The organism is Collinsella sp. SGI.184, assembly GCF_050313415.1.
Taxonomy (GTDB): domain Bacteria; phylum Actinomycetota; class Coriobacteriia; order Coriobacteriales; family Coriobacteriaceae; genus Collinsella.
This window is the reverse complement of record NZ_JBNPLJ010000021.1, coordinates 1-40,848: the sequence shown is the minus strand read 5'-3', so window position 1 is coordinate 40,848 and position 40,848 is coordinate 1. Positions and strand designations below refer to the sequence as shown.

Genomic DNA, 40,848 nt, shown 5'->3' with positions numbered 1-40,848 from the left:
CCGACCTCATTACGACACCTATATCTACCTGCGAAAATGTTGCAATTTGTTGTCCGCTGTTTCGAACTGGGGTGCGCCTTCTAATTAGCTCTCAGCTAATGAATTCAAGTTTAATCCTTCCTACGATGTGCTGTGTACCGGCGCGGTAGCCGGATCGTAGGAAGGATGCATAATGAAAAAGCTCGAAAACGAAGTGCTGCTGAGCCGTCGCGCTGCACTTGGCGCATTCGCCACCGTCGCCTTGGGGACTGCCGGTCTTCTTGCCGGTTGTGGTAGCGATAAGGCGACCGTCACCGAGGACGCTGGCGATGGCGACAAGAAGGAAGAGGCGAAGAAGGAAGAGCAGCCTACGACTGACCTGGCGGTTGGCACGACGGTGACCACAGCTGCCGGTCTTTCCGTCGTTGTCGATTCCGTCCAGCCCGGCCTTACAAATTATGACGGTTCGACCATGACGGGCATTCACGTCACGTACGTCAACAATGGCGATGAGGGCGCAGATTACAATATCTACGACTGGAAGGGCGAGGACGCCAACGGCGCCCAACAGAATCAGGGTTACTACAGCGAGGGCTCCGATGAGCTGCAGTCTGGTACCCTTTCCGCCGGTGGCTCCGTGGCGGGCAATATCTACTTTGATGGCGATATCAAGAAGGCACTGTATTTTGCCAACATGTTTGATAAGTCTGCCACTGCAAGCTGGGTGCTGGCCTAGCATGTCGCTACCGTTGCGCCGGATGGGAGGTGAAGTCGTATGCCCGATAAAAAGCTGACCGAGGAGCTGCTCAATGAGCTTCTCGATGCGCCGAACATCGATGGCTATATCAGGGAGCACGACTTTGCCGCCCCGTCGCTTTCGGATTACCTGAAGCAGCTACTGCAGGAAAAGGGCTTGGAGCGCTCGCGCGTGGTTCGTATGGCCGATCTCAATGAGACCTTTGGCTATCAGATCTTTACCGGTGCGCGTCATCCGAGTCGCAATAAGGTGCTGCAGATTGCCTTTGCGATGGCGCTGACGCTCAAAGAGACCAACCGTGCGCTGACGGCTGCCGGGGTAAGCGTCCTTAACTGCAAGGACCGCCGCGATGCGATTATCATCTTTTGCATCGATCGCGGGTGCAGCCTCCAAAAGGTCAACGAGGAGCTGTATCGCTTTGGCGAGGAGACGGTGAATTAGCCGCTGATATCTGAGCCGGCGGAGCTGTCGAACAACGATGCAAACGAACGGGGCGCGGATGCCATGGGGTGTCTGCGCCCTGCGCTATGATGGAGGCTATGGATACTCAGACCCCAACATATTCCAATGACGAGCTGACTGCAGCGCTTGCCGAGCACCTGGCGTCGCTCGATCGCGACGACAGCTATCGCGTGGAGCGTGTACTTAAGCGCTCGTCCGTTGAAACAACCGAGCTCGTGTACTTTGAAGGAACCGGCGGTGGTTCGCTCGGTCCCTTTGTCCGTAAACGTATCGATGCTTCGGCTCAAATCGGCGGGGCATACGAGCGTCTGTTTGCCGCTCAGCGGGCAGGCAGGCGTTTTGAGCACCTGCCCAGAATCGTCGATTGTCGTCGTGCGGGCGACGAGCTCAACGTGGTTATGGAATACATCGAAGGGGAGACACTCGGGGCACTGGTGGACCGTCTGGGATCCGCTCCCGATTATGCGCGTGAATTGTATCCTGTCCTTTGCGACGCCGTTGGCGAGCTCCATGCCGGTTTTGCAATGGCGGGAGAGGCTTCGGCGCCGGTGATCCATCGCGACCTCAAGCCGTCGAATATCATCGTGACAGGTGCCAACTATACGCCTGATGACGGCCTGACGTTTTCATCGCTGGTGATTATCGACTTGGGGATCGCGCGCGTGTGGCGCGATGGCGCCGATGCCGATACTGTCAAGTTTGGGACACGGCCCTATGCGCCTCCCGAGCAGTATGGGTTTGGGCAGACGAGCGTGCGAAGCGACGTCTACGCGCTCGGTGCCCTGCTGTTCTTCTGCTTGACGGGAGTCGACCCTAAACCAGGGCTCGACATGCGCGAGCAATGCGAGGTGCGCGGCATTCCCACTCCACTTGCCGATGTCGTTTGCATGGCGATGGCGCTCGACCCGGCCAAGCGTTTTGCGAGTGCGGAAGCGTTGGGACGGGCGACGCGCGCGGCATACGATCTGAGTCGCCCCGTGCGGCCTCCTGCGCCTGCGCCTGTCCGTACTCCGGCCTCGGAGACGTTGTTGACGCCCCAAGGGCTCCAGAACCCCGCAAGGCTTCCTAGGCCTGCCACCTCCGCTGCATGCGGTCTGCTCTCTCGCGTTCCGGAGTCCCTGGGGCGCATTTGGAATACGCTCGTCTGCTTCTCGCTGCTTGTGTTCTTTGCCGGAAGTCACTTTGCCGTCTTTCAACCCACGGGAGCAAACCAAAGCTACCCGACGTGGCTTCTCATAATCGAGTATTTTTTCTTTGTCGATGGCCTTATGGCGCTTATGCATTTTGCGGTGCTCGATAAGCGCCGTCTACGTCGGCGATTCGCACTGCTCGACAGCTATCGCGGCAAGAAACTCGCGAAACTCTGGCTCAAGGCATTGGGTGTGCTGCTCCTATGCATGATCGTCATAGTCGCGGTTGCCAATGCGACCGGCGTCGTCGATACCTCCGCTACCTAATAGAAAAGGGCCCCATTGGGGCCCTTTGCAGTTGCACTTAGATGCGGTTCATCTGAGCGGCGACTTTGTTGTACCAGTCCTGCCACGTGGGTGGGCAGTACTTTTTGGCCGCAGCCGGGGTAAGGGTGGAGCCGTAGTTGGCGCCCAGATAGGCAACGTGAGCGAAGATGCCCTCGCTCCAGCTGCCAAAGCTGCGCCAACCGCCGCCACGTGCACTCCAGCCCCAGGCGTTGTAAGAATTGGCGCAATAAGCACCCTTGGTGCTCTCGATGCAGGCGATGGCGGGGGACCAACGGGGGTCGACACCGGTATTCCAAGCGGCGACGGCAAAGTTATAGCCCTGGCCTGCCATAGGGGAGCCGGCGAGGTAATTGTCGATGCGGCTCGTCCACTCATTAATGAACGAATCGTAATCGGAACTACCGGTGTTGGCGTTGTTCACCGTGGTGTCGATGGTGGTGTTGGCGTTGGTGGCCTGGCTGCTGGAATTGCTGCCGCTCACGCCCTCGCCCGAGAGCTTCTCGGCGGCAGCGGCCTTATCGGCCTCAAGCTTGGCAAGCTCGGCGGCATTTTCCTGCTCGGCTTTTGCCTGTGCCTCGCTGCGGAGCTGCTGGGCCTGCGCCAGCGCATCCTCGGCGTTTTTCTGCTCTGCCTCAAGCTGAGACTTGGCCTGCTGGAGCTCGGCCTTGTTCTGCTCGAGTTCGGTTTGCATGTTATTGAGCTCTTCGATCTCGTCGACGCTCGAGCTTGTGATCTGGTTGGTGTATTTGCAGGTCGTGATGAACTCACCCAGGCTCTGTGCGTTGACCAGGAAGCTCACGATGGGGTTGGTGCCCTTCTGGTACTTGTACAGATCGCGCATGGCGGCGCATGCCTTTTCCTGCTGATCAGGAAGCTTCGCCTCGATCTTTTCGATACTTGCCTCGTTGGCGTCAATCTGCTTCTGCAGATCGCCGAGCTTGGTACGGGCATCGTTGTAGGCGCTCGTGGCGGCTTCGATCTTCTGCTGGGCGGCGGCAAGCTGATCCTGCGTTGCCTGCGAGGCGGCATACGCCGCGACGGGGGAGAGCATCGGCGTGGCCGTCAACGCAACGGCGAGCGCGGCGCTCGTGATGATACGAGCCGGCTTCGACGCGATGAGCGCTGCGGTGCGATGATTCGAATGCTGCATCCAGTCCCTCTGCAATCAATCGTAGGTTATTGTTCCTCAGGTATTCTACTACTGCTTTCGACCTCAACTTGAACCTTAAAGGTTTTAAAGGGTCAAGTTGAACTTGAGACTTTGGCTTTGACCTGCAGTTATATCGAATTGTTGAGAAACCATAGAGTTCAACTTTAACGTTACGGGGGCCTGTTTGGGACGGGCTTTGGACTGTGAAAGCTATCTCAACGTTGGGGTTTGTGGCTATAAGGCCCCATTGCGGCGAGCTTGCCCTACTTCGTTGAGCGCCTGGGCGGGGGTGAACGAACAGGTGCCGTCGCCGAGTTTGATTGCCCTGATGTTGTCACCGGCGTGGGCATCGGAGACGAGGCCAAACTGCTCGATGGCGGTATCGTGTCCGCCGGCGACGGGTGTCTTGCGCGTGCCTTTGTGCGCCGATGTATCGATGGAGGCGATGTAGGCGGCACCGTCGTAAGCATCGTTTGCGGTGCGCAGAGGAGCAGTCGCTTGCGCGCGCGGCGCCAACTCGCGTTTTGCGGCATCGAGGATGGGGTTATCGGTTGGAAGGTCCTGGAGCACGCGTGCGCCTTTCACTCGGGGGTATCAATATGCTGAACCCTACAACAACGGTGGGTTCATTGCCGTTTGCCATACGGCGGTGAGCGCGGCCTTCATGCTGGATAATTGCGTTGATTGTCATAGATACAGTGGAGCTTTAGGAGGAAACGGTCCGGCACGCTAAAATAAACGGGTTGCATAAAGACCGCCCGTCGTGGGCAGTTCTAGATAGGAAGTTTCCATGGCATTGCAGTTTACAGAGCGCGAGTTTATCCCCGTGCTGCTCGGCGGCGACATCAACGCCTATTCGGTGGCGCGCGCCTTTTACGAGGAGTATCAGGTCAAGAGCCTGGTCTTTGGCAAGTACCAGACCGGTCCTGCGTACCGCAGCCAGATTATCGACTACACGCCCAATGTTGATATCGACACCATGCCGGTCATGATCGAGACCATTAACGGTGTCGCGCAGGCCAATCCCGATAAGAAGATTATTCTCATGGGCTGCGGCGACAACTATGTCGCGCTTGCCGCACAGGCTCAGGATGCCGGCGAGCTTGCCTCAAACGTCATCGCGCCCTATGCGCCCTACAGCATGCTCGAACAGTGCCAGAAGAAGGAGATCTTCTACGAGCTGTGCGAGAAGCACGGTGTTCCCTATCCGCATACGTTTACCTTTACCATGGCCATGCTCAACGCCCAGGGCGAGGCTCCTGCCGAGGTGCTCGACCAGATCGATTTTCCCTTCCCGATGATCCTGAAGCCTTCGGACGGCATCATGTGGTGGGAGCACGAGTTCGAGGGCCAGAAGAAGGCCTACGAGATCGCCGATCGCGCCGAGCTGGAGCAGGTCATTCGCGATGTATACGCGAGTGGCTACACCGATGATCTGATCCTGCAGGATCGCGTGCCCGGCAACGACGAGTACATGCGCGTGCTTACCAGCTATTCCGACCGCAACGGCAAGGTGCGCATGATGTGCCTGGGCCACGTGCTGCTCGAGGAGCACCAGCCTCACGGCGTTGGCAACCACGCCTGCATCATCACCGAGCCCAATGACGAGCTCATGGGCGGCGTGCGCAAGTTGCTCGAGGACCTCAAGTTTACGGGCTTCTCCAACTTTGACGTCAAATACGACGAGCGCGACGGTTCGTTTAAGTTCTTCGACTTCAACACTCGCCAGGGCCGCAGTAACTACTACGTCACCAACAGTGGCTTTAACGTTGCCAAGTACGTAGTGGACGAGTATGTGTACAACCGCCCGTTTGAGCCCGAGTTTGTGACGGCGCAGAACGAGGCGCTGTGGATGGTTGTCCCCATGGGCGTGGTCGATAAATACGTCAAGGATCCCGAGCTGCGCGCTAAGGCGCATCGCCTGGTCAAGGAGGGTAAGGCCGCCGACCCCTCGTTTATGAAGGGCGACTTTGTCTTTAACCGCTGGCTGCGCATGTGGCACACCAAGCTGCGTCACTTTAAGCTGTTTAAGACGTATTACAAATAGGATGAACGTCGCGCCCGCCCGGTTTGTATCGGACGGGCGCGGGTATGATACGCGCAATGGTGCGAGCGTCACCAAGGAGGCGGCGATGGAAAAGCTGGGGGTTATCGGCGGTATGGGCGCCGAGGCCACGTCGTATTACTACGACCAGGTGGTGCGTCACACGGCTGCTACCTGTGATCAGGAACATATCGACATGGTGGTACTTTCCAAGTCGACCATGCCCGACCGCACGCTGGCCATCAAGACCGGCGAGCATGCCGAGCTGCTGGCGACCATGAAGGAATGTGCGCAGGCGCTCCAGACGCTGGGCTGCGCGCACATTGCCATTCCCTGCAACACGTCGCACTACTTCTACGATCAGATTCAGTCGTTTACCTCGGTCCCCATCATCCATATGCCGCGCGAGTCGGTGCGCTATGCGCTTGCCGGCGTGGTGATGGGGGAGTGTGAATTCGACCCCAACTTGAGCATGCCGGCCGAGCCGGTGCGCAAGATCGGCATCATGGGTACCGATGGCACCGTGGGTGCCGGCGTCTACGGTCGCGAGTGCGAGGCGGCGGGCGTCGAAGTTGTCTATCCCAGCGAGAAGCGCCAGGCCGATGTGATGTCGCTTATTTACGACGACGTGAAGGCAGGACGCGAGCCCGATATGGATAAGTTTGACCGAGTGATGTGGGAGTTTGCCCGCAGCGGCTGCGACCGCGTCATTCTGGCCTGCACGGAGCTTTCGGTGCTGCAAAAGTATCGCGAGATGCCCGAGATCACCCTCGACGCCATGGACGTTTTGGTGCGCGAGTCCATCATCCGCAGCGGTGCCCCCTACCGCCTGTAGCCCTCGACCTGCCAAAAAGGGACAGGTTTATTTTGGTAGGTTTTATCTGGGAAAACAGTAAAGGCCTCGGCTCGTTTGTGCGAGCCGAGGCCTTTTGCATTTTGCGGTTGCTGCCAGCGATTGCTAGAACAGGAAGCCGATGGCGATAAGGGCGATGCTGACGATAAGTACGGCAATGTCCAAGCCTTTGATGGGGTAGCGCTTGTACGAGCTCGCACGCGTGCGCAGGTAGAAGCCGCGCTGCTCGGCGGCAAGCGCGGAGGCATCGGTCTTGCCCACGCTCGAGATCAATAGCGGCACGCACAACGGCAGCATGAGCTTGAGTTTCTTGACGGGATTCTTGGTGTCGTACTCGACGCCGCGTGCGGTCTGTGCCTCCATGATGGCGTTCATCTCTTGGCCAAACACCGGCACAAAGCGCAGTGCCGTGGTAAAGGTAAAGGCGTAGCGATACGGCACGTGCAGCACCTCCACGCAGGCATTGGCAAGGTCGTTGAGCTTGGTCACCATGAGCATCAGGATGAGTGGCAGCGCTACGCCCAACAGGCGCAGACAGGCCTTCGAGCCGGTGATGAGGCCTTCGTCGGTGACGAAGCCCCACACCACGTTGCCATCGCGCATAAAGGCCAGCTGCAGCGCTAACATGATAAGTGCGAGCGGAATCAGCAGCTTGAGCAGCGAGAACAGGCGGTCGACGACGCCGGCGTAGGCTCCCAGCGCGAGCGTGAGCGCCAGAAACCCCAACAGCGCCACGTAGGTGTCGGACAAAAAGATGCCGATGATGATGGCAGCGGCGAGGCCCAGTTTGATGACGGGATTCAGACGATGCAGCAGCGTGTCGCCCGGCATATAGTCGATGACATTAACCACGGCGGACCATCTCCTCGGTAATGCGAACGATATCGGTGACCTCGCTCACCTGTGCAAAGGCGGGCGAGACGGAGGATGCCAGACGGCGTGAGAGTTCAATAACCTGGGGCGGTTCAACATAGGCACGCTGCATGAGCTCGATGTTCGAGAACAGCTCGTGCGTGCGGCCGCGATCGAGGATGCGACCGTCGGCCATTACTACGATGCGCTCGGCAAAGTCGGAGACGACTTCCATGTCGTGGCAGACCATGATAACGGCGCAGCCGCGCTCGGCCATGGTGCGCACCGTTTCCATCACGGTCATGCACTCGCGGTAGTCCAGGCCACTCGTGGGCTCGTCGAGCACCACGATTTTGGGCTCGACCACCACGACGGAGGCGAGCGCCACCATTTGGCGTTGGCCGCGCGAAAGGGAGAAGGGCGCCTCGTCGGCCGGCAGACCAAAGCGGTCGATGACGAGCTGGGCGCGACGCAGCGCCTCGGCGCGGTCGATGCCGGCAAGCTCCAGGCCAAAGGCGACCTCGTCGAGCACGGTGTCCTTGCAAATCTGGCGGTCGGGGTTTTGGAAGAGGGTTGCGACTTTGCGGGCGATGCGGCTCGTGGGAACCGATGCCGTGTCCAAGCCCGTAACGCGCACGCTGCCCGATGCAGGCTTGAGCAGACCCGTGAGCAGCTTGGTGAGCGTGGTCTTGCCGGCTCCGTTTTGGCCGACAATGCCCACGAGCTCGCCGGGATAGAGCGTCAGGTTGAGGTCGTGGACGGCGGCGCCACCATGGGGGTAGGAAAACTCAACGTGGTCAAACGTGAGCACCGGCTCGGCGTCTTTCGCATGCGGGCGCAGCGACGGTGCGTGCGGGGAGCCTGTGGGCGCCTGGGCGTCGCTTGTCGCGCGGTCGGGGTCGACGATGCCCGCGATCAGGCGTTCGGCCTCGTCGACATCCAGGCAGGGGATGCCGCTTGCCAAGCCATCGGCCTCGAGGCTGTTGAAGATGCGTGTGACGCGCGGGCAATCGACACCGATGGCGCGGAGCTTGTCGGTGTGCGCAAAGACCTCATGTGGCTCGCCTTGCAGCGCGATCTGGCCGTGATCGAGCACGAGCACGCGGTTGCAGTACTCCGAAAGCAGGGCGACCTTTTGCTCAACGACGACGATGGTGATGCCGAGGTTACGGTTTGCCTCGCGCAGCGTTTCGAAAACCAGCGTGGAGCTGGCGGGATCGAGCGCCGCGGTTGGCTCATCGAGCACGAGGACGCGCGGGCGCATGGCGAGGATGGCAGCGATGGCCACCTTTTGCTTTTGGCCGCCCGAGAGGGTGGCTATCTCGCGGTCGCGCAGGTCGCTAATGCCGACGGCCTTAAGCGTCTCGCTCACGCGCTGCTCGATCCGGTCGTGCGGAACGCCAAAGTTCTCGAGGCCAAAGAGCATTTCGTCCTCAACGACCGAGGCGACCATCTGCGTGTCGATGTCTTGCAGCACGCTGCCGACGATCTGCGATATGTCGGTGAGCGAGACCTCGCAGGTGTCGTGCCCGTCAACGAACACGGAGCCAAAGAAGGTTCCGCTGTAGTGGTGGGGCACGGCGCCCGACAGGCAGGCGGTAAGTGTTGATTTGCCGGCACCCGAAGGCCCGATGATGCCGATGAAATCATCCTTGTTCACGCTGAGCGAAACGTGGCTAAGCGCCTGCTCGGTCTGCGTGCCATAGGAGAACGAGACATCGTCGACGTTGATGATCGTTTCCATGGATACCTTTCATAGTCATTGGGGACGTTCTTACATGACTAGTCGTTTAAGAACGTCCCCAAAAGCTCGTTGTTTGGGACAGTCTTTACTGGTGAAGCACGGAGACGGCTTTACGAGGTGCCCCAGGTTGGCGCGAAAGAGGAGCGAAGCGTACTTGGGTACGCGAGCCACGAATGAACACCAAGATGGGGTGGCTCGTAAAGCCGAGCGGGTTAGTTAAGCCTAAGGGCCTTCTGGATGGGCAGATAGAGCGCGCCGACCAGAATGGCGTTGAACACAGCGGTCATGGCGACGACGGGCAGCATGGCTGCGGCGAGTTCGCCCACTACGCCGAGCATGGCCATCTTGATGACCATGAAGATGACGCCCGAGACAAAGGTGGTCACGAACGTAGCGACGATGGCGACGGCAGGCTTAACTTGGCCATCCTTGGCGGCAGTGTTGACAATGACGGCCATAAGCATGGCGGCGATGCCCTCGGCGACAAAATCGACAAAAGGCGAGGTAGTGGTGATCTGGATTACGGCCGCCGAGATGAGACCGATGACGAGTGCCTGACCAATGTTGGGACGAACGACCAAGATGGTGAGGCAGAAGGCCGAGATGATGAACTCGGGGCTAATCATGCCGCCCGAGATACCCGAGATTGCCTTGCCGACGGTAAAGTTGAGGATGAAGCCGGCGGCAAGCAGGATGGCGAGCAGGACAAGGGCGCGGATATCGAGTTTGCCGCGCTCGGCGGTCTGGACGGTGCGGGGCTGGGCGGTGGCGGTGGTGTTCTGAGACATGGTGAAGGTCCTTTCAGAAAGGGGAGTGTAAGAGAAAAGCGGAGGCGCGTGATGCGAATGCGATCGGGCTCGAGATAGAAAAAGGCCCCCGGTCGAAACCGGAGGCCTTCCAATCACCTAGAGCGCAAAAACAGGCGTGAGGGACTCACTGTCGACCGATCGTATTCGCATCACGCCACCACCAGTTGTTGAGAGACGTCATCGTGTTCTTCATGTTGGTGGCTCCTTTCGTGATGCCATGGCGCGGTCGCACCCAGTTGCTGTTGCGCTGCACTATAGCACAGCGAAGTGTTTGCGGGGAATCTTTTTTGAAAGATTTCAGCGACGTTTCCCGCCGGTCGAAGGGGCGGGCTGAGCGGGGGGCGACCTTGGCCATCCCGCCCGCGCCTTAAGGTGTGGGGTTCTTAGGCCTTCTTGCGACGATAGATCACGAAGCCACAGACACCGATGATGATGGCGCCAACACCCATGGCGGCCATGTTGTTGCCCTTGGACTTCTCCTCGGTGATTGGATGAATATCATACCAATGTGGATTTACTTCTTTCGGCGGTGAATCAGGTTGATGGCGTAGCCCACGAGCAGGGCCAGAACGATGACGATAAAGCCAAGGATAGGGTTGTCGTTCACGGGGCTCTCCTATTTTCCAAGTGGTGAGAATTCGTCGACGATGAGGTCGAGGCATTGCGGAAGCGCGCGGGCGCCAAAGACACCGGAGTTGCTGGAGATGATCTCGCCATCGAACTGCATACCCAGCGACGGCGTGCAGGTAATCTTGGCTTCCTTGGTCTGGATAATCTTAAACTGCGGGCGGCCGAGCACCTTGCCGGCGGGGTCGAGCGCGGCGGTGATCACCGTGGGGAGCAGCTGCACCGTGCGCACGGGTTCAATAACGACGATGTCGACCATGCCGTCGTTCATGCGGCAGTTGGGGAACAGGTTGATGTCGTTTTGGATGACTGAGGTATTGCCCGCCATGCAGCAGATGCCGTCGAGCTCCTCGACCATGCCGTCGTGTTCAATGGTAAAGTGCGCCACCGTGGGGTTGGGCGTGGCGAGCGCGGAGAGGAAGTAGGCGATCTCGCCAATGTCGTTTTTGGTGGGGGCGGCCTTCATCATGATCTCGGCGTCGAAGCCCGAGCCGGCGATGATGATAAAGCCGTGGCGCTTCTCGTTACCGTTCTCGTCGATCCAAAAGAGCTCACCCATGTCCACCTTGACCGTGCGGCCGGCGCGGCAAGCCTTGGCAAGCGCCGCCGCCTCGGGGGCATTACCGATGTTGTTAAAGAACAGGCAGGCCGTGCCGGAGGGGAAGATGAGCGTAGGGACACCGCACCCGCGCATCTGGTCGAGCACGTTGGAGACGGTGCCGTCGCCGCCCGAAACGACTACGCGGTCGAACTCACGAACGTCCGCTACCGCGTCCTCGGGCTCCATGCCATCGCCGATAAAGCGCATTACGACCTCGTCGCCGCCCTGTGCAAGAGCGTGCGTGAATGCGTAGATTTCATCGGAGCTGGGACCCGATGCCGGGTTGTGGATGATAAGGCAGCGCATACTTACGTTCCCGTTCTGTGACTAACCGAGTATAGTTGTAGGGCAATGCCGATATCCTACCCGTGTTTTTCGGGCCTAACCTTATTCGATGGGTTGATATGTACATTTCCACACATCAGGCTCTACTCGACTTTTGTCAGCGCGCTCGTGAGTTCGATGCGATTGCCGTCGATACCGAGTTTTTGCGCGAGCGCACGTTTCATCCGCGCCTGTGCCTGGTTCAGATTGCCACCCCTGCCGAGAGCGTCGCGGTCGATCCTTTGGTGATCGACGACTTATCGCCGCTGGCCGAGCTTATGGCCGACGAGAGCGTGGTCAAGGTCTTCCACGCCTGCTCGCAGGATATGGAGGTCATGCTCCACACCGTGGGTGCGCTGCCGCGTCCGATTTTTGACACGCAGGTCGCCGCCGCCTTTTTGGGTGAGCGCCAGCAGATTTCCTACGGCGCGCTCGTTCAGACGTTCTGCGGCGTATCGCTGCCCAAGACCGAGTCGCTGACCGATTGGTCGCGCCGCCCGCTGAGCGATAAGCAGATTGAGTACGCGATCGATGACGTCAAGTATCTGATCGTCGCCTATACCGAGATGATGAGCCGCCTGCGTGAGCTGGGCCGTGTGGATTGGGTGCTCGACGAGTTGCGCCCGCTGGCAGACGAGTCGCACTACCGCGCCGACCGCCATGAGGCATTCCGCAAGGTCAAGCGCATCAACTCGTGTAGCCGCCATCAGCTGGGCATTGCGCGCGAGCTTGCCGCCTGGCGCGAGGACCGCGCCGAGCGCCGCAACATCCCGCGCAAGTGGGTCATGTCCGACGATACGCTGCTGGCGCTCGTCAAGCGCAATCCCGTGCGCGTTGAGGAGTTTCGCAGCATCCGCGGCACCGATCAACTGGGGGAGCGCGATGTGGACGGCGCGCTCATGGCCATCAAGCGCGGCGCGAGCTGCCCGCACGATCGCCTGCCGCTCATGGTGCGCGGACATCGCCAGATCTCTCCGGAGCTGGAGAGCGTAACGGATCTCATGTACGCGCTCATTCGCCTGGTTGCCGAGCGTTCGGGCGTGGCGACCTCGGTCATTGCCTCGCGCGATGACCTGGCCGACTATATTGAGCATCCCGAGCAGAGCCCTTTGCGCGAAGGTTGGCGCTTTGAGCTTGTGGGCTCGCGTCTGGACGATCTGCTCTCGGGCAACATGGGGTTGACGGTGAAGGACGGCAAAATCGAGCTCCTGTAGGTATATGGTTACGCGGTTTTACCAAACCGCGTAACAGCTCGACGCTGCAAACGGCCGAGAGCGGCAATCTGACGTTCAATCGTCGCTCGCGTACCAAAGTACGCGTCGCTTCTCTTTCACGTCACCTTGCTCGCTCTCGGCCGTTTTCGCTGACATTGTCAAAACATCGATGCTGTCTCGTTGGCTGGGCGAGTGGGTAGAATGCCTCCAACGTGTAACTCGATTCGGAGGAATTCGCATGCCCTATTACTATGGTTATGGCTTTGGCATCGACCCGCTGTACCTGCTGGTCGTCCTTGTTTGTACGGTGCTCGGTCTTGCCGCGCAGAGCTATATCAACTCGACGTATAAAACCTGGTCCAAGGTTCGCTCGGACGGCGACACGGGCGCTGCGGTCGCGCGCCGCATGCTCGACGCCAGCGGTTGCAATGCCGTGGGTATCAAAGGCGTCGCCGGTGAGCTCACCGACCATTACAACCCGCAGGATAACAACCTGTATCTCTCGGATGCCAACCGTTCGGGCGGATCGGTCGCAAGCGTTGCCGTCGCCTGCCACGAGGCGGGCCACGCCGCCCAGCGCCAAAGCGGCTATGCCATGATGAAGGTGCGCACTGCCCTGGTCCCGGTCGTCAACTTTACCCAGAACACCTGGACCATCGTGCTACTCATGGGCCTGTTTATGAACATCGCGGGACTCACGACCCTCGCGCTGATCTTCTTCTCGTTTAGTGTGTTGTTCCAGCTGGTTACGCTGCCGGTCGAGATCGATGCCAGCCGCCGCGCCGTGGCGTACATCGAGCAGTCGGGGATGAGCTCCAAGCAGGTCAACGGTGCCAAGAAGGTCCTGACGGCAGCCGCGCTTACCTATGTTGCCGCAGCGCTCACCTCGATCATTCAGCTGCTCTACCTGATGGCTCGCTACAACAGAAACTCCAACCGATAACAAATTGGCTTGACAGGCGCCGCGGGGATTTGTGTCCCCGCGGCGCTGTACTATGTGTTGGACTTGAATTTGCGCAGGGCTGGAGCCTTTGTGCACGATAACGAAAGGAGGCTGCGTGGCAGGCTGGAATCTAACCGGCAATGCTGTTTCCGCCGAGTTTGACGGCTCGGACGATCGGGAGCGCAAGGAACTCAGCGTGAGCCAGGCGGTGGAGATCGCCGCCGGTGCACTCGATGCTATTCCGCAGCTGAGTGTCTTGGGCGAGGTCACGGGCTTCCGTGGCCCCAATGCCCGAAGCGGCCACTGCTACTTCCAGATTAAGGACGATTCGGCCGCCGTTGACTGCATCATTTGGAAGGGCGCCTATCTCAAGCGCACGTTCGATCTGCGCGACGGCATGCAGGTGAGCTTTAAGGGTAGCTTCAATCTCTATAAGCCCACGGGCCGCATGAGTTTTGTCGCCCGCTCGTTTTCGCTGGCGGGGGAGGGTCTGCTGCGTCAACAAGTGGCGCAACTGGCCGAAAAGCTGAGCCGCGAGGGCCTGATGGACGAAGCGCGCAAGCGCCGCATCCCGGTGTTCTGCTCGCGTGTGGCGGTCGTCACCTCGCTTTCGGGTGCCGTAATCGATGACGTCAAGCGCACATTGCGTCGTCGCAACCCACTCGTCGAGCTCGTTTGCGTGGGTGCCAAGGTTCAAGGCGAGGGTGCGCCGGCAGAGCTTATTGAAGGCTTGCGTCGCGCCGCTTCCATTACGCCGGCGCCCGATTGCATATTGCTCGTGCGTGGCGGCGGTTCCTTCGAGGACCTCATGACCTTTAACGACGAGGAGCTTGCCCGCGCGGTGGCGGCTTGTCCTGTGCCCGTGGTGACCGGCATTGGCCATGAGCCCGATACCTCGATTTGCGACATGGTGAGCGATCGCCGCGCCTCCACGCCCACGGCGGCGGCAGAATCGGTGGCGCCGGCTATGACGGAGTTGGCCGACGTGCTCGAGACGCGCCATCAGCGTCTGGGCGCCGCGATGGCTTCGATGATCGGGTCGGATCAGGTCGATCTGGAAATGCTCGATCAGCGTGGTCGCCGCGCTTGGGACACCTATACGGCCCGTCTGGGCGATGCGCTCGATGCCGCCGCACGCCGTCCGTGCCTCAACGATCCAACGTTTATGGTCGAGCGTCGCGAGTCCGAGCTTGCCCTGACGGCCGATCGCCTGTCCGGCGCCATAACGCGTTCGGTTGGGGCCTTCCGCTCCGACTTTGAGCGCCTGCCCGAGCGCTTGATCGCAAGCACCTCGGGGCTCGATGGCAAACGCCATGCGCTCACGCTTGCGAGCTCCCGTCTGGAGCATCAGGGGCGCACGATGCTCAGCAAGCCCGCGTCCGACCTGGGCCGAGCTGCTGCGTCGCTCGATGCCTTGTCGCCGCTCAAGGTGCTTGCCCGCGGTTACTCCATCGCGTACAGCGAGGACGGTGTGGCTTCGAGCGCCAAGACCTTTAAGCCGGGCGACGCCATCCGCGTGCGCATGGCGGACGGCAACGTGGCAGCAACCGTCAACGCGGTCGAGTAGGCCGCCTTTCATAGCGATAAACCTTTAGGAAAGGAAACAGATATGGCAGAGAAGACCCCGGTCGAGCAGCTTACGTACAAGCAGGCCTCGCAGGAGCTGGAACTCATCATCCGCAGCCTGGAGTCGGGCGATATGGAGCTCGAGGAGTCGCTCGAGAGCTATACCCGCGGCGTCGAGCTCCTCAAGAGCCTACGCACCCGCCTGTCCGATGCCGAGCAGAAGGTCTCGGTGCTCCTTAAGGACGTCGACGGCAACGACGTGCTCGCCGACGGCGAAGCCGCCAACACCGACGACAACCTCTCGTTCTAACCACCTCGCAGCCTACTTTGGGGTAGTCTTTTTGGGACGGGGCTTTTTTGACTACCCTTGCGCGACGGCTCGCCAGGTGCCTGCGCTTGCGAAAAAGTAGTCAAAAAAGCCCCGTCCCAAAAAGACTACCTTGGTCTGTGAGAAAGGAACCAACCATGTGTGATTGCATCTTCTGCAAAATTGCCAACCACGAGATCCCCTCAACCGTTGTCTATGAGGACGATCAGGTCATCGCCTTCGACGACCTCAACCCCCAGGCGCCGGTCCACACGCTCGTAATCCCCAAGAAGCACTACAGCGACATCGCCGACAACGTACCTGCCGAGACCATGGGCGCCATGGCCCACGCCATCCAGGAGGTCGCTAAGGCCAAGGGCCTGGAGGACGGCTTCCGCGTCATCTCCAACAAGGGCGTCAATGCCGGCCAGACCGTCATGCACTTCCACATGCACGTCCTCGGCGGCAAGAACCTGGGCGAGAACCTCATCTGAGGGCGCTTCTTCCGTGGGATGAGGCGAAAGCTTAGGCACCGATAACTTATATATCAACGCAATAAACCCGAGCGCGAGGGCGTTTGGGTTTATTATTGAAGCGTATGTAACCTGGCGGCGCCACACCGCCTGTTAGTAGGGAGACACATGAACGTTCTGGTCGTCAACGCAGGATCTTCGACCCTTAAGTATCAGGTCATCGATACCAAGTCCCACAAGGTGTCCGCAAAGGGCTCCTGCGAGCGCGTCTGCTTTACCGGCGGTACCTTCACCCACGCTGCCAACGGTTCCAAGAAGGTGACCGAGAACATCGAGTTCCCCGACCACAAGGTCGCCATCGAGGTCGTCCTGAAGGACCTCGAGGCCAACGGCGTCAAGATCGAGGGCATCGGCCATCGCATCGTTCAGGGCGGTTGGTACTTCGGCGATTCCTCCCTCGTCGACGAGGACGTCCTCGCCAAGATCCGCGAGGTCGCTCCGCTCGCCCCGCTGCACAACAATCCCGAGGCCAACGTTATCGAGTACTGCCTCGAGCAGTATCCCGACCTGCCCAACGTCACGGTCTACGACACTGCTTTCCACTTCAATATGCCCGAGGTCGCCAAGACCTACGCCCTGCCCAAGGACGTCTGCGACAAGCTGCACATCCGTAAGTACGGCGCCCACGGCACCAGCTACCGCTACATCTCCAAGAAGGTTGCCGAGATGACCAACGGCGAGGCTCGCAAGGTCGTCGTGTGCCACATCGGTTCCGGCGCTTCCCTGTGCGCCATCGAGGACGGTAAGTGCATGGACACCACCATGGGCTTGACGCCGCTCGACGGTGTCATGATGGGCACCCGCTGCGGCTCCATCGACCCGGCTACCGTGTGCTACCTGCAGCGCGAGGGTGGCTACACCTTCGACGAGGTCGACGAGATGATGAACAAGAAGTCCGGCCTTATGGCTGTGACCGGCGGCAAGACCAACGACTGCCGCAACGTTGAGGAGCTCGCCGCTGCCGGCGACCCCGAGGCCCAGCTCGCCTTTGATATGTTCGTCTACAAGATTGCCGCCAAGGCCGCCGAGATGGCCACTTCTATGTGCGGCATGGACACCCTGGTCTTTACCGCCGGCATCGGCGAGCACGCTCCGGCTGTCCGCGCCGGCGTGGCCGATCGTCTGGCCTTTATGGGCGTCAAGATGGATCACGCTCGCAACGCCCTGCGTGGCGATGGCGCTTGGTGCCTGTCCGCTAAGGATTCCAAGGTCAAGATCTTCGTCATCCCCACGGACGAGGAATTCATGATCGCTTCCGACGTCGAGCGCATCGTCAACGACAAGTAATTGCAAGAGGGGAGGGGCTGGACGACCGAGCGCCGTTCGGCCCCTCTTTTGTGCTCGTTGGGCGATATGCTTGATAGCTATTTATCAAGTTGTGATAACTTCTTATTAAAATGCGGCCGCCTTAAGGGGTCTGCGTCGACCGTATTGCACTGCAAAGGAGTCTCATGAACGTACTTGTTGTCAACGCCGGCAGCTCAAGCCTTAAATATCAGCTTTTGGATACCGATACCCGAGAGGTTTTCGCCAAGGGCAACTGCGAACGTATCGGTTCGGACATGGGCATCTTTGGCCACTCCGAGAACGGTGGCGCCAAGCAGACCGAGGAGGTCCCTTTCCCCGATCATCGCTCTGCTATCGCTCGTGTGCTCGAGGAGCTCGAGAAGACCGACTTTACGATTGATGGCATTGGGCATCGTATCGTTCAGGGCGGCTGGCACTTCGATGATTCCGCAGTCGTTGACGACGAGGTTATGGCCAAGATCCTTGAGGTGGCCCCGCTCGCCCCGCTGCACAATTACGGCGAGGCCGCGGCAATCGAATATTGCCGCGAGAAGTATCCGGAGCTGCCCAACGTGGCCGTCTTCGATACCTCGTTCCACATGACCATGCCCGAGGTTGCCTACACCTACGCGCTGCCCAAGGACGTGTGCGACAAGTACCACGTGCGCAAGTACGGCGCGCACGGTACGAGCCACCGCTACGAGTGGATGATGGCCAAGGAGATCCTGGGCTCGCGCTGCCACCGTCTGCTTTCGTGCCATCTGGGCAACGGTGCTTCGCTCGCCGCCATCGAGGACGGCGTGTGCCGCGACACCACGATGGGCCTCACGCCGCTCGATGGCCTGATGATGGGCACCCGTTGTGGTTCCATCGACCCTGCTACCGTGTGCTACCTTCAGCGTGAGGGCGGCTACAGCTATCAGGAAGTCGATGACATGATGAACAAGCAGTCTGGTCTGCTTGCCATCTCGGGTATCTCCAACGACGCCCGCGACATCCGCACGCGCGCCTCCGAGGGCGATGAGCGCTGCCTGCTCGCCTTCGACATGTTCGCCTACAAGGCCATGCAGCAGGCCGGTTCCATGATCGCATCCATGGCGGGCGTGGACACCATCACCTTTACCGCCGGCATCGGCGAGAACGACTGGTCGATCCGCAAGGCCTTCTGCGACTGCTTTGAGTGGCTGGGCGTGCGCATCGACAACAACAAGAACCGCGAGGCCGTGGGCAACGGCCCGCAGGTCATCAGCTCCGCCGGTTCCGCCGTCACCGTCATGGTCATCCCCACCGACGAGGAATACATGATCGCCCACGACGTCGAGCGTCTGACCAAGAACAACTAACGCGCTCGTTTGCATGTAAACGAAAGGCCTCCTGAGCAACAGCTCGGGAGGCTTTTTTCTGGAGGGCGGACGGCGGAAACCCCATCCCATTTTGAACGCGGATTTTGGGACACACTTTCCGTTTGGGGCAGGTTGCGGAAAATGCGACCCACAACAAAGCATAATTCCGTCCCACAGTTTCCCAAACAGCCCCCAAGTGGAAGCTACATCCCGCAATCCGCCTTCAAACCGGGACACGCTTTCCGGCAGAATGGCCGCCGAGGCCCTATAAGCCTTTCAAATCCAAAGTGACCATATCCGCATCGTTTGCCCCCCAGCAACGGCATCCAATCATTCAGATCTTCAGCCCCAGCTCGTAGCCAAGCCGCCGTCCACTCCAGATGCCCTGATTGCTGCGTTGCGGTAGAAGGCCGTACGGGCTAACCCCTGAAAACATTCCGCAGACCAGAAACGCCCCCGTTCGTAGCTCCGAAGGAGCAGAACGGGGGCGTTTCATTGGTCGAGGACGTTTTCAGGGGTTAGCCCGTACGGCCTTCGGGCGAGTGCGTCCGCTACTCAGCCATCTGAGCCTGGACGGCGGTGATGGCCACGACACCCACGATGTCGTCGGCAGAGCAGCCGCGCGAAAGGTCGTTAACCGGCTTGGCGATGCCCTGCAGGATGGGGCCGTAGGCGTCGGCGCCGGCGAAGCGCTGGACCAGCTTGTAGCCGATGTTGCCGGCCTCGAGGTCGGGAAACACGAGCACGTTGGCCTTGCCGGCAACGGAGGAGCCGGGAGCCTTGAGCTGGGCGACGTTGGGGACGATGGCGGCGTCGAGCTGCAGGTCGCCATCGATGGCGAGCTCGGGGGCCTTCTCCTTGCAGAACTTCACGGCCTCCTGGACCTTCTTGGCGACTTCGCCGCCGGCGGAACCCATGGTGGAGTAGGAGAGCATAGCCACGTGCGGCTCAACGTTGCCCATGAAGGTGGACCAAGAGTGAGCGGAGGCGATGGCGATCTCGGAGAGCTCATCGGAGGACGGGTTGATGTTGAGGCCGCAGTCGGCGAAGATCAGCGTGCCGTCGGTGCCGAACTGCGGGGTGTCGGTGCACATCACAAAGAAGGCCGAAACCAGCTTGGTGCCCGGGGCGGTCTTGAGGATCTGCAGCGCGGGGCGTAGGGTGTCGGCGGTGGAGTGGCAGGCGCCGGAGACCAGACCATCGGCATCGCCCATCTTGACCATCATGGTGCCAAAGTAGGTGGCGTCCATCACCTGGGCGCGAGCCTGCTCGATGGTGACGCCCTTCTTGGCGCGGAGCTCGGCAAACTTCTGCGCGTACTTCTCGTGCTTCTCGGCATTGCGCGGGTCGATGACGGTAGCGCCGGGAACGTTGATCTCGTCGGGGTTGCCCAAGATGACGATCTTTGCCAAGCCCTCCTCGATGATCTTGGTAGCTGCGATGATGGTGCGCGGATCTTCGCCCTCGGGCAGGACGATCGTCTTAAGGTCGGCCTTGGCGGCAGACTTCATACGGTTTAGGAAATCGCTCATGTTACTCCTTACAAGCGTTTCGCTAAGCTCCAGGCACCCGGCTGTCCACGAATAAACCCGCTGCTAGCGGGTTTACCTTTTAAATATGTACGCCGGGGTGCTTGAGCTTTCCTTGTGTGGCAAGCTCATTATAGGACGCATTAGCGCTATAATCGCTCTGATAAATATGTCTCGAAGAATGTTCGAGAAAAGCCCAGCTAACGAGCCCGTGGCTTTTGACAAGGAGTATCGATGCAGATTACCTCAGGCCTGCCTGAAGGCTTTAACGCCGGCGCATACGACATGATTGTCGTCGGTGCCGGGTATGCCGGTGCCGTTTGTGCCCGCCGTCTTGCCGAGACCATCGGCTATCGCGTTGCCGTTTTGGAGCGCCGTGGCCACATTGCGGGCAATGCTTACGACTGCTTTGATGAGGCCGGGATCCTGGTCCACGAGTATGGTCCGCACATTTACCATACCTTTAACGAGCGCGTCCACAATTTTCTGTCGCGCTTTACCAAGTGGACCGACTACCAGCACAAGGTGCTCGCCAACATCAACGGCACCCTTATGCCCGTGCCCTTTAACCACGCGAGCCTCAAGCTCGCCTTTGGCGATGAGCGCGGCGAGGAGCTGTATCAGAAGCTCGTGGAGACCTTTGGCAAGGACGTCAAGGTGCCCATCATGGAGCTGCGCAAGAAGAACGACCCGGATCTTGCCGAGGTCGCCGATTACGTCTACGAGAACGTCTTTTTGCATTACACCATGAAGCAGTGGGGCCAGACGCCCGACCAGATCGATCCCTCGATCACCGGCCGCGTTCCCGTCTTTGTGGGCGACGATGACCGCTATTTCCCGCAGGCCCCCTTCCAGGGCATGCCGCAGGACGGCTATACCGCGTTGTTCGAGCATATGCTCGACCACGATCTGATTGATGTGTTCTGCGACGTGGACGCCCGCGACCTCTTTGAGATTGACGAGACCACCGTCAAGATCGACGGCAAGGTCTATGGCGGCGAGATCGTCTACACCGGTCCGCTCGACGAGCTGTTCAACCTCGACTTGGGCGCTCTGCCGTACCGTACGCTCGACATGAAGTTCGAGACGCTCGATATGGACCAGTTCCAGCCCGTGGGCACCGTCAACTACACCACGAGCGAGGATTACACGCGCATCACCGAGTTCAAGAACATGACTGGTCAGGTCCTGCCCGGCAAGACCACCATCATGAAGGAGTATTCCAAGGCCTATACGCCCGGCTCGGGCGAGACGCCCTATTACGCCATTCTGGAGCCCGAGAACCGCGAGCTCTATGAGCGCTATCTTGAGCGCGTCCAGAACCTGACGAACTTCCACCCGGTGGGTCGCCTGGCCGAGTATCGTTACTACGATATGGATGCCGTGACCAACTCTGCCCTCGATCTTTCGGATGAGATTATCGCCTGCCATGCATAAAGTCATATCATTCGGTATTCCCTCGTATAACGCCGCCAAGGACATGGACCATTGCATCACCTCCATTCTGGAGGGGAGCAATTACGCCACCGATATCGAGATCATCATCGTCGATGACGGTTCCAAGGACGAGACGGCAGCTAAGGCCGATGAGTGGGAGGCGCGTTACCCCGGTATCATCCGCGCGGTGCATCAGGAGAACGGTGGCCACGGCATGGCCGTCCTCTCGGGCCTGCGCGAGGCACAGGGCACCTACTACAAGGTCGTCGACTCGGACGACTGGCTCGACGGTGCGGCGCTTTCGACCATGCTTTCGATTCTGCGTGGCTTTGAGGAGCGCGACCAGCGCGTCGATCTGTTTATCTCGAACTATGTGTACGAGAAGGTTTACGAGGGTACGCATACCGCTATTGGTTACAAGTTTGCCCTGCCGCGCAAAAAGATCTTTACCTGGGACCAGATTGGCCATTTCCGTCCGGACCAGAATTTGCTCATGCACAGCCTGTGTTATCGCACGGATGTGCTGCGCGCGTCCAATCTGCCTATGCCGCCGCACACGTTCTATGTAGACAATATCTACGCCTATGTGCCGCTGCCGCGCTGCAAGACCATGTACTACGCCGACATCGACCTCTATCGTTACTTTATCGGTCGCGAGGGCCAGAGCGTCAACGAGGCCACGATGGTCAAACGTCTGGACCAGCAGTTTCGCGTGACGCGCATTATGATGGAGGCGTTCCATCTGTACAGCGATGTCGAGTCGTCGCGTCTGCGCGCGTACATGATGGGCTATTTCACCATGATGATGGCAATTTGTTCGGTGCTTACCAAGCTTTCCGATGAGGATTGCGCCGACGAGCGCCTGACGACATTGTGGAGTGATTTGAAGGCCTACGACGAGCGTATGTATCGTCGTGCACGCTACGGTGTGGTCGGCTTCTTTACCAACCTGCACGGGCGGGCTGGAGACAAAACCACACTCGGCCTATACCGTCTTGCCTCAAAGATCTTCAAATTCAACTAGCTGTTGAGTAATCGCTGCTGATAGGTTGACTGGGCCCCTTGGCCTTTAGTTTGCTACTGCGAACAGTCCTGCTCGCACGGAAAGCACATTAAGTGCTTTCCGGCTCGTGCGGAACTTGTATCAAACTAAAGGCCAAGGGGCCTTTGCTATAAGAATCGATTGTCAGGCTGCCTGAATTTGAAGATCTTGGACGCGCGGTACACAGGGGCCTGGGCTGAAAAGTTTTTAGTTGGTAGTCGGTCGGAGATGGGCGGGCGTTACGTTTGTCGCGAGTTCCGCATGCAAAGAAGGCCACTTAATGTGGCCTTCGTCTTGCATAGGACTGTAGAGCAGCAAACGTAACGCCCGCCCGCCTCCGACCGACGGTCGAGTGGATTACTTCGCGACGCCGGGGATGCCGTGGGATGTTTTGGCGGTTTTGGCTCCGTTTACGATGGCGGTTTCCAGGGCCCTTACGGCGAGCATGCCCAGCAGGTCTAGGGGAACGGCGGCGCTTGCCTGGCTGCCCAGCTTGCCGCTGGCAAGGGTGTAGATGGTGTCACCGTCGTTGGTGGTGTGTGTGGGGCGGATGGCGTGTGCATAGGCGTCTGCGGCCATCTGGGAGACCTTGGTGGCCTGGGCCTTAGTGAGCTCCACGTTGGTGACGATGCAGCTGATGGTGGTGTTGGTGCGGTCGAGTGGCATTTTCATAGAGCCGGCGGCGGCAAGGGCGGCGAGCTCCATGTCGACGATCTGGTCGCTATCGGCTGCGGCGCGCATGCCGGCCACCCACTCGCCGGTGGTTGGGTCGACCACGTTGCCACAGGCGTTGACCGAGACCACGGCGCCCACCTTGACGGTGCCGAGTGCCACGGCAGCAGCTCCAAGGCCAGCCTTCATGCAGGTGGCGGGCCCCATGAGCTTGCCTACGGTGGCGCCGGTGCCGGCACCTACATTGCCCTGATCGAGTGTGGTGGGGGTATGGTCGAGCGCCTCGCGCACGGCGGCGATACCGGCCTCAACGTCGGGACGCACGGTGGGATCGCCAAAGGCGAGGTCGAAGATGCAGCTGGAACACACGATGGGCACCTGCGTGGGGCCGACGGGCAGGCCGATGCCGCGGCTCTCGAGTTCGCGGGCCACGCCGCTTGCCGCCTCGAGACCAAAGGCCGAACCACCCGAAAGGCAGACGGCGTGGACCTTATCGACGGTGTTCTCGGGACGCAGCAGATCGGTCTCGCGCGAAGCGGGAGCGCCACCACGCACGTCAACGCCGCCGGTGGCACCCTCGGGCGCCACGATTACGGTGCAGCCGGTACCGGCCTCCTCGTCTGTATAGTTGCCAAAGCAAAAGCCATCGACATCGCAAACGTCAATGGCTTCGAGCAGGGTGTCCATGTTTTCTCCTATCGGTTTTCCGCCGGGCCTTATGCTCGGTCGGGATCCGTACGGTACGGCAAAATTGTAGGCGCCGGGGGATACCCAGCGCCAGATGCAATTACGAGAGTTTTTGAATCGCGCGTGCGACGCGAGCGATGGGTAAGCCCACCACGTTGTAGAAGTCGCCCGAAATGTCATGCACGAGCATGCGGCCGCCTGTGCCCTGGATACCGTAGGCTCCGGCCTTGTCCATGGGTTCGCCGGAGGCAACATAGTACCCGATCTGCTCCTCGGTAAGCTCATAGAACGTCACGTCGGTCACATCGACAAACGACAGACTTTCGGCGGCATGCGGAGCTGCAGCGTCGCCGGCTTTAACGATGCAGACGCCGGTTGCCACCTGGTGCGTGCGGCCCGAAAGCTCGCGGAGCATGGTGCGTGCCTCGTTCTCGTCTGCCGGCTTGCCCAAAATTTGCCCGTCAAAGGTGACAATGGTATCGGCTGCGACAGTCAGTTCGTTGGGTTCGGCGTGCTCGGAGGCAACGGCAGCGGCTTTGGCGCGTGCCAAGCGTTCGACAAGCGTAAGCGGAGCTTCGCCATCAAAAGGTGTTTCGTCGATATCTGCGGGAATTACGCGAACGTCATAGCCCGCCTCGCGCATCAGCTCTATGCGGCGCGGCGATTGCGAAGCCAAAATCATAGCTGGATGCCCTCGGCAACCTTCTCGACGGCCTTGTCGCCGGCGAGTGTGCGCAGCAGCTCCAAGGCAAAGGGAAGTGACTGTGCCATGCCGCTGGCAGTGATGATGTTGCCGTCTTGCGTGACCTTCTCGCCGGTATAAGCGCCCTCGGGGAAGCTCTTCTCAAAGCCGGGGAAGCACGTGGCTCGGCGTCCCTCGAGCAGACCAAGCTCGCCCAGGATAAACGGGGCGGCGCAGATGGCGGCAACGTGCTTGGTTGCGGCGAACTCGCAGACTGCATCGCAGACACGCTGGTCGGCGCGCAAGTTGGTGGCTCCGGGCAGGCCGCCGGGCAGCACGATGCAGTCGTACTCCTCAAAGTTGATCTCATCAAAGAGCGCGTCGCAGGTCACGGGAATCTGCAGCGAGCTCACGACCTCGCGTGTGGGCATGATCGAGACGAGCGTGGCGCGCACGCCGCCGCGACGCATGACATCGACCATGGTCAGGCATTCAATAGTTTCAAAACCATCGGCGGCGAGAACGGCAACGCTGGGCATGAGAGTTCCTTTCGTAAGGCGGCATACAATTAGCCGTCTTATACCCCGAAGACCCATGCTTGCCACGCTCGATTTCCCAATGTTTAAAAGGGACGGGGCTATTTTAGCTACCCTCACCCATCCTCAACAATCTCGATCTGTAACATCTAGACCCACTTTTGACCCCTAACTGTTACAGATCAAGACAAACGGAAACCGCCCCGACAAAACGTCTAAATCTGTAACATCTACGGACCAAAACCGGGTCTTACTGTTACAGATCGAGACAGTCCCCAGCGCACCGCCCCGTTCGGGGAACGACCGCCACAGGTACGGCGGGCAGAGACTCACTTTTTTCCTCGGTTTTTCTTGACGGAATCTCACCTGTTGTAGTACTTTGTCCCAGTCTAAAAACGCGTGGACTTTTCTGGGCGCTAGCCACCTTTTTGCCACGCAACCGAGCAGTCGGTTGCGTGGCTTTTTTCGTCTTGGCAGCAGGTGCCACATGCACCGCCAGAAGACCGCACGAGCCCACCTTCCGACTGCAGGGAACAGACGCACGAGACGTGCATCTGCAAGACAGCAGACGGAAGGGAGCCTAATGGCAGGAACAAACACAATCAAGCAACAGGCCGCCGGGGCAGGAGCCACGGGCGCGGGACAGGCCAAGGCGGCGCTCCAGGTCTTTGCGGGCGGTGCCTGCTACGGCGCGATGGCCACGACCTACAAGCTCGCCTACGCCGCGGGCTTCACCTCGGCGCAGGTGGTGGCGAGCCAGGCGTGGTTCGGCTGCCTCTTCTTCGCCCTCGCCACACTCGCGGGCCATGCACTCGGGCACCGCTGGCAGCGCGTGGGCTGGAAGCTCGCCCTCAAGCTCATGGGCCTGGGAGCCCTCACCTGCCTCACCTCAATCCTCTACTGCTACGCCATGAGCGTGCTGCCCGCCCCGGTGGCGCTCACGCTCCTCTTCCAGTTCACGTGGCTGGGGCTCCTGTGGCAGACCGTCATGACGCGCCGACCGCCGAGGGCCCTCCAAGTGGTCTCCGCCCTGGTCATCGTCTTCGGAACGGTGTTCGCCAGCGGCGTTTACAAGACCGGCATCGCCGGGTACGACCCCGTGGCCCTGCTCTGCGCGCTGGGGGCGGCCGTGTCCTGCTCCCTCTTTGTCACCCTCTCCGGCAAGGTCGAGGCCCCCTGCTCGTCCGAGCAGCGTGGCGTCATCGTATGCGCGGGCTCCGTGGTCATGTCGCTCACGGTGTGCCCGGACTACGTCGTCTCGGGCGTCCTCGTCCAGGGCATCCTGACCTTTGCCGTCATCGCCGGCTTCTTTGGCATGCTCTGCCCGGTCCTGCTCAACGGCCTCGGCGCCTATGACGAGGTGCTTCCCGACGGCACGATCGAGGACGACTACCGTATCGCCTACCTGCGCGAGCACATCGAGGCCATGCGCGACGCCATCGAGCAGGACGGCGTCGAGATGCTCGGCTACACCACCTGGGGGCCGATCGACCTCGTGAGCGCGGGCTCCGGCGAGATGGAGAAGCGCTACGGCTTCATCTACGTGGACCGCGACAACCTGGGCAACGGCACGCTCGAGCGCAGGCGCAAGAAGAGCTTCTATTGGTACCGACAGGCCATCGCCACCAACGGAGGCGACCTGGGCTAGCCGCCCGGGCAATATCACTAAGGAGAAAATAATGGCTGAAAAATACGACGATCTGGCCAGATCCATACTCGAGAACGTAGGCGGCGCCGAGAGCGTCGCCAGCGTCGCGCACTGCATCACGCGCGTGCGCTTCAAGCTCAAGGACGAGTCCCGCGCCAACACGGCCAAGATCGAGGCCCTCAAGGGCGTCATCCAGGTCATCCAAGCCAACGGCCAGTACCAGGTGGTCGTGGGTAACATCGTCGAGGACGTCTACGACGCGGTCCTGGAGGCCGGTAACTTCTCGGGCGGCGCAAGCGCCGACGACGAGCCCCAGGGCGATAAGACCGTTGCCTCCGTCATCATCGACCTCATCTCTGGCATCTTCCAGCCCATTCTGGGACCGCTTGCCGCCGCAGGCATCATGAAGGGACTGCTTGCCCTCATCACCTACTTCGTCCCGGCCTTTGCAAACGACGGCCTCTACACGCTGCTCTACACCGTGGCTGACGGCTTCTTCTACTTCCTTCCCGTCGCCCTGGCGTTCAGTGCCGCGCGCAAGTTCCGCATGAACGAGTTCACCGGCGTGGCAATCGGCGTGGCGCTCCTCTACCCGACGATGGTCGCCCTGACCTCGGGCGAGGCGCTCGGCAGCATCGACCTCGGCGTGGCCGGCACGTTCTCGTGGTACGCCACCGCCCTCGGGGTCCCCATCATCATGCCCGTGTCCGGCTACGTGAGCTCGGTGATTCCCGTCCTTCTCATGGTGTGGTTCGGCTCTATCATTGAGCGCTGGCTCAAGAGCTGGATGCCGGCTGCGCTCAAGATGTTCCTCGTCCCGCTCGCCACGATGACGGTCTCCATCGTCTTGGGCTACCTCGTCATCGGCCCGGTGGCCACCCTCATCACCAACCTGCTGAGCGCGGCGTTCTCGTTTATCTTCCAGCTTCCCGTGGTTGGTTCCGTCTTGGGCAGCGCCCTGGTCGGCGGACTGTGGATGTGCCTCGTCATCTTTGGCTTCCACTGGAGCCTCATCCCCATCTCCATCATGAACCTGAACACCCTCGGCCACGACAGCGTGCTCGCCGCCACCATCGGCCACGGGTTCGCGCTCGGAGCGGTCATCTTTGCCATGTATCTTAGAAACAAGGACGAGCGCTTCCGCGGCATCGCCCTTCCCGCGATGATCTCCGCCTTCTTCTTCGGCGTCACCGAGCCGGGCATCTACGGTATCGCCCTCCCCAACAAGCGCGCGTTCGTCGTGGCATGCCTGAGCTCCGCCGTGGGCGGCGCCATCGTGGGAATGACGGGCGCCCTCATGTACATCTCGGGTGGCCTCGGTGCCTTCAACCTGCTCAACTTCATCGACGGGACCCCTGGTGGCGCCGGAATCTCCCACATGATCTTCGCGATCATCGCCTCGCTCGTCTCTGCCGTCCTGGCCTTCGTCATCGAGTTCATCACCTACCGGCCCAACGACGACGAGGAAGGCGCCTGCTAGCTTGGGCCCTTCTCGACCAGCTCTATGTAGTTGAGGGCAGTTGAGGTGGGTGAGGGCCGAGGGCGGTCGAGGCGGCCGCCCTCGGTCCGGGACAACCTGCCAGAAGGCGTTTAGCTTTCTCGGGTGGCAGTTCAATGTCCAAGAAATGGGGGGCGGTTTAATTTCGGGACGGGGATTAAATAATCATTCGGAACAAATTTATTTTTATCCCCGTCCCAGAAAAATCATCGGGTGTGGTCTTGGGCAAACAGTCTAGTTGCGCTTGAGATGGGCGACGGTTTCGCAGTGGAAGGTTTGCGGGAACAGGTCGACCGGCGTGATCTTGACGGGGGAGAAGGTGCCTTCCTCGACAAAGCGCTTAAGATCGCGTGCCAAAGTCGCCGGATCACAGCTCACGTAGGCCACGTCGCGGGCGCTCGTGCTGGCGATGAGGTCGATTGCCTCGGGTGCCAGACCTGCACGCGGCGGGTCGACCACCAGGACATCGGCATCCTGGTCGGGGAACTCGCGCACGGCATCGCCGCCGATGACATCGACGTTATCGAGCTTGTTGATCTCGAGGTTGCGGCGCAGGTCGCGCACGGCCGGGCCGTAGGCCTCGACGGCGGCAACAAAATCACAGCGGCGGGCGAGCGGCAGGGTAAAGGTGCCGGCGCCGCAGTACAGGTCCATGGCAAGCTCGTCTTCTTGCGGGTCGAGCGCCTCCATGACAAGCTCGATCAAAATCTCGGCGCCCTTGGTGTTGACCTGGAAAAACGATGGGGCAGAAAGGCGCATCTGGCCGTCGGCGATGTTCTCGGTCCAGGAGCCCTCGCCGGCGAGCATCTCCACCTTGGAGACGCGGCGGGCCTTCTTCTCTCCCTTGCTCATGACGCGCACTACGCTCGTGGGGCGAGCGGCGTCTGCCAACACGCGCGAGACCTGCGAGCGCGGGAAGGAGCCCGTGGGCGTCCAAAGTGCGACCTCGAGTGCCTTGGTGCGACGCGAAGCGCGAATGCCCACGCGCTCCAGACCCAGATCGTGACTGCCGCTCAGATAGTTGAGCGCGCCGACGACCGATTTGAGCGCCTTGGGAAAACGCTTATCGAACAGCGGGCACGAATCTACGGTGACGATCTTGCTGGGATCGACGCCGTGCATGCCAAGGCGAACGCGGCCGTTAACGAGGGTGGGCTCCAGCTCAATCTTGTTGCGGTAGCCCCAGTCGTCCTTGGTGTGGCGGATGGGCTGGACAAGATCGTTGACCTGCTCGGGGGCGAACTTGCCAATGCGCTCGAGCGTGGAGCGCAGGTTTTGCTCTTTGGCGGCAAGCTGCGCGGTGCGCGAGAGATTGCCCCACGAACAACCGCCGCAGACGCCCACGAAGGGGCAGGGGGGCTGAATGCGATCGGGGCCCGGCTCCAGAATCTCGGTCGTGCGGGCGCGCATAAACGACTTGCCGTCCTGCACGATCTCGGCCTCGACGGTGTCGCCTGCCACGGCGCCCTGCACAAAGACGGCCTTGCCGTTGTCGGCGTGCGCCAGTCCGTCGGCGCCGTAGGTCATCGATTCTATGGTGAGCTTCATGTTCCTGCCTGTCATTCGCGGTATTGTTCGCAACCATGGTAGCAGTGAAAAGCGCCCCGTATTTGGGGTATTCCTCAAATACGGGGCGCTTCTACAAACGTCTATTTCGTCTTGCCGGTAATGAGCGTCTTAAGGCCTAGGCCGATCAGGCCCAGTCCCATGCGCACGCGACCGGGGCGATGGCGCTCGATGGCCTTGGTCTTGCCGGTGGGCTTATCGCGACGGGCGTTCGGTTCGTGTGCGGGCTTGGTGACCTGCGGCTCGGGCCGAGGTACAGGTGTGGGCTTGGGCTCAATGACGGTCGCCTGGACCTTCTGAACCTCGGGCGCTTTCTCCACGGCGGGCTCTGCGGCAGCCTCGGGCTCTTTCACCGGGGGAGAGGCAACTGCTTCCGGCTCGACAGTGGGCTCGACAACTGCCTCGCGCTCAACCTCGGCCTGAATAGCCTCTTCGGCCACACGTTCCTTCTCACGCGCGCGCTGCTGCGCGGCGGCCTCGGCGTTGCGATAGGCACGCTCCAGCAGAGCTTCCTGCGAGTTGAAGGGCTTCTCGCCTTCTTTGCGCTCCACGGGAATCCAGGTGCCGTCACTCGTCAGACTGCGTGCCTTCACGTTGTCGCGCAGCTGCATGCCCATGTACTCGTGCACCTGGGCGCGGCAGGTGGGGTCGAGCACGGGGAAGGCGATCTCCACGCGGTGCTCGGTGTTGCGCGTCATCATGTCTGCCGAGCTCAGGTAGATCATATCCGAGTCCACGCCAAAGGCATAGACGCGCGCATGCTCCAAAAAGCGTCCGACGATGGAGCGCACGTGCACGTTCTCGGTCTTGCCCGGAACACCGGGCTTGAGGCACGAGATACCGCGGATGATCATGTCCACGCGCACACCGGCACACGATGCCTCGGCGATCTTGTCGATGACCTCGCGGTCGGTAAGCGAGTTGAGCTTAAAGAACACGCGGGCGGGCTCGCCGACAAGGGCACGCTGAATCTCGCGGTCCAGGCCGCGCATGATGAGCGGCTTGAGGCCCACGGGCGCCACGCCCAGGAAGCGGTAGTCGCCGCGCAGGTTGCCCAGCGACAGGTTGCGGAAGAACAGGTTGGCGTCCTCGCCGATGCCGGGATGCGCGGTCATGAGCATAAAGTCGCTGTAGAGCTTGGCCGTCTTCTCGTTAAAGTTGCCGGTACCCAAAAGCGTCAGACGGGTAAGCGCCATGCCCTCGCGATAGGTGAGCTGGCAGATCTTGGAATGGCATTTAAAGCCCTCGGAGCCGTAGATAACGGTGCAGCCGGCTTCTTCCAGCCGCTCGGCCCATTCGATGTTGTTTTGCTCGTCAAAGCGGGCGCGGAGCTCCATGAGCACTGTAACCTCTTTGCCGTTTTCGGCAGCATCGATGAGCGACTCGCACAGGCGGCTTTGTTTGGCCACGCGGTAGAGCGTGATGCGAAGCGAGATGCACTCGGGGTCGTAGGCTGCTTCGTGCACCAGGTCCAAGAACGGATTCATGGTCTCGTAAGGGTAAAAGAGCAGCTTGTCGTGCTGCAGCACCTGATCGCGGATGGAGCGGGTCATATCGATGGTGGGGTTGGGCTGCGGCCTAAACGGCGTAAAGAGCAACTCGTTTCGTAGATGCTCGGGTATTTTGCCCTCAATGCCAAAGACATAGCCCAGGTTGAGCGGGATATCGCAGGTAAAAACCGAGCGGCGCGAAAGCTCGAGCGCTTTGCGGATGGTCTTGAGCGTTGGCTTTTCGAGCGAACCCGATACGGCGAGCACCACCGGCTGCAGGCGCAGGCGCTTCTTGAGGATGCGCTTCATGTGCTGGCGGTAATCCTCTTCCTCCTCGACGCCCTCGCCGTCCGGATCGATGTCGGCGTTGCGGGTGACGCGGATGAGCGCGCGGTCGAGCGGCTTATAGGAGCCGAAGCAGCTGTCCAGGCAGGCGAGGATGACGTCCTCGAGCAGAATGTAGGAGTAGGTGCCGGTGGGCGAGGGGATTTCGACCACGCGGTTCATCGAGGCGGGAATCTCGATAAGGCCCAGCAGGCTCTCCTCGTCGGTGATGCCGTCCAGGCCACAAGCCAGATAGAGCGCGCCGTTGCGCAGGTTGGGGAAGGGATGGCGCGGATCGATGACCAGCGGCGAGATGACCGGTGATACGTAGGCCTGGAAGTAGCGGGTTACAAAGGTATGTTCCTCGGGCGTAAGCGAATCGATGCGGGCGCGGTGAACGCCCAGAGTGTCGAGCTTGTCCTCGATGCTCTTAAAGATCGACTCCCAGCGGGTAAGGAGCCCGGGCAGCTCTGCCATGACAGCATCGACCTGTTCGGAGGCGGTCATATTGCTCTTGTTGTCGACGGGCTGTTTTTTGAGCTCTGCCAGATCGGACAAGCCGCCCACGCGCACCATGAGAAACTCGTCGAGGTTTGACTCGAAGATCGAGACGAACTTAAGGCGCTCGAACAGTGGCACAGACTCATCGAAGGCTTCGTCGAGTACGCGGTTATCAAAGCGCAGCCAGCTAAGCTCTCGATTTTGCGTATACGAGAAATCGCGCGGTTTCTTGCGCAGCTTGGCGGCGTTCTGCTTCTTTTCGATTTTGCTCGGCATATGCATCTGTCCGTTCAGTCCCCAAAGGGACGGTAGCCTAACACTGTTTGCTATTGTCTCAATTTAGTCGACCTATGGCGCGGACGTATCGCGCGAACGGTATCTTTACCTACTTATTACGCTGACGATCCGAAGCACTAACGTCCGGTGCTTTGAACAAGCGATCTATATCCTCACTCAACTGGTGAGAATGTATGAATAAGAATGATAGCAAGCTGAATATAATCGAATTTAGGTCGAATCGAGGACAAGCGTCATTTATATGCAGAAAACCGTTTTCACTATGCAATTTTGAATCATGGATAACTTTGAGTGTTCAATCTTGATTTCCTAGAAAAATAACGTTTACCTAGGAAAATCTGCTTTACGAAACTGAAGTGCATCATGGGAAATCATATGCGATATACCGTTCATCGTACTTTGTTGACCGTTCGGGGGCGAGGTAGAATTGCGGGTGGAAATTGGATATAACTAGAGCTGTCAGCAAGCAGCGCTCCATACGGAGGGGCGCTAACGAATCGGCCCTGACAAGGGTCCGAAAGAAAGGTAGGAGGCCATGACGAAAGGTCTGCACGTGCCTTCCGAGATCGGCAAGCTCAGGAAGGTCTGCCTGCACCGTCCCGGCGACGAGCTCCTCAACCTGCCGCCCGACGAGCTCGAGCGGCTCCTGTTCGACGACGTCCCGTTCCTGGAGGTCGCGCAGCAGGAGCACGACACCTTCGCCCAGATCCTGAGGGACCAGGGCGTCGAGGTGCTCTACCTCGAGAACCTCGTCGCCGAGGTGTTCGACCAGGTCCCCGGCGCCCGCGACGAGTTCACCGACCAGTACATCGCCGAGGCCGGCATCCGCGGGAAGCACATGCCGCAGATCGTCCGCGAGAAGCTGGACTCCATCGAGGACAACCTCGAGTTCGTCAAGAAGACCATGGCCGGCATGACCAAGGCCGAGATCGAGATGCCCCTCACGGCCTCCACGACCCTCGACTCCCTGGTCAACTCCGAGTCCGAGTCCGACCTGATCATCGACCCGATGCCCAACCTCTACTTCACCCGCGACCCGTTCGCGGTCGTCGGCGAGGGCGTCAACCTCAACCGCATGTACTCGGTCACCCGCAACCGCGAGACCCTGTACGGCAAGTACGTCTTCAAGTACCACCCCGACTACAAGGACGTCTCCCTGTACTTCCGCCGCGACTGCCAGTTCCACACCGAGGGCGGCGACGTGCTGAACATCAACGAGAAGACCCTCGCCGTCGGCATCTCCCAGCGCACCCAGGCCGCCGCTATCGACGTCATGGCCCAGAACATCTTCTGGAACTCCGACTCCAAGGTCGAGCGCATCCTGGCCTTCGACATCCCGGTCTCGCGCGCCTTCATGCACCTCGACACGGTCTTCACCCAGATCGACGTCGATAAGTTCACGATCCACCCCGCCATCATGGGCACCCTGCGCGTCTACGAGCTGACCGCCGGCAAGAACCCGGGCGACGTGAACATCCGCCTGATCGAGGACACCCTCGAGCACGTCCTGGAGGACGCCACCGGCGTCGACCAGGTCAAGCTGATCCCCTGCGGCGGCGGCGACCCGATCGCGGCCTCCCGCGAGCAGTGGAACGACGGCTCCAACACCCTGTGCGTCGAGCCCGGCAAGATTTGCGTCTACGCCCGCAACACCGTCACCAACGACGTGCTGTACAAGGAGGGCCTGGACCTTCTCGTCGTGCCCTCCGCCGAGCTCTCCCGCGGCCGTGGCGGCCCGCGCTGCATGAGCATGCCCTTCTGGCGCGAGGACCTCTAAGGTTTTCAAAGATCCGTACGGGTCTTAAAACAAACATCTAGCTGCCATTAGATGTCTCCCATTGGGGCGGTGCGGATCTTTCGCACCGCCCCATTCTTGTTTAATGAATCTTAATTAACATCAGATAAGGTGGCCCATATGACTAGGGGCAGTCACGTTGATACCCCCCCAACGGTGTCGGCTTCTTTGCCTTTTGGGCATCATCTCGATTCCCATGACCTTTGCCGGCATCACCCCCGTGTTCTAGCGATTGGAGCCTAACCATGGATATCAAGACGATCGGCGTTGAGGAGTGGCTTAACGTTTGGGAGAAGAGCGCCACGTGGGATATCGCCCAGTCGACGATCTCCTCGCTTACCATGGGCGAGCTGCGCGCGCTCGACGAGCAGGACGGCGCCACATTCTACGAGCGCCTGGATCGCGAGAAGATGAACTACGGCTGGATCGAGGGTTCACCGGAGTTTAAGGCTGAGGTCGCCAAGCTCTATCGTCGCGAGGTCAATCCCGATCACATTCTGCAGACCAACGGCTGCACGGGTGCCAACCTCAACGCCATCATGGCCGTGGTCGAGCCCGGCGATCATGTCATCGCCGAGTGGCCTACCTATGCGCCGCTCTACGAGATCCCGCGTTCGCTCGGCGCCGAGGTCGAGTATTGGGAGCTTCGCGAGGAGCTCGGATGGAAACCCGATATCGAGGAACTCAAGCGCCTTGTTCGCCCCAACACGAAACTCATCTGCATCAATAACGCATCGAACCCCATCGGTTCGGTGCTTGATGCCGATACGCTCGGTCAGATTGCCGAGATTGCCCGTTCGGTGGGCGCCTACGTGCTGTGTGACGAGGTGTATCTGCCGCTCGAGAACACCGAGTCCTTTATGTCGATGGCCGACGTGTATGAGAAGGCCATTGTCACCAACTCGGTGTCTAAGACCTATTCGACGCCTGCAGCCCGCGTGGGTTGGGTCGTGGCCGACGAAGAGGTGTCCAATCGCATCCGCACCTATCGCGATTACACCATGATCTGCGGCGGCGTGTTCAACGATGCCCTGGCGACCTATGTGCTTGAGCACAAGGACAAGATTCTCGAGCGCAACCGCAGGATCGTGTCTGGCAATCGCGATATCGCGCAGGCTTGGATCGATACGCAACATCGCGTTTCCTGGACGGCCCCGCAGGGCGTGTCTACCTCGTTTATCCAGCTTGATATTCCCGAGGACGACGAGGAGTTCTGCAAGCGCCTGTTGTCCGAGAGGGGAGTGCTGCTGGTGCCCGGCAGCCGTTTTGAGCTTCCCTGCGGCGCACGCCTGGGCTACTGCGCGAGCGAAAATGTTCTTCGCGAGGGCTTGAGGCTTCTGGGCGAGGCACTGGCCGAGTTCGATCGCTAATCCCTTGAGGCCCGCGAAGGCCTAAACCTTACTTGGCCCTAGGTGTACCGAATGCAGACCCGCTCCCTTTTGGGGAGCGGGTCTGTATGTCTTTGCCGCCGGAAAAGTCAAGTTGTTACAAATGGAGACGCAAGATCGATCGGGTATTCGACGGACCTTATACTAAGCTTCCGGTGAACGGTATCCAACGTCTGGTAAACGGTAATCTGTTTGCTAAAAATGAATAGGACAAACTTTTTTATGAATAAAAATCAAAATGGTTGAGAGACAGCAAGAATTGCGAATTCTATTCATATCGTTGCACGAAATATGCAATCTGAGGGTGGTTTAATAAAGTTTAGTTCCATTTGATTTTTGGATTGAAAACGCGTTTAAGCACGTAAATACACTTTATTAAGATGAAGTGTGCCATGCGTGAAGTATATGTGTATGCCGTTCACCCCCTATAAAAAACCGTTCGGGGGCAAGGTGGAAGTATGGGTTGATTTTGGATATAAATATGTCGTCAGCAATAACGCCTCACACGGAGGGGCGCTAACGAATCGGCCCTGACAAGGGCCCGAAAGAAAGGTAGGAGGCCATGACGAAAGGTCTGCACGTGCCTTCCGAGATCGGCAAGCTCAGGAAGGTCTGCCTGCACCGTCCCGGCGACGAGCTCCTCAACCTGCCGCCCGACGAGCTCGAGCGGCTCCTGTTCGACGACGTCCCGTTCCTGGAGGTCGCGCAGCAGGAGCACGACACCTTCGCCCAGATCCTGAGGGACCAGGGCGTCGAGGTGCTCTACCTCGAGAACCTCGTCGCCGAGGTGTTCGACCAGGTCCCCGGCGCCCGCGACGACTTCACCGACCAGTACATCGCCGAGGCCGGCATCCGCGGGAAGCACATGCCGCAGATCGTCCGCGAGAAGCTGGACTCCATCGAGGACAACCTCGAGTTCGTCAAGAAGACCATGGCCGGCATGACCAAGGCCGAGATCGAGATGCCCCTCACGGCCTCCACGACCCTCGACTCCCTGGTCAACTCCGAGTCCGAGTCCGACCTGATCATCGACCCGATGCCCAACCTCTACTTCACCCGCGACCCGTTCGCGGTCGTCGGCGAGGGCGTCAACCTCAACCGCATGTACTCGGTCACCCGCAACCGCGAGACCCTGTACGGCAAGTACGTCTTCAAGTACCACCCCGACTACAAGGACGTCTCCCTGTACTTCCGCCGCGACTGCCAGTTCCACACCGAGGGCGGCGACGTGCTGAACATCAACGAGAAGACCCTCGCCGTCGGCATCTCCCAGCGCACCCAGGCCGCCGCTATCGACGTCATGGCCCAGAACATCTTCTGGAACTCCGACTCCAAGGTCGAGCGCATCCTGGCCTTCGACATCCCGGTCTCGCGCGCCTTCATGCACCTCGACACGGTCTTCACCCAGATCGACGTCGATAAGTTCACGATCCACCCCGCCATCATGGGCACCCTGCGCGTCTACGAGCTGACCGCCGGCAAGAACCCGGGCGACGTGAACATCCGCCTGATCGAGGACACCCTCGAGCACGTCCTGGAGGACGCCACCGGCGTCGACCAGGTCAAGCTGATCCCCTGCGGCGGCGGCGACCCGATCGCGGCCTCCCGCGAGCAGTGGAACGACGGCTCCAACACCCTGTGCGTCGAGCCCGGCAAGATCTGCGTCTACGCCCGCAACACCGTCACCAACGACGTGCTGTACAAGGAGGGCCTGGACCTTCTCGTCGTGCCCTCCGCCGAGCTCTCCCGCGGCCGTGGCGGCCCGCGCTGCATGAGCATGCCCTTCTGGCGCGAGGACCTCTAAGTCTTTCCGTTTCCGGTGCGGTCCCCCTACAACCGCACCGGTTTTGCCCGTCAAACGGGCAACACGAATACTTGCGTAATTCATTTTTCGAAAGGAAACGAACCATGGGTGTTAACCTCTCCGGCCGTAGCTTCCTCAAGCTCCTCGACCTCACCACCGAGGAGATCGAGTACCTGCTCAAGCTCTCCAAGAACTTCAAGGACATGAAGCGCGCTGGCGTTCCGCATCGCTATCTCGAGGGCAAGAACATCGTTCTGCTCTTCCAGAAGACCTCCACTCGTACCCGCTGCGCCTTCGAGGTCGGCGGCATGGATCTGGGCATGGGCGTCACCTACCTCGATCCGGGTTCGTCGCAGATGGGCAAGAAGGAGTCCATCGAGGACACCGCCCGCGTTCTCGGCCGCATGTATGACGGCATCGAGTTCCGTGGTTTTGCCCAGGACGACGTCGAGGAGCTCGCCGCTAAGTCCGGCGTGCCCGTGTGGAACGGCCTGACCACTGAGTGGCATCCCACCCAGATGCTCGCCGACATCCTGACCGTCCAGGAGAACTTCAACTACGACATCAAGGGCAAGACCCTCGTCTTCATGGGCGACTGCAAGAACAACGTTGCTCGCTCCCTCATGGTTGTCTGCTCCAAGCTCGGCATGAATTTCGTGGCCTGTGGCCCCGAGGAGTGCATGCCCGCTGACGACGTCATCGAGGCCTGCAAGCCCATCGCCGAGGCTAACGACTGCACCATCAAGCTGACCACCGACGTCAAGGACGGCGTCACCGGTGCCGACGTTATCTACACCGACGTGTGGGTCTCCATGGGCGAGCCTGACGAGGTCTGGGCCGAGCGCATCGCTCAGCTCACCCCGTATCGTGTCACCTCCGAGGTCATGGCTATGGCCAACCCGGGTGCCATCTTCCTGCACTGCCTGCCCAGCTTCCACGACACCAACACCACGATTGGCGCCGAGAAGTGCGAGCAGTTCGGCATTACCGAGCAGGAGGTCACCGACGAGGTCTTCGAGAGCCCCGCTTCCAAGGTTTTCGACGAGGCCGAGAACCGCATGCACACCATCAAGGCTGTCATGTACGCAACGCTCAAGTAAGAGCCTTTAAGCATTTCGCTCGGGGTGTATTGCTGCACACCCCGAGCGGTTTGTCTGGTAAATATCTTGCGTCGGGCGGTGGGCACGGCACGGAAGATCCGCTTCGCGCGAGAAAGTTAATTGATTTATGAAGGGGGGATGAGAACTATGACTGAGACCGCTAAGAAAAAGCGCGGTATGCCTTCATCGTTCACCATTCTTCTAGCTCTGCTGGCAATTGTTGCAGTGATTACCGTTATCGTCTCCGGCACGTCCGGCGGCGCTGTTACTGCAGCCCGCCTGAGCGATTTCTGCACCGCCCCGATTCTGGGCTTCGCTGACGCTCTGCCCGTCTGCCTCTTCGTTATGATCCTCGGCGGCTTCCTCGGTATGATGACCGAGACCGGCGCCCTGGACAACGGCATTGCCGTTCTGGTGCAGAAGCTTAAGGGCAACGAGATCATGCTCGTTCCTGTCCTTATGCTCATCTTCTCCCTCGGTGGTACCACCTATGGTATGTGCGAGGAGACCGTTCCCTTCTACGCCCTGCTCGCCGCTACCATGATGGCTGCCGGCTTCGACCCCATGGTCGGCGCTGCTACCGTCCTGCTCGGCGCTGGCTGCGGCTGCCTGGGCTCCACGGTTAACCCGTTCGCCGTCGGCGCTGCCGTCGACGCTCTGACCGGCGTTGGCATTGAGGTCAACCAGTCCATCATCATCGGCCTCGGTGCCGTCCTGTGGATTGTTACCACGGCCATTTCCATCTTCTTCGTCATGGGCTATGCCAAGAAGGTCAAGGCTGACAAGGGTTCCACCATCCTGTCGATGCAGGAGCTCAAGGACGCCGAAGAGGCTCACGGCAAGGCTGCTTCCGAGGTTAACAAGGAGGTCAAGCTCACCGGTCGTCAGAAGGGTGTTCTGATCGCCTTTGCCTTCACCTTCGTCGTCATGATCGTCGGCTTCATTCCGCTGGCCGACCTCAACGAGGGCGTTGCCAACTTCTTTGACGCTGGCGCTGTCTACGATGCCGACGGTAACACCGTCGTCCAGGGCTGGTCTGCCCTGATCACCGGCCTGCCCATTGGCCAGTGGTACTTCGACGAGGCTTCCACCTGGTTCTTCCTCATGGCTATCCTGATCGGTATCATCGGTGGCCTGTCCGAGAAGCAGATCGTTAACACCTTCATCACCGGCGCTGCCGACATGATGTCCGTTGTTCTCGTCATCGCCCTCGCCCGTGGCATCTCCGTCCTCATGGCCAACACCGGTCTCGACGTCTACGTCCTCGACGCTGCCGCCAGTGCCCTGGCTGGTCTGTCCGGCGTGATCTTCGCTCCCATGAGCTTCCTGGTCTACTTCGGCCTGTCCTTCCTGATCCCCTCGACCTCTGGTATGGCTACCGTCTCCATGCCCATCATGGGACCGCTGGCTGTTAAGCTCGGCTTCTCGCCCGAGGTCATGGTCATGATCTTCTCCGCCGCCATCGGTGTCGTGAACCTGTTCACCCCGACCTCCGGTGCCATCATGGGCGGTCTCGCCCTGGCCAAGATCGAGTGGACGACCTGGCTCAAGTTTGCCCTTAAGCTCATCGTCGTTCTCTCCGTCGTCTGCGCCATCATCCTGACCGTCGCCTGCGTGTTGATCTAAGTACCCAACGGGTGCCCCACGGAAACCTTGACGATCCTGTAGAGGATCACTTGGTCATCGTCTGTCCGGTGGGGTCAACCCACCGGTAGACTCCTACCTTTAGCCCCCTCCCGTTCCGTGCGCGGGAGGGGGCGCTCTTGTGTTCCGGCGTTTTACCAAACGCCGGAACCGGCCGACGCTGCAAGCCCGCCAGAGCGGCAATCTGACGTTCAATCGTCGGGCATGGCCAAAAGGCCTATGCCCTCCTCTTTCACGTCACCTTGCTCGCTCTGGCGGGCTTTCGCTGACTTATGCTCAACCTGCGACGTTTCCCTTGCTGGTGCAGGGGAAGTGCGTTTGGGGCAGCTAATTTG

Annotated in this window: 33 protein-coding genes and 1 pseudogene; 21 read left to right on the top strand and 13 right to left on the bottom strand. The window is 60.1% G+C overall.

The window, feature by feature from the left end; translation table 11 throughout:
- Window positions 1-172 precede the first annotated feature (172 nt).
- The 3 genes from ACQRAJ_RS07520 to ACQRAJ_RS07510 all read left to right on the top strand — a co-directional run bounded on the left by ACQRAJ_RS07520 (window position 173) and on the right by ACQRAJ_RS07510 (window position 2,655).
- The gene (locus ACQRAJ_RS07520; RefSeq protein ID WP_154517316.1) at window positions 173-715 is read left to right on the top strand and encodes a DUF4352 domain-containing protein; all 543 of its coding nucleotides are present in this window, start codon (window positions 173-175) and stop codon (window positions 713-715) included.
- A 39-nt stretch (window positions 716-754) separates the two neighbouring features.
- Window positions 755-1,177, top strand: coding sequence for an XRE family transcriptional regulator (locus tag ACQRAJ_RS07515; RefSeq protein ID WP_154517313.1), 423 nt, complete (start codon window positions 755-757; stop codon window positions 1,175-1,177).
- Between the two features lie 98 nt (window positions 1,178-1,275).
- Complete coding sequence (locus ACQRAJ_RS07510; protein ID WP_427748225.1) at window positions 1,276-2,655, top strand: serine/threonine protein kinase; 1,380 nt, start codon at window positions 1,276-1,278, stop codon at window positions 2,653-2,655.
- Between the two features lie 37 nt (window positions 2,656-2,692).
- Here ACQRAJ_RS07510 and ACQRAJ_RS07505 read toward each other — a convergent pair whose 3' ends face one another.
- A complete protein-coding gene (locus tag ACQRAJ_RS07505; protein ID WP_427748224.1) occupies window positions 2,693-3,826 on the bottom strand; it encodes a coiled-coil domain-containing protein in 1,134 nt (377 codons plus the stop codon).
- Window positions 3,827-4,060: 234 nt separating this feature from the next.
- Window positions 4,061-4,396 carry a hypothetical protein gene (locus ACQRAJ_RS07500; RefSeq protein WP_427748223.1) on the bottom strand — a complete coding sequence of 112 codons (336 nt, stop codon included), beginning with the start codon at window positions 4,394-4,396 and terminating at the stop codon, window positions 4,061-4,063.
- A gap of 220 nt (window positions 4,397-4,616) precedes the next feature.
- Here ACQRAJ_RS07500 and ACQRAJ_RS07495 point away from each other — a divergent pair, with 220 nt between their 5' ends.
- Together ACQRAJ_RS07495 and ACQRAJ_RS07490 are read left to right on the top strand one after the other, a co-directional pair.
- The gene (locus ACQRAJ_RS07495) at window positions 4,617-5,873 is read left to right on the top strand and encodes an ATP-grasp domain-containing protein (protein WP_427748222.1); all 1,257 of its coding nucleotides are present in this window, start codon (window positions 4,617-4,619) and stop codon (window positions 5,871-5,873) included.
- An 85-nt stretch (window positions 5,874-5,958) separates the two neighbouring features.
- On the top strand, window positions 5,959-6,705 hold the full coding sequence (locus tag ACQRAJ_RS07490) for an aspartate/glutamate racemase family protein (protein ID WP_427748219.1): 747 nt from the start codon (window positions 5,959-5,961) through the stop codon (window positions 6,703-6,705).
- 123 nt (window positions 6,706-6,828) lie between these two features.
- On the opposite strand, the gene ACQRAJ_RS07485 is transcribed toward ACQRAJ_RS07490, so the two are convergent.
- From ACQRAJ_RS07485 to ACQRAJ_RS07465, 5 genes are all read right to left on the bottom strand, one after another.
- Window positions 6,829-7,575, bottom strand: a complete 747-nt coding sequence (locus tag ACQRAJ_RS07485) for an energy-coupling factor transporter transmembrane component T family protein (protein ID WP_427748218.1) — start codon at window positions 7,573-7,575, stop codon at window positions 6,829-6,831.
- Window positions 7,568-9,319, bottom strand: coding sequence for an ABC transporter ATP-binding protein (locus ACQRAJ_RS07480; protein ID WP_427748217.1), 1,752 nt, complete (start codon window positions 9,317-9,319; stop codon window positions 7,568-7,570). The genes ACQRAJ_RS07485 and ACQRAJ_RS07480 overlap by 8 nt, the downstream gene beginning before the upstream one ends.
- Before the next feature lie 212 nt (window positions 9,320-9,531).
- Window positions 9,532-10,107, bottom strand: a complete 576-nt coding sequence (locus tag ACQRAJ_RS07475) for a hypothetical protein (RefSeq protein ID WP_427748216.1) — start codon at window positions 10,105-10,107, stop codon at window positions 9,532-9,534.
- Between the two features lie 145 nt (window positions 10,108-10,252).
- The gene (locus tag ACQRAJ_RS07470) at window positions 10,253-10,483 is read right to left on the bottom strand and encodes a hypothetical protein (RefSeq protein ID WP_427748215.1); all 231 of its coding nucleotides are present in this window, start codon (window positions 10,481-10,483) and stop codon (window positions 10,253-10,255) included.
- A gap of 261 nt (window positions 10,484-10,744) precedes the next feature.
- Complete coding sequence (locus tag ACQRAJ_RS07465) at window positions 10,745-11,662, bottom strand: diacylglycerol/lipid kinase family protein (protein WP_427727874.1); 918 nt, start codon at window positions 11,660-11,662, stop codon at window positions 10,745-10,747.
- A gap of 98 nt (window positions 11,663-11,760) precedes the next feature.
- Here ACQRAJ_RS07465 and rnd point away from each other — a divergent pair, with 98 nt between their 5' ends.
- The 7 genes from rnd (at window position 11,761) to ACQRAJ_RS07430 (ending at window position 18,873) form a co-directional block, all read left to right on the top strand.
- Entirely contained in the window at window positions 11,761-12,894 is a 1,134-nt protein-coding gene (gene rnd, locus ACQRAJ_RS07460; RefSeq protein ID WP_154517283.1) for a ribonuclease D, read from the top strand.
- Between the two features lie 238 nt (window positions 12,895-13,132).
- Window positions 13,133-13,837: a zinc metallopeptidase gene (locus ACQRAJ_RS07455; RefSeq protein WP_427727878.1), complete on the top strand. Its 705-nt coding sequence runs from the start codon at window positions 13,133-13,135 to the stop codon at window positions 13,835-13,837.
- Window positions 13,838-13,952: 115 nt separating this feature from the next.
- Window positions 13,953-15,404, top strand: coding sequence for an exodeoxyribonuclease VII large subunit (gene xseA, locus ACQRAJ_RS07450; protein ID WP_427727881.1), 1,452 nt, complete (start codon window positions 13,953-13,955; stop codon window positions 15,402-15,404).
- 42 nt (window positions 15,405-15,446) lie between these two features.
- Window positions 15,447-15,713, top strand: coding sequence for an exodeoxyribonuclease VII small subunit (xseB, locus tag ACQRAJ_RS07445; RefSeq protein ID WP_006234311.1), 267 nt, complete (start codon window positions 15,447-15,449; stop codon window positions 15,711-15,713).
- Window positions 15,714-15,868: 155 nt separating this feature from the next.
- The gene (locus ACQRAJ_RS07440; protein WP_035137921.1) at window positions 15,869-16,204 is read left to right on the top strand and encodes a histidine triad nucleotide-binding protein; all 336 of its coding nucleotides are present in this window, start codon (window positions 15,869-15,871) and stop codon (window positions 16,202-16,204) included.
- Between the two features lie 147 nt (window positions 16,205-16,351).
- Window positions 16,352-17,530 carry an acetate/propionate family kinase gene (locus ACQRAJ_RS07435; RefSeq protein WP_427748214.1) on the top strand — a complete coding sequence of 393 codons (1,179 nt, stop codon included), beginning with the start codon at window positions 16,352-16,354 and terminating at the stop codon, window positions 17,528-17,530.
- 164 nt (window positions 17,531-17,694) lie between these two features.
- Window positions 17,695-18,873 carry an acetate/propionate family kinase gene (locus ACQRAJ_RS07430; protein WP_427748213.1) on the top strand — a complete coding sequence of 393 codons (1,179 nt, stop codon included), beginning with the start codon at window positions 17,695-17,697 and terminating at the stop codon, window positions 18,871-18,873.
- Window positions 18,874-19,424: 551 nt separating this feature from the next.
- Here ACQRAJ_RS07430 and pta read toward each other — a convergent pair.
- Window positions 19,425-20,405 (bottom strand): phosphate acetyltransferase, encoded by a 981-nt coding sequence (gene pta / locus ACQRAJ_RS07425; protein ID WP_427748211.1) that lies wholly within the window; start codon window positions 20,403-20,405, stop codon window positions 19,425-19,427.
- 231 nt (window positions 20,406-20,636) lie between these two features.
- Here pta and glf point away from each other — a divergent pair, with 231 nt between their 5' ends.
- Both glf and ACQRAJ_RS07415 read left to right on the top strand, forming a co-directional pair.
- Window positions 20,637-21,839: a UDP-galactopyranose mutase gene (gene glf / locus ACQRAJ_RS07420; protein ID WP_427729079.1), complete on the top strand. Its 1,203-nt coding sequence runs from the start codon at window positions 20,637-20,639 to the stop codon at window positions 21,837-21,839.
- Window positions 21,832-22,863: a glycosyltransferase family 2 protein gene (locus ACQRAJ_RS07415; protein WP_427748209.1), complete on the top strand. Its 1,032-nt coding sequence runs from the start codon at window positions 21,832-21,834 to the stop codon at window positions 22,861-22,863. Before glf ends, ACQRAJ_RS07415 begins: the two co-directional genes overlap by 8 nt.
- A 375-nt stretch (window positions 22,864-23,238) precedes the next feature.
- Here ACQRAJ_RS07415 and ACQRAJ_RS07410 read toward each other — a convergent pair whose 3' ends face one another.
- The 3 genes from ACQRAJ_RS07410 to ACQRAJ_RS07400 form a co-directional block, all read right to left on the bottom strand.
- A complete protein-coding gene (locus ACQRAJ_RS07410) occupies window positions 23,239-24,240 on the bottom strand; it encodes a P1 family peptidase (RefSeq protein ID WP_427748207.1) in 1,002 nt (333 codons plus the stop codon).
- 100 nt (window positions 24,241-24,340) lie between these two features.
- On the bottom strand, window positions 24,341-24,922 hold the full coding sequence (locus ACQRAJ_RS07405; protein WP_427748205.1) for a Maf family protein: 582 nt from the start codon (window positions 24,920-24,922) through the stop codon (window positions 24,341-24,343).
- On the bottom strand, window positions 24,919-25,461 hold the full coding sequence (locus ACQRAJ_RS07400; protein WP_427748203.1) for a DJ-1 family glyoxalase III: 543 nt from the start codon (window positions 25,459-25,461) through the stop codon (window positions 24,919-24,921). Before ACQRAJ_RS07400 ends, ACQRAJ_RS07405 begins: the two co-directional genes overlap by 4 nt.
- 1,324 nt (window positions 25,462-26,785) lie before the next feature.
- On the opposite strand from ACQRAJ_RS07400, the pseudogene ACQRAJ_RS07395 reads away from it, so the two are divergent.
- A pseudogene (locus ACQRAJ_RS07395) lies at window positions 26,786-27,106 on the top strand (family 1 glycosylhydrolase); the annotation flags it as partial.
- 31 nt (window positions 27,107-27,137) lie between these two features.
- Window positions 27,138-28,586 (top strand): PTS transporter subunit EIIC, encoded by a 1,449-nt coding sequence (locus tag ACQRAJ_RS07390; protein WP_427748201.1) that lies wholly within the window; start codon window positions 27,138-27,140, stop codon window positions 28,584-28,586.
- 252 nt (window positions 28,587-28,838) lie between these two features.
- Here the strand turns inward: ACQRAJ_RS07390 and rlmD are convergent, their stop codons facing one another.
- Window positions 28,839-30,167 (bottom strand): 23S rRNA (uracil(1939)-C(5))-methyltransferase RlmD, encoded by a 1,329-nt coding sequence (gene rlmD / locus ACQRAJ_RS07385; RefSeq protein ID WP_427748199.1) that lies wholly within the window; start codon window positions 30,165-30,167, stop codon window positions 28,839-28,841.
- Window positions 30,168-30,253: 86 nt separating this feature from the next.
- The gene (gene ppk1 / locus ACQRAJ_RS07380) at window positions 30,254-32,761 is read right to left on the bottom strand and encodes a polyphosphate kinase 1 (protein WP_427748197.1); all 2,508 of its coding nucleotides are present in this window, start codon (window positions 32,759-32,761) and stop codon (window positions 30,254-30,256) included.
- A 556-nt stretch (window positions 32,762-33,317) separates the two neighbouring features.
- Between ppk1 and arcA (ACQRAJ_RS07375) the strand changes: the two genes are divergently transcribed.
- The 5 genes from arcA (ACQRAJ_RS07375) (at window position 33,318) to ACQRAJ_RS07355 (ending at window position 40,495) form a co-directional block, all read left to right on the top strand.
- Entirely contained in the window at window positions 33,318-34,559 is a 1,242-nt protein-coding gene (gene arcA, locus ACQRAJ_RS07375) for an arginine deiminase (RefSeq protein ID WP_427719164.1), read from the top strand.
- A gap of 263 nt (window positions 34,560-34,822) precedes the next feature.
- Window positions 34,823-35,947 (top strand): aminotransferase, encoded by a 1,125-nt coding sequence (locus ACQRAJ_RS07370; protein WP_427748196.1) that lies wholly within the window; start codon window positions 34,823-34,825, stop codon window positions 35,945-35,947.
- Between the two features lie 580 nt (window positions 35,948-36,527).
- Window positions 36,528-37,769: an arginine deiminase gene (gene arcA / locus ACQRAJ_RS07365; RefSeq protein ID WP_427748195.1), complete on the top strand. Its 1,242-nt coding sequence runs from the start codon at window positions 36,528-36,530 to the stop codon at window positions 37,767-37,769.
- A 104-nt stretch (window positions 37,770-37,873) separates the two neighbouring features.
- Window positions 37,874-38,869 carry an ornithine carbamoyltransferase gene (gene argF, locus ACQRAJ_RS07360; RefSeq protein ID WP_154515223.1) on the top strand — a complete coding sequence of 332 codons (996 nt, stop codon included), beginning with the start codon at window positions 37,874-37,876 and terminating at the stop codon, window positions 38,867-38,869.
- A 138-nt stretch (window positions 38,870-39,007) separates the two neighbouring features.
- Window positions 39,008-40,495, top strand: coding sequence for a YfcC family protein (locus tag ACQRAJ_RS07355; protein WP_370450555.1), 1,488 nt, complete (start codon window positions 39,008-39,010; stop codon window positions 40,493-40,495).
- The last annotated feature ends 353 nt before the right edge of the window (window positions 40,496-40,848 follow it).

What these genes read in the sequence shown, in the direction of transcription:
- ACQRAJ_RS07495 (WP_427748222.1), top strand. Translation starts at nt 4,617, where the DNA reads ATGGCATTGCAGTTTACAGAGCGCGAGTTTATCCCCGTGCTGCTCGGC.
- rnd (WP_154517283.1), top strand. Translation starts at nt 11,761, where the DNA reads ATGTACATTTCCACACATCAGGCTCTACTCGACTTTTGTCAGCGCGCT.
- ACQRAJ_RS07475 (WP_427748216.1), bottom strand. Translation starts at nt 10,107, where the DNA reads ATGTCTCAGAACACCACCGCCACCGCCCAGCCCCGCACCGTCCAGACC.
- ACQRAJ_RS07455 (WP_427727878.1), top strand. Translation starts at nt 13,133, where the DNA reads ATGCCCTATTACTATGGTTATGGCTTTGGCATCGACCCGCTGTACCTG.
- ACQRAJ_RS07465 (WP_427727874.1), bottom strand. Translation starts at nt 11,662, where the DNA reads ATGCGCTGCCTTATCATCCACAACCCGGCATCGGGTCCCAGCTCCGAT.
- glf (WP_427729079.1), top strand. Translation starts at nt 20,637, where the DNA reads ATGCAGATTACCTCAGGCCTGCCTGAAGGCTTTAACGCCGGCGCATAC.
- ACQRAJ_RS07370 (WP_427748196.1), top strand. Translation starts at nt 34,823, where the DNA reads ATGGATATCAAGACGATCGGCGTTGAGGAGTGGCTTAACGTTTGGGAG.
- ACQRAJ_RS07430 (WP_427748213.1), top strand. Translation starts at nt 17,695, where the DNA reads ATGAACGTACTTGTTGTCAACGCCGGCAGCTCAAGCCTTAAATATCAG.
- pta (WP_427748211.1), bottom strand. Translation starts at nt 20,405, where the DNA reads ATGAGCGATTTCCTAAACCGTATGAAGTCTGCCGCCAAGGCCGACCTT.
- ACQRAJ_RS07440 (WP_035137921.1), top strand. Translation starts at nt 15,869, where the DNA reads ATGTGTGATTGCATCTTCTGCAAAATTGCCAACCACGAGATCCCCTCA.
- ACQRAJ_RS07505 (WP_427748224.1), bottom strand. Translation starts at nt 3,826, where the DNA reads ATGCAGCATTCGAATCATCGCACCGCAGCGCTCATCGCGTCGAAGCCG.
- ACQRAJ_RS07390 (WP_427748201.1), top strand. Translation starts at nt 27,138, where the DNA reads ATGGCTGAAAAATACGACGATCTGGCCAGATCCATACTCGAGAACGTA.
- ACQRAJ_RS07470 (WP_427748215.1), bottom strand. Translation starts at nt 10,483, where the DNA reads ATGGCCAAGGTCGCCCCCCGCTCAGCCCGCCCCTTCGACCGGCGGGAA.
- rlmD (WP_427748199.1), bottom strand. Translation starts at nt 30,167, where the DNA reads ATGACAGGCAGGAACATGAAGCTCACCATAGAATCGATGACCTACGGC.
- ACQRAJ_RS07435 (WP_427748214.1), top strand. Translation starts at nt 16,352, where the DNA reads ATGAACGTTCTGGTCGTCAACGCAGGATCTTCGACCCTTAAGTATCAG.
- ACQRAJ_RS07510 (WP_427748225.1), top strand. Translation starts at nt 1,276, where the DNA reads ATGGATACTCAGACCCCAACATATTCCAATGACGAGCTGACTGCAGCG.
- arcA (WP_427719164.1), top strand. Translation starts at nt 33,318, where the DNA reads ATGACGAAAGGTCTGCACGTGCCTTCCGAGATCGGCAAGCTCAGGAAG.
- ppk1 (WP_427748197.1), bottom strand. Translation starts at nt 32,761, where the DNA reads ATGCCGAGCAAAATCGAAAAGAAGCAGAACGCCGCCAAGCTGCGCAAG.
- ACQRAJ_RS07480 (WP_427748217.1), bottom strand. Translation starts at nt 9,319, where the DNA reads ATGGAAACGATCATCAACGTCGACGATGTCTCGTTCTCCTATGGCACG.
- ACQRAJ_RS07400 (WP_427748203.1), bottom strand. Translation starts at nt 25,461, where the DNA reads ATGCCCAGCGTTGCCGTTCTCGCCGCCGATGGTTTTGAAACTATTGAA.
- ACQRAJ_RS07355 (WP_370450555.1), top strand. Translation starts at nt 39,008, where the DNA reads ATGAGAACTATGACTGAGACCGCTAAGAAAAAGCGCGGTATGCCTTCA.
- xseB (WP_006234311.1), top strand. Translation starts at nt 15,447, where the DNA reads ATGGCAGAGAAGACCCCGGTCGAGCAGCTTACGTACAAGCAGGCCTCG.
- ACQRAJ_RS07405 (WP_427748205.1), bottom strand. Translation starts at nt 24,922, where the DNA reads ATGATTTTGGCTTCGCAATCGCCGCGCCGCATAGAGCTGATGCGCGAG.
- ACQRAJ_RS07415 (WP_427748209.1), top strand. Translation starts at nt 21,832, where the DNA reads ATGCATAAAGTCATATCATTCGGTATTCCCTCGTATAACGCCGCCAAG.
- argF (WP_154515223.1), top strand. Translation starts at nt 37,874, where the DNA reads ATGGGTGTTAACCTCTCCGGCCGTAGCTTCCTCAAGCTCCTCGACCTC.
- ACQRAJ_RS07515 (WP_154517313.1), top strand. Translation starts at nt 755, where the DNA reads ATGCCCGATAAAAAGCTGACCGAGGAGCTGCTCAATGAGCTTCTCGAT.
- ACQRAJ_RS07410 (WP_427748207.1), bottom strand. Translation starts at nt 24,240, where the DNA reads ATGGACACCCTGCTCGAAGCCATTGACGTTTGCGATGTCGATGGCTTT.
- ACQRAJ_RS07520 (WP_154517316.1), top strand. Translation starts at nt 173, where the DNA reads ATGAAAAAGCTCGAAAACGAAGTGCTGCTGAGCCGTCGCGCTGCACTT.
- ACQRAJ_RS07490 (WP_427748219.1), top strand. Translation starts at nt 5,959, where the DNA reads ATGGAAAAGCTGGGGGTTATCGGCGGTATGGGCGCCGAGGCCACGTCG.
- arcA (WP_427748195.1), top strand. Translation starts at nt 36,528, where the DNA reads ATGACGAAAGGTCTGCACGTGCCTTCCGAGATCGGCAAGCTCAGGAAG.